The sequence below is a fragment of the Nonomuraea fuscirosea genome (assembly GCF_003001935.1).
GTDB lineage: Bacteria > Actinomycetota > Actinomycetes > Streptosporangiales > Streptosporangiaceae > Nonomuraea > Nonomuraea fuscirosea.
Genome location: NZ_PVNG01000015.1, coordinates 166,385 through 221,107, shown reverse-complemented (window position 1 = coordinate 221,107; position 54,723 = coordinate 166,385). Strand labels below are relative to the sequence as shown.

The window sequence follows — 54,723 nt, the reverse complement described above, 5'->3', positions numbered from 1 at the left end:
CCGCATTTCCGGTGTACGTTCCGGTACGGCCACAGCCACCAAACTGAGACCCAGCAGCACCAGCCCGGCGATCGAGACCGGGGCCAGCCGCTCGCCCAGCACCACCAGACCGAGCAGCGCGGCGACGGTCGGCTCGGCCAGGGCCAGCGTGGCGGCCGTGGCCACGGGGGTGGTGCGCAGGCCGCGGCCGTACAGGAAGTAGGCCAGGCCCGTGGTGCCGAGCCCGAGGTAGAGCACGGCGGCCAGGGCTCCGGGCGAGGCGATCCAGCCGGTCCCGCTCAGCATCAGCACCGGCAGCATGATCACCGCGGCTCCGCCGAACATGACCCCCATCACCGCGTTGGACTCACCGCCCTGCCCGATCGCCCGCGCCGCCGTGACCGCGTAGAACGCGTAGAGCAGCCCACCCAGCAACGCGAACAGAATCCCGGCCATCACCTGCGATCCACCCTGCGCGGCCACCTGCGCACCTGCCTCTGCGCCCGCCTGCGCGCCCGACCGTGCGCCCGCCTGCGCGTCTGCTCGGATGCCGCCGCCGGCGATCAGCGCCGCGCAGCCGCAGACGGCGGCGGTGGTCGCCGCGGCCCAGCGCCCGCTCGGCCGGCGGCCGTGCAGCAGCCACGACAGCAGCCCGGTGAACACCGGCCCGCTGCCGATCGCGACGACGGTCCCGATCGCGACCCCGGTACGGCTCACGGCGGCGAAGAAGCACAGCTGGTAGGCGGCCACCGCCACCGCGCCGAGCAGCAGCGCCGGGCTGACCGCGCGGCGCAGCCCGGCTCCGGCCAGCAGGGCGAGCGCGGCACCGCCGATCACCAGCCGCGCGGCGGCCAGGGCCACGGAGTCGGCGGTGACGAGCAGGCCGGCCGTGCCCGCGGTTCCCCAGAGCACGGAGGCGCCGACGACGGCGAGCGGTCCCTTCCTCATGAACCTATTGTCAGACAACCAGACACTCTTCGTCTAGTTGTCCGACAATTCTTCGAGCAAACCGTCGATCAACCGCACCGCCGGAGCCGCCACCTCCCCCGCGTAGTCGTCGAACACGGCCAGTCCGTCCTGGATCGCCTGCACGCTCTTTCGCGGCAGCTCCAGCAGCGGCTCGCCCTCCGCGTCGATGCCGCCGTCCACGTGGAAGACGTCGCCGCCGGTCACGATGGACACCTCGAAGCGCACCTCGCGGCCGTCGGGCAGGGTGAAGACGGCGCCGACGCGGACGCCGGCCGGAGGAAGGAAAGTGGTGAAGCGCTCACTTCTGACGAAGGGGTGGCGTAACTCCGCGAAGATCTCCGACGCCCGCCCCAGGGCCGCCAGCAGCCCGGCCGCGGCCAGACTCGCGCTGTCCATCCCGCAAAGGGTAGTTCAGCCCCACTCACCCTGACCAGGCCACGGGCGTGCGGCCGGTCAGTCCGTCACGAGGCGGGCGTGGCGTTCGACGTCGTAGCGGACGCCCTCGTCGCTGAGCTTGCCCCGCTCGATCCCCTCGGGCAGGAACCCCGCCTTGGTGGCCACCCGGCACGAGGCCGGATTGGTCGTGCGGTGACCCAGCTCCAGCCGGTAGAGCCCGCGCTCGTCGAACGCCCACCGGGCCAGCAGCTCGACAGCCGCCGCCGCGACCCCCTTCCCCCTGGCCTCGGGCACCACCCAGTAGGACACCCATCCGTTGTCGTTGCCGTCGATCCGATCCACCGCGACGTTGCCGACGACCCGCTCCCCCACCGTCACCGCGAAGGTGTGGCCGACGCCCGACCAGGCGGCGATCCAGCCCGCGGCGTCCTGGAGCGTGAGCACGGGCAGCGGCGCCTGCGGCCGCAGATCGGGCGTCTGGAAGGCACGCAGCACGACGGGCGCGTCCTCCTCGGACCAGGGCCGCAGCCAGACCGGCGCGTCGTCGTCGGACCAAGGACGCGGCCGCACGTTCACAGAAGTCACGTTGCCCGAGATTACGGCGCTTGCACCTTCTGTCCGATCGGGTGGGTGGCCTCGAAGTCGTCGACGAGCTGCCTGGGCGCGGTCAGGCACCACGCCTCGGCCATCAGCTCGAACAGCTCCTCGGCGTCGATCCGGTCGAGATGCACCACCACCCAGCCGAACCGCCCCGCCGTGAACTGCACCTCGAACACCTCGGGCCGCTCACTGACGAGCGCGATCTGCTCCTCGATCGTGGCCTTGAGCCCGACGGTCTCGGTCGCCTCCCACAGATAGCCGAACCCCTTGCCGTGCACCCTCAGCGCGACCCACTCACCGCCGTGGCCCTGCTGGACCTCGGGCAGCTCCTTCAGCAACTCCAGGAACTCATCGACGCTCACACCCATGCCGCCTGTGTACCAGAACCGACCGACACTTCCGAGCCTCTTGAGCGACTGCTTAAATAGCTCTAGTCTGCGATTAAGCGTCCGCTCAACTTCTGGCGGTGTCAGTATGCGCGTGTACGTCGAGACCCTGATCAAGGCCGACCTGGAGGAGGTGTGGCAGGCCACCCAGGACCTGGCCCAGCACCAGCGCTGGGACCTGCGCTTCGGCCGGATCCAGGCAAAGCCCGGCGGCCGGCTCCGCTACACGACGCTGGGCATTTCCGGCACGGGCCTCGCCACCCGGAGCCGCCGCCTCACCAGAAGCCCGACCGAAAGCCGCACTGGCAGCCTGTCCGGAAGCCGTATCGGAAGCCGCTCCGAAAGCCCTTCCGGGAGCCGCACCTCCGCGCTCCGGTTCGGCTCGGCCCACCCGCTCTCCCCCATCCGCTCAGGCTCCGGCTACTGGCGTTACCTCCCCGCGCCCGGCGGCGGTGTCCGCTTCCTCACCGGCTACCGCTATCGCCCGAACGTCCTGCCCGCCCGCCTGATGTGGTGGGCCACGGCCTGGTCGTTCGACCGGCTGCGCCTGTGGCTGGAGACCGGCAGGACCCCCGAACGCCTCCTGCGCCAGGCCCTGGCCGAGGCCGCCCTGCGCACGGCCGCCGTAGCGCTGGCCGCCTGCGCGCTGCCGCCCCTGGCCGTCCTGGCGGTCGCCGCACTCGCCCTCGCCGTCCCGCCCCTCCCGACCACACCGGCGGCCCGCCGCTGCCTCCGCCGTCCCCCGCGAAACCCCACCGACCATCACGACTCCCGCGCCCAGTACGGAAACGGAGCGACCCCACCATGCCCTCGATCTTCGAACGCGCGCTCGGCCCCGACTTCGCCCGCCTCCACCCCCAGCTCCAGCGCCGCTTCCGGGTAGGGCTGGACAGCGGCGAGGCGTGCGTGGGCACCGGCGTCATGCACCGCGTCTGGAACGCCGGCCTCGTCGTCCAGCCGTTCCTGGCCCTCGGCCGCCGCCGCAACATCCTCGTCGCGGAGACCGGCCACGATCTCCCGTTCCGGATCGAGAACTATCCGTACGCCGACTCGTACGGACGCGAGACCGTGACCTTCGTCCGCACCTTCCCGCACAGCCGCTTCGACGCCACCATGATCTACGACGAGACCCGGGCGCAGGTGCTCGACTACCTGGGCAGCCACCAGCACATCGCGGCCCCGCTCCAGCTCGCCGTGGACGACCGCGGCGGCCTGGTCATCCGATCCGGCCGCCAGCGCCTGCTGGAGGGCCCGCTCGCCGTCCGCATCCCGTCCGCCGCCACGGGCACCGCCGTGGTCAGCGAGCACTACGACGACCGGATCGGGCGCTTCAGGATCGGGGTGACCGTCTCCAACCCGCTGCTCGGCCGGATCTTCGGCTACTGGGGCACCTTCACCGCCGCGTACGTGGACGTCGCCGAGCACGGCGTGCCCGCTAGCGTTAGGCCGAGACGGGAGGACGCCCGTCGCTGACCCGTCCCGACGATCCGGGGAACCTGGTGGCCGACACACGTACCAAGCTGCTCGACGCGGCGCTCGAAACGCTCAAGAAGCAGGGCATGGCCGGCGTCTCCGCCCGGACGATCGCCACCGCGGCCGGCGTCAACCAGGCCCTCGTCTTCTACCACTTCGGCAGCGTCGACCAGCTGCTCGCCGCCGCCGTCGAGCGCGGCTGCGAGCAGCGCATGGTCCTCTACCGCGAGCGCTTCGCCGCCGTGACGACCCTGCGCGAGCTGCTCGACCTCGGCCGCGCGATCCACGAGGAGGAGCGTGCCGAGGGCAGCGTCGCGGCGCTGGCCCAGCTGCTGGCCGGCAGCCAGACCGACAGCAAGCTCGCCCCGGCGGTGGTCGGCGGGCTGAACCTCTGGATCGGCGAGGTGGAGCAGGCGCTCGGCAGGGTGCTGGCGACCTCGCCACTGGCCGAGTTCGCGGACGTGTCGGGCCTGGCCAAGGCGACGGCGGCGGCGTTCGTCGGGCTGGAGCTGTACGAGGGCGTCGACACCGACGGCGCCGCCCAGGCTCTGGACGCGCTTGAGGAGCTGGCGGTGCTGGTGACGGCCCTGGAGGACATGGGCCCGATGGTCCGCCGGGTCGTGCGCGCCCGGCTCACTCGTAGTATCGGACCTCGATCACGTTCCCATCGGGATCGGGAAAGTAAATAATCTCCGGCGCGATTCCGCGGGCCCCGAAGGAATTGGTCCTGGTTCCGGAGACCTCCACGTCGTGGCGCTTCAGCCGTACCTGGAGCGCCTCGAAGTCCTCCTCGTTCACGGCCAGGCAGAAATGATTCACCGGATGCCCGGCGCTGCCCCGTACACCGGTCGCCTCGTCCACGCCGCGCATGGCCTCAAAGGACATCAGGTCGAGAATGGTGTCGGGCGAGATTCGCACGCTCGGAAAAGGCGCCCTCCCATGGCGGAACTGCTCGGCCCTGACTCCGGGGAGCCCGACCACCTGCTCGTAGAACTGCAGGGATAAGAGCTGATCCGAGACCCAGCAGACGAGGTGGTCCAGGCGTGCGCGCATTCAAGCACCTCCGTTTTTCCTCCAATATCTGCTGTACGAATCGCCCTGTCCACCTGGCCGCCCGTAAGAAAAGCGGATTCGGCGCCGGACAACGCCGAATTTTCCCGTCGGCGGCGGCCTTGACGGGTGTCATGAACGGCGGGTCAGCGCTGTCGCAGGGCGAGCAGTTCGGCGACGGTGACGAATCGGTAGCCTTGCTCGCGCAGTTCGGTGACCAGCCCCACGATGGACTCCCGGGTGGCCGCGCCGCCGGCGTACCAGGGGTGCAGCAGGATGATCGATCCCGGCCTGACCTCGTCGCGGACGGTCGTGACGATCTCGGCGGCGGTGGGGGTGGCGCCGGAGTCCGGCTCGATGTCCCACATGACCGTGTGCCGCTGGTGCTCGTCCAGGTAGAGCGGCAGGCTCAGCAGCTTCTTGCCGGTCGGCGGGCGGAACACGATGTCGCCCTGCTGGCCGGCCGCGCGGATGGCCCGGTCCGTACGCTCGATCTCCTCGGCCACGGTGGCCTTCGACACGAAGACCATCCGCCGGTGGCTGTAGGTGTGGTTGCCGAGCTGGTGCCCCGCGTCCACCAGCGCCTTGGTCAGCCGGGGATGCGCCTCGACCTGGGAGCCGACGACGAAGAACGTCGCGCGCACCCGCTGCTCGGCGAGCACGTCGATGAGCTCGCGCGTGTGCTCGTCGGGCCCGTCGTCGAAGGTCAGGGCGACGACCTTCTCGTTCGTCTCCACGCGGTCGGTCAGCTCTCCCGCCAGCTGGAAGCTGCGGGCGTTCATCAGCTGGTAGAGACCCGTGGCGGTCAGCAGGAGGACGACCGGGAGGAGTGCGAGCAGCAGCCTGACCCCTCGCCGGTGTCCGGTCGTTGCGGCTGTCTTCATGGGTGATCATGGAATCACGTGCGGCGGGCCCAGGTGACCCGTTTGCCGACGAAGACGGGTCAGTGCTGGTGCTGCTCGGGCAGGTGGCTGTCGGCGTGCGCCCAGACCAGCACGTTCGCCACGTCGTCCTGGCGCTCGAAGAAGTCGAGCACCTCCTGGTCCGAGTGACGCAGGCTGAAATGGGTCAGCACGAAGAGCGTGTCGGGGTGGGCGACCACGTACGGCTTGAGCTCGCTCCACACCGTGTGCCCCACGCGCCGCGCCCGATCGAGCTCGGCGTCGTCCAGATAGGTGCATTCGGTGATGATCACCGGATACTCGGACAGCCACCCGCCGCGCCCCAGCGCACGGGCGTGCGTGTCGCCGAGATAGGCGAACAACGGCCGCCGGACCTGCCGATCGACCGCCTCGCCCCGCTTCCTCCTGTCCGCGACGGCCCGGCCGAAGGCGCCGGGATCCAGCGTCTCCTTCAGCGCCTCGATCTCCGGCAGGAGGGCGCGCCGGTTCTCCGCGACGCCGTACCCGACGCTGGGCACCTTGTGCTCGGTCGCCAGCACCCGTACCGTGTGCGACCCGTTCCTGCCGAAGCGGAACTCCGCGCCCGGCCGCACTCCGTGCACCCGCGCTCCCGCCGCCAGCGCCGGATCGAAGGCGGCCGCCTGGTTGAGTTCGGTCGTCGCGCGCAGATAGTCGCGCACGTACGGCAGCGCCGCCTCCGGCACGTACATGTCGACCCCGGTCGACCGCGTGGCCAGGAAGTCGAGGTCCTTGGAGTGGTCGAGATGCGCATGCGTCAGCAGCACCGTGTCGGCCTGCCGCCCCTCGGCCAGCCCCGCGTCGAGCGCCAGCTTCAGCTCAGGCACGTGGAAGAACGTCTTGTCGTTGGCACGCGAGTAGCCGGTGAGGGTCAGCGAGGTGCCCGGCATCCGCCACGTCTTCCACTGCCGGAACGGATGCCCGCGCTCCAGCCGGTCCGGCCTCATGATCATGGCGAGAGGATAGCGCTCACCGCAGGCTGGGAGTGTGCTCGTGCAGCGCCTCCAGGAACGCCTCGACGAGCGGCCCCCGGTGGCCGCGCCCGCGACGGATCACGACCACCGGCAGGCGCGCGTCCAGCCCGTCGATCTCGATCGCCCGCAGGCTGCCGAGCCGCAGTTCCTCGCGCACGCTGCTGGTGGGCATGAGCGCCACCCCGAGCCCGGCCTGCACCAGCCGCTTCTGCGCGGTGAGACTGTCCACCCTGGTCACCGGCGCGCCCGCCGGCAGGAGCCGGTCGAGCAGGGCGCCGAAGGAGTCGGGCTGACCCCGTTCCGGCGAGAACCCGAGCCACCGCTCGCCGCGCAACTCCCCCAGATCGGGCAGCCGCCCGGCGGTGACGGGATGCGCGGCCGGGACGACGACCGCCAGCCGCTCCGCCCCGAGCGGGATCGATTCCAGGCGCGGATCGGCGTCGGCGAAGTACCGCAGCCCGAGGGAGGCCTCGCCGGTCCGGACGAGCGCGCTGACCTGGCGGCTCGACGCGGTGGTCAGCTCGACGAAGACGTCCTCGTGGCGTGACTCGAACGCGCGCAGCGCGTCCACGATGTGGGAGTCGGCCAGGGTGCCCACGATGGCCAGGCCGAAGGTCCTGCTCCCGCCCGGCCGCGCGGCCTGCTCACGGACGGCCCGCTCGGCATCGCGGACGGTCGCGAGCACGGTCTCCGCGTACGGCAGCAGCGCCCGCCCCGCCCCGGTCAGCCGCACCCGGCGGCCCGCCCGCTCGAACAACGGCACCCCCACCGACCGTTCCAGCTCGCGGATGCGGCGGCTGACCGCCGGTTGGGAAAGGTTGAGCCGCCGCGAAGCCTCGGTGAACCCACCCCACTCCGCGACCGCCACGAAGGCCACCACCTCGTCGATCGTCATCACTTCCATCAGTTTTCCTGATGAACAGCATCCGATCTATGCATTTGCCTTCAGAACCCCGCAGCCGGACAGTGGACCACACCACCCCGACTTTCCGCCCGCACCTGAACCACCCACCCCTCCAGGGACGACCACGACGGGAAAGCCACCATGACCGACCAGGCCGCCGCGGCCGTCCGCTTCCGCGAGCTGCACGAGCGCCCCGAACCCCTCCTGCTCCCCAACCCCTGGGACCCCGGCACCGCCCGCCTCCTCGCCTCGCTCGGCTTCGAAGCCCTGGCCACCACCAGCCTCGGCGTGGCCAACCAGCTCGGCCGCAGGCGGGCCAGCAGACAGGCCATCCTCGGCAACCTCCGCGCCATCAGCGACGCCACGCCGCTGCCCGTCAACGCCGACCTGGAGAACTGCTACGCCGACGACCCCGCCGAGGCGGCCACGATGATCGCGGACGCCTGCGCCGCCGGCGCCGTGGGCGCCTCCATCGAGGACGCCACCGGTGATCCGCGAGCGCCGATCTACGACTTCGGGCTCGCCGTCGAACGCGTCCACGCGGCCGTCGAGGCCGCCCGTGCCCTGCCCATCCCCTTCGTCCTCACCGCGCGAGCCGAGAACCTGCTGTGGCAGGCCGGCGACCTCGACGACACCATCAGCCGCCTGCGGGCGTTCGAGGAGGCGGGCGCGGACGTCCTGTACGCCCCCGGGTTGCGCACGCTCGACGAGATGCGTGCGGTGGTGTCCTCGGTCGGCGGACCGGTCAACGTCGTGATGGGCTTCGCCGACCCGGAGATCACGCTGGCCCAGCTCGCCGAGATCGGCGTCCGCCGGGTGAGCATCGGCGGAGCGCTCTCCCGGGTGGCGCTGCGCTCGTTCATGGACGCGGCCAAGGAGATGCGCGCCGGCCACTTCGGCTTCGTCACGCGCATGGCCCCGCTCACCGACCTCCACCCTCTCTTCACCTGACAACCGTCGGCCCCCGTTCGCCTGCGCAGGGCCTCGTGCGCCGGCGCAGGGCCCGAGTCCTCCTCCTCCTGTCACGGGACGTCCCGTCTGCGCAGATACCGACCGCCCAGGACCGCGTACCAGATCATGACGGGCAGGTGGAGCGCGTACCCGAGCTGCTCCAGCCCAGGGGCGGGGCCGGCCGCGCCCGTCGTCCAGGGCAGGACGACCGCGCTCAGCCCGGACAGGGCGGCGATCAGGCCGGCGACCCGGAGCCCGGCCGGCATCGCCCAACCCACGGCGCCGGCGACGGTGGCCGCGACCCACAGCAGCCCGGCCAGGTTGACCGTCCACTTCGCGGTGAGCAGCACACCCATGGCCACGGTCTCGACCCCCGGAGCCGCCGGCCGGGCCGCCAGCTGGGTGACGGCCAGATTCCCCGCATCGTGCAACACCCCCGCCAGCCCCGCCCCGGCCAGCAGCCCCCCGGCCAACCTCTCCAGGTACGGCCTCCACGCCTGTGCCGGCACCGGCTCGGCGTGCACCGCCCCGGCCAGCACCAGCCCAGCCGCGGTCAACCCCATCCACCCCACCACGTCGAACGCCAGCTCGGCCAGATGCACCCCGACCTGCTCACGTACCGCGATCAGCACAGCACCGGAGTCGTACGGATTCAGGGTCAACCCCGATGGCACCACGAGGGCCGTACCGGCGACCATGGCAACCAGCGAGATCAGCAGCAGCACGCCGGCGAGCCGGCGCCGGGGGTTCGGATCGCTCATGGACCGGACGCTAGAACCCTGACGCGGCGACAAGGTCAACCCATCGGGAGAGGAACGTCATGTGGCGGATCGGCCAACTGGCCCGCATGGTGGGCGTATCCGAACGAACCCTGCGCCACTACGACAAGATCGGCCTCCTGATCCCGGCAGCGACCGACCACACCACCGGCTACCGCTGGTACGGCGTCACCGAACTGTCCAGACTCGAACGCATCCGCGGCCTGCAACGCCTCGGCCTCCCCCTGCGCCAGATCGCCGACCTGCTGGACGCCCCGGAGTCACAGCTGCGGCAGGCGCTGACCGAGACCGTCGCGACCCTCCGCCGTGACATCGCCACCCTGACCACCACCGCCGCACACGCCGAAGACCACCTCACCGCCCCGACGTCGATCCTGCCCCAGCAGACCCGGGTAGGCCCACGCCGCCTACGCGTCCACCGCATGACTCTCGACCACCCCGCGCAGCTGGCGGCACTCTGCCCACCACCCCCGGCGACCCTGCTGACCTGGCTCCACGGAAACCCGGCCGGCACCTTCACCGCCGCCCTGACCACCGAAGACGCCACCGAACACCTCACCCTGCCGCCCCGCACGGTCGTACGAGCCGTCGTTCCACCCACGACCGGCGTGATCCGCGCCGGCCAGGACCTGTTCGCCTGGCTGCACCGCCACCACCTCACCATCACCGGCCCCACCATCGAGGACCACCTCACCGACGCCGACGGCGCTCACGCCACCATCCTGGAGATCCCCTGCACCCCCACCCCGGACCCAAGCCGACCACACTGACGACCACGCCATCCCCAGACCCGTGATCGTGCATCTTCCCGCCGGATGAGCCCTCAGTACGCATGGTCTGAACGCTTCCCCGCGCAACCGGCCACCAGGCGATCAGTCCACTCGGCGAGCCGTACCCTTGGGCCGCCGAAGCGGAGGTCCGCGGAGCTGGAACAGCGGCTGAGCACGCGGCCCCCGCCGAGTTACCGGCAGTTCCTCCTGTTCGCCCACGGATGGGGCAGCGACGACGACTGCCTCCTGTTGCCCGTCGAACAAGTCTCCTGGCTCCGTGACGCCGATCCCATGATCGCCGAAATCTGGTCCGGCCCCAAGCCCGAGAACTGCGCTCCCGAGCCCGCGATCGAGGTCAGTTACGCCCGTAGAGGGCGGGCAGGCCGACGAGGTGGAGTTCGGAGGACGATGTTGCCGCTTGGCGGGCCTTGTCGTTGAAGCCCGCTCCGCCGAAACAGATCAGCTTCGTCTGTGAGGTGTCATAGCGGCCGGCCCGGGTGATGAGATCACGGATGTGCCGGAGCCGATCGATGTGCGCCGCACCCATGGTGTCGTTCCATTCGGCTTCCCCGATGGCTAGAAGGGGCGCTTTGCCATGGTCGGCGACACCGATGACGGCCACGTCGATCTCGTGGCCGGTGCGGGTGGCGGGGTCGTGCACGGTGCCGTGCCCCACGCGGGCGGGCAGTCCGCCGAAGAGATCGTGTTCTGCGTGGTGCAAGGCCCAGTCGCGGCAGACCTGTTCGAAGTGAGGGCCGAGGACATTGCTGACGAAACGGCGGCGGCTGGCTTGCCAGACCCGGTTCGCGCTGCCGGGACGTTCCAACTGGTCCCAGACGGGCCGCATGATCGCGTGGTAGAAGGCGATCAGCGGTTCCGCGATGCGGTAGGTCGGGCGGTTCTCCCGGAAGACGTCGGCATCTCGGCGCAGCAGGCCGGCGTCTTCGAGGACATTGATCGGGTGCGCGATATCGGTGGCCTTACGTTCGAGATAACCAGCCATGCCACCGCGAGTGGCGTTCCCATCGGCTACCGCACCCAGCACGGACAGGTACAGGGTGGTGTCACGGAGGTCGGGTTCCTCCGCGAGGAGATAGCGCGCCTCCCGGAAGAGAGGCGTCTCTGGGTTGAGGACCGTACGGACCACCCAATCATCGAAATCCGCCATGTCCGCCGGGGAGTCACCGCGGGCGAACTCACGCCTGTAGGCGGGCGTACCGCCGACGATCGCATGGACCATGAGAGCCAGGCGCGGATCGGCGATACCCCAGAACTCGGCGGCGAGGCGGTGATCGAGCGGGCGAACAAGCAGGTCAAGACCGGACCGGCCACGTAGCGGCGCGTTGCCCGCCAGGAGCTTGCCCATGAAGGACAGAGCAGAGCCGCAGAGCAGGAGTCTCGTCCGGGAGGCGGTCCGCTGATCGCGCAAAGGCCGGAAAGCTTCCTGCAGCAGTGACGGCAGCTCAGGGTTGACTTTGGCCAGGTACGGAAATTCGTCGATCACCACAGGCAACGGACGTTCGGCGCCGAGCGCGAGAAGCGCGTCGATGGCTTCGGACCAATGGGCGAAGTGATACGGGGTCGCGGGTCGCGAATAGTCGGTGAGCGCGGCACTGAACCGACGAAGCGACTCGGCATCAGCGGCCTCGGTCGCACCGAAGTAGAACCCACCGGCCGCCCGGCACGCGGCATCGAGCAGGAAGGTCTTCCCCTGCCGTCGGCGACCGGAGACCACACCCAAGGTGGCCCCGGGCTGGGCATCGGTGATGAACCTGGTGAGCGCCGACCACTCGTACTCGCGATCAAAGATCTCCGTCGGCTTGTCCACTACGACCTCCGATATAGAACTACAGTTATGTTAACTGCAGTTCTACCTTGATCCCGTAACGACGACAGGCGACGGTCTGTGAGGAGCACTGGAGCCTTACGAACGACGTCGCTGCCGACCGGGCTCGCACCCCCTGCCGAGCGGTGCCGTGTGGCAACCCGAGATCAGCGGTCGGTCGCTCGGGCTCAGGCCGGTCGAGCAACGGGACGGAGACCGTCCATCAGGAGGTCCAGCAGGCGGCCGGCCTTGGCTTCGTGCTCGCGCCGGGGAGCCACCGTGAAGATGCCGATGAGGGAGGCGGCGATGTCCTCGGCGGAGACGTCGGAGCGGAGGTCGCCCGCCGCGCGACCGGCGTCGAGGATCGTGGTGATGGCCGCCAGCAGCTCGCTCCGGGTCTGCGCATGGGCGATCTCGCCTGACTCGATCATCGTCAGCAGCGTGTCGAGCATGCCGTTCTTGGTCGCGATCCAGTCCCCGAACAGGTCCATCCAGCGTCGCATCGCCTCGGCCGGGGGCAGGCGGCCGAGCAGTTCGCGGGCGCCGGTCGTCAGTCGTACGACCTGGTCCCGGTAGACCGCGTCGACCAGCGACTCGCGGGTCGGGAAATGCCGGTAGAGCGTGGCGATGCCGACCCCGGCCTCGCGGGCGATGGCACGCATCGACGGCTCGGCGTCAGCCGACATGAACGCGCGGGTCGCCACCGCGAGCAACTGGTCGCGGTTACGGACTGCGTCCGCCCTTGGCGCGCGCATCTCCTCGTCAGCCAAAACGGATCACGCTCCGGTTGTGTTAGTGTCGTTCATGGAAACGGAGCATAGTCCGTTTCACCGTGTTCCCTCCAAGGAGACAGGCGTACATGCAGGAACAGAGCACTCAGCAGCCGGCGGCCAGGAGCAGGGCGGTCCGGCTCGACGCGTTCGGCGGCCCCGAAGTCCTGGACGTCCGTGAGGTTCCCGCTCCGCAGGCCGGGCCGGGACAGATCCGCGTACGGGTCACCGCAGCAGGCCTGAACCCGATGGACTGGATCATGACCGCCGACGTGGACACCGCCGCCCGGTTCGGCCTGAGCCTCCCGGCCGGGTTCGGGACCGACTACGCGGGCGTGGTCGACCAGGCCGGCGACGGGGTGACCGGCTTCGCGCCCGGCGACCGGGTGTTCGGGGGCGCGCTGTCCCGCGCGGTCGCCGACTTCGTGCTGATCGACCTGGACGAGGGGGTCGCGGCGAACGAGGCCCACCACACTCCCGAGGGCGTCGACGACCGCACCGCCGCCACCCTCGCGATCGCCGGCCGTACGGCATCCGCCGCCCTCGCCGTGATCGCCCCCGGCCCGGACGACACCGTGCTGATCGGCGGCGCGGCGGGCGGGGTCGGGGTGTTCGCCGTCCAACTGGCCCGGCTCGCGGGCGCGCGCGTGATCGGAACCGGATCGGCGGCCTCAGCCGGCTTCCTGCACGACCTCGGAGGCGACCCGGTCACCTACGGAGACGGCCTGGCCGACCGGGTCCGAGCCCTCGCTCCCGGCGCCGTCACCGCCGCCATCGACCTGCACGGAACGGAGACGGCGCACGTCGCCAGGAAACTCGGCGTACCGGACGACCGCATCTGCACCATCGCCGCGCAGATCGACGGCGTGCCGGCGGCCAACGGCGCGAACGCCGCCCCCGGCGCCCTGGAAGAGATCGCCCGCCTGGTCGCGACGGGCCGCCTGCGGGTGCCCATCGCGGCGACCTTCCCGATCGACCAGATCCGCCGCGCGGTCGAACTCCAGGCCGGCCGGCACGTACACGGCAAGGTCGTCATCGACCTCTAGCTCTCCCTGGATCAAGGCCGTCGCGACGATGAACACGAGGCCGTCGTCACGTCACTGACCAGGCGAGGACGACCTCCGGCCCACGGCTGCCTGCCGCGAACGTTCTCCGCGTTTAGGGCTCACGCAGTGAGCTGCACCGGTCCGAGATCACCGCTCGTAGGCTTGCGAGCCTCGGCGTAGTGCGCAGGATCCGCCTTGATTCTGGCAGTGGCCCGCCAGCCCACGATGACCTCTCGGGTGGTGGCAACGACATCCAATTCGGCCGTGTCGGAGAGCGCCTCAACAAGCTCCAAGGTGAAGGCACGAAGCTCATCCGGAGAAAGGTGACGCACCCAGGGAAAGACGTCCGGCAGGGCCAGGACCAACCATCCGCACGTGTTGCAGTTACCGCTCAAGACAGCGACCCCAGATGGCGGCGGATATAAGAATCGAAGTTGGAACCAGAACAAGGCAGGCGCATGCCGGTGGCGACGAGGGAGTCCACGATGTTTCCAGCGGCGACTCCGTTGAGCTTCCCCTGATCGCATGCTCGGTGAAGCAGCCAGATGGTGCCGTGAACTTTCAGGCCGTGTGCCCGCCCCACGGCCACGGCTTCTCGGTCATCCGTGATAGCGACTCCGGGTGTCAGTTCGGCCGCGGAGAAAACACTGGCCTCGCCCAGGTTCCGCTCGGAAGAGCCGATGCGCTGGGTCCACTTCACAAAACACTTGATCTCCTCCATCGAGTCCAGCCTCGCCACGCCAAGCCACTCCGCCTCCAGGACCGCAACAGAGCGGGATGCATCCGAGCGCCCGTCCTCACCTCCTCCCGCACCACATGGGTGGTGAGGCATCGGTCATCCACCAGGAGGTCCCGCAGCACATCCAAGCGTTCCGCTCGTGCGAAATGATTGAGGCACATCGCATCGAAGACGAGGACATGGCCGGGTCCCGCGTCGCTCAAGGCTCCAGCTCCGCTTCATCCCGTACGGGCAGATCGGCTGCCACAAGTTGCCCCCGCATGAGCTCGACAGCGCGCGGCGTCGTTATGAGCGCCTTCTTGTAGGCCTCCACCACCGCATGTGCATAGCTCGGCGGTACCCGGACGCGTTCGAGGTCGGGCTGGGGTGCCCAGCCGACCGCTTCCATCAGCTCCGCCTTCGTGGGATTGCGCTGTCGCATCTCCCTGGCAGTGACCTTGTCAACGGCACCCGCCGCGACCGCTTGGCGGATGGTCAGAGTCCAGGAAGTCCGGTACCGGGCGGCGAGAACGACCAGATCCTCTCTTCGCAGCGACGCTCCGTCGGCTGCCGCAATCACGCGTATCGGAAGAAGAAGCTCCGACGCGAAGGCATCGACAATCGCTTCTCTTCCGTCACGGGACACGTGGACTCCCATGTCGGTGGAGTACTCGTCACCGATGATCAGATGTCCGAGTTCATGAGCGGCGGTTGCCCGGCGGCGCCCGGGTTCGCCCCGCTTGCTGACGACGGCGACGGCGAGGTCGTCTTCGATCAGTGATGCTCCCTCGCCTGGCACATCCACAACCGCGACCAGTTGTCCCAAACGCTCACACACCCTCATGAGCGAGTCGATCGGCTCGCTGTTCACACCGACTTGCGCTCTCACCCACCAGGCCGCGCGGCGGGCGGCCGGCACGTCCTGAATCGGTTCCTCGTAGCGCTGGATGGCAGGTGCGGAGAGTGTCCCTATCTCCATGAGTTGCCTGACGTCGTTCAGCCATGCGGTCAGAGCCACTTCCAACGAGTAGGACTGCCGGGCTGCCTCGGTATCCCCGTCGTCCACCATTTCGCTACGCCTCGACACGACAAGAGGCGGCGGACTGAGGAAATAGGCCAGTGGAACATCCAGCGCCGCCGCGAGTTTCGAGAGTTCCAGCGCGTCTATCCGGCGAATGCCTCGCTCGATCTTCGCGATCATCGTCCGATCGAGATTGAGGACCGCGGCAAGCTGCTCTTGCGACAGATCGGCCGCGATGCGACACTCACGCACCCGCTCGCCGACGTCTGCCCACTCCGTACGGTCGCCCATGTTGCGATAATCGCGCGGCATGCGTGCGTGACCGTTGGCATGACACGACGCCGCTAGCGCAAGATGTGGCACTGTGGATCTACCGGACCTCGAAGACCATCTCACGGCGATGGGGTTGCTCAGATGAGCCGAATTCGACAAGGCGGCGATCGGTCGGGCCTCGCAGACGAGAGCCACGGCGAGTCCGGCCATAGGGGACGATCGCCAAGAAAGTGGACGCTAGAGAAAATCGGCGTGTTGGCGTCGCTCATCTTGGGGGTGACTGTCTTATTCTTCGGCGACGGATGGTTGCGCGGCAAAGACGAATCCCCGCCGGCGTCCTCTGCCACCAGCCCCCCGCCTGCGACATCGCCAACCGCCTCCGGCACGGCCCCGAGCAGGCCGACACCCTCGTCAGAAGCCAGCGCCACGCCGGCCCCTTCGCCGGAGCCCACCGTGCAGTGGACTGGAGTCGTACGCCTGGGCGCCGGTGTCGACCTCGACCAGGTCCCCCCGACGATTCGCACGTCCGAAGCGAAGGCGGATATCCGTGAATCGTCGTCCTTCTTCGTGAAGTCGATCAAGGCGCAGGAACAGTCGCTCGCTCCATGGGACGGCTCCGCCACACCGACCCGGCGGCAATGCGTCGAGACGCTTTCAACCCAGGGCACGACGGAGTGGGGAGAGTCGGGCGAGGAAGAGGTGGAGGATGACTCCATCTTCTGCGTCAGAACCTCAGAAGGGCGCATCGCAGTCATGAAACTGAAAAAAGCCATTTATCATGAAATGCAGGCAACTGTGAAGGTCTGGAATTCGCTGGAGTCGCTCTAGTACCGATTCTTCCGCACGCCGGAACAACCGCTGCGGCTCAAGTCAGGATCCCACTCTTCCCGCAGGCAGAGGTGAGAACGATGACCGGCCGGACCGAGCGCGCCGGATGCCGGTGAAGGCAGGAGCGCTGAGCCCGTCAGGCGGACGCCGACAGACGGATCACTTCGACCTGGCCGTCCAGAAGGACCGGGCCGGCGGCGTACGGAACCAGCAGCGTGTCTCCCCGCTGGAGCGACAGGTCGTCCTTTTCGCCGATCAACCTGCCCTCTCCGGCCACCACGACCAGCACGCTGAAGCCACGCTCCAGGCGTTCGCCGCCATACAGGCGGCGAACGGCGAAGAACTCGTCCGCAGCCTCGGGCAGCAGGCGCGCTGGGTTCCCGCGGAGTTCGTCGAGGCGTGATGGCGTCCAGGCGCCGCGGTCAACGCACTGCAGCGCCAGGTCGTAGCCGAGGCCGAGGTGACCGCCGGCGAGGCCGAAGCCTTCGTACTCCAGCAGCACCGAGAAGTCGGTCGGCTCCTGGACCTCGACCAGCAGGATGCCGTCGCCGATCGCGTGCGGAAGCCCGGCCGGGCAGAGGATCGTGTCGCCGGCCGCAACCGGGATCTTGTTGGTGGCGGCGAGCATCGCCTCGGTCTTCTGCCCGTCCACCCAGCCGGCCAGCTCGGCGGCCTCCACGTCACGGGCGAAACCCAGATGGACGTACGCGCCGGGCCGCGCGGAGACGATCACCCATGCCTCGGTCTTCCCGTACGGCGAGGCGAGGTGCGCGGTGGCGAAGCGGCGGTCAGGGTGCACATGTAAGGGCAGCCGCTGGCCGGCGTCGAGCAGCTTGACCAGCACGCCGGTGTCGGCGCGTTCCGGGCCGAGCCACCAGCGCGGGTCCGCGGCGATCGCCTCGGCCAGTACACGGCCGTCGGCCAGGGTGGACAGCCCGGATGGGGCGAGCCCGAACCTGGAGGTCACCGAACCCACCCAGTCCTCCGGGCGGTCGGGCAGCCCCGGCGCGTTGCGGAACTCGGCGATCCGGCCGGCGCCGCGATAGAACGTCTCGGGCTGGTTCGCAGGCAGTATCTCGACGGTCATCGATGTCCCCTCAGGGCTAGCTCGGCGAGGAAGCCACCGACGAACGTGTCGCCGAGCCCGACGGTGGTGGGATTCTGAACGTCGAGTGCGAAGCCGGGGACACAGTCGACGGTCGCCCCCATGCGCGAACGCAGCGCCGCCGCGAAGGCGACGGACTCGGGCCGCCGGGCCAGTCGGCGCACACGCTCGACGTCCTCCTCGCTGAATACGTCGCCGTGGCAGTAGCGGGTGGCGGCCATGACCGTGCCGGTGTCGAGGGCGTCGGCGTAACCGCCTGCGCCGAGCGCCGCAGCCCAGTACTTCGTGTGCAGCACCAGCGTCGGCACCGGGATGAGCGCGTGCACCGCCGTGAGGGCCTCCGCGACATCCTCGGCCGAGAGCAGGTCGACCGGGCGCCCGATGTGCGACTGCAGCTCGTCCTCGTTCAGTCCATACACGTTGATCTCGTCGAGCAGCGCATCCCGGACCCGGCGGCTGAAGGCGGGCTCGTGGTACGCAGCGTCCTCGAAGTAGGCCACCGCCCCGTCCGGCAGCTGCCGCATGTGCTCTTTCAGGGAGGCGAGCCTCTCGTCGAGCTTCGCCTTGTCGCGCATGGCGTTGAATCCGGAGATCAGAAAGATGTCCGCCTTCCGCAACCGGTCACCGAGATCGTCGGTGAGCAGCATGGCAGCGTTCGCCGGGTCGTTGACGTAGATCAGGCGGTTCGGGAACGGCGCGACGATGTCGATGTCGCCTGCCCGGACCCGCAGGCCCTTGTCGTACTGGACGATCAGGTGTGGATAGAAGGTCTCCCCGACACCGCTGTTGATGTACTCGCAGTTCGCCGGCAACAGCCGGCGGAAGATGTCGTTGACGCTGACCAGGTGCAGCGTAGACGGCACGCCGAGCCGGCTCATCACGATCCCGGCCCGCACCGAAGTGCCGCCCAGAGTCTCCCGATGCGGAGACCGGTTCGCGAAGGTCGACAGCGCGGGGGCGGAGTCGACGAAGTGTTCGCCGCCTCCGCCCCGGGCGACGTACCCGAGGATCGACACCACGAGGTCCCGCTCACTGGTCACCGTGGCCGGCGACGCCAGTTCCGCGGCCACGATGCCGTACTCGGCGACAAGCTGTTCCAGGACATCGGCGGTCAGCTTCAACTCGTGGTCGACGCAACCGCCGAGGCCCAGGATTATCCGGGACGCGTCGGCCATGTCAGTAGAGCGAGCCCTTACCGGCGGCGCCGAACAGCTCGATCTTCTCGGCGGCGACCACCTTCATGGCCTCGATGCAGGCGGGCTGGACGGCGTTCGGCTCGCGCACCTTCCGGTCGCTGCCCAGCACCTCGCGCATCTTGTCATGGTAGGCGACCTTGATATCGGTGGAGATGTTGATCTTGTTGATGCCGATTCGCGCCGCCTCGCGGATCTCGTCATCCGGGTTGCCGGAACCGCCGTGCAGCACCAGGGGGATCTGCACCCGGCTCTTGATCTCCTTGAGCAGGTCGAGCTTCAGTTCCGGCTTGAGGTGGGCCGGGTAGAGGCCGTGGAACGTCCCGATCGCGACGGCGAGGCTGTCCACGCCGGTCTGCTCGACGAACGTGACCGCGTCGTCAGGGTCGGTGTAGATGATCTCGGCGGCGCCCGCCTCGGCGTAGCTGTCGTTTCCGCCGATCGTGCCGAGCTCGCCCTCCACCGACACTCCGAGAACGTGCGCGGAGTCGGTGACCTTCTTGGTGATCGCGATGTTCTCCTCGAACGGCTTCAGCGACCCGTCGATCATCACGGAGGTGAAACCGTACTGGATCGCCTGCAGGATCTGCTCATAGGTGGCGCCGTGGTCCCAGTGGATCGCGATCGGGACGCTGGAGTTGTGCGACCGCTCGACGATGCCGGTGATCATCTCGCGGCCGATGTGCCGAACCTCGTCCGGGTGGATCCCGACGATCAGAGGGGCGTTCGTCTCCTCGCTGATCTCCACGATCCCCTTGAACATCGCCCAGTCGCTGATGTTGAAGGCGGGCACGGCGAAGCCGTGTTCGTTGGCGACGTCAAGGATCGCCTTGCCGGTCGTCAGCATTTGTGCGTTCTCTCCTTTTGCGTGCTGGGTGTGTCAGGCCTTGACGGCGCCGGCGGTGAGCCCGCCGATGAACCGTCGCTGGAACAGGAGGAAGAGGAGGAGGACCGGAATGGACCCGAGGATGCTCATCGCCATCATCTGATTCCACTCGTACGAGTGCTGGCCCATGAGGAGTTGGATGCCGATCGGCACGGTGCGCATGTCGTCGGTACGGGTCAGAGTGAGCGCGAACAGGTACTCGTTCCACGAGATCATGAACGTGTACACGCCGACCGCGATCAGACCGGGCACCGAGATCGGTACCAGGATCCGCCACAGTGCGGTCCAGTTGGTGCCGCCGTCGACCTTGACGGACTCGTCCAGCTCTCGTGGCAGCGTGTTCAGGTACGCGGTGATCATGATGATCGCGTACGGGAGGGTGAACACCATGTGCGTGAGGATCAGGCCGGGATAGGTGTTGTACAGCCCGAGCGCGACGACGAGCCCGAAGTACGGAATGACGAGCGTGATCGGCGGCACAGCCTGGACGCTGACGATCACGGCGTTGACGGTCTTCTGGAACGGGAACGTGAAGCGGCTGAATGCGAACCCGGCCAGGACGGCCACCAGCAGCGTCAGGATGGTCACCGCGAAGGCGACGATGTAGCTGTTGAGGAAGTACCGCAGCTGGGCACCGTTGCCCAGGATCTCCCAGTAGGCGTCGAACGAGAAGCTGCCGGTGATGAGCTCCGGCGGGTTCTGGAAGACCTCTCCGTTGCTCTTGAACGAGGTGGACAGCAGCCACAGGACCGGCAGGCCGGCGAACAGCCCGCCGATGACGAGGCCGGTGATGACGCCGGCCTTGGCGAGGGTGCGACGAGTCCTGATGGTGGTGGCCATGCGTCTCACCGCTCCCTTTGCTGGCGTACGTAGAAGAAGGCGAGGATCATCGTCAGCAGCAGCACGATCACGGCGGCGGCGGACGCGGTCGCGAACTCGTACTCGCTGAAGGCTTGCTTGTAGGTGTAGGTGCTGAGCATCTCGGTGGCGTGCAGCGGCCCGCCGCCGGTCGTCATCCAGATCAGTGCGAACTGCTGGGACGTCCAGATCAGGTCGAGCACCCCCATGCTGACGATCACCGGTCGCAGTTGGGGCAGCGTCACGTGAGTGAACCGCTGGAACCAGTTCGCCCCGTCCATCGCGGCCGCTTCGTACAGATGATGGGGGATGCCCTGCAGCGCGGCGAGCAGACTGATCATGAAGAACGGGTAGCCGGACCAGATGTTGACGAACGTGACCGCCCAGAGCGCCTTGCCCGGGTCGCCGAGCCAGTTCACGCCCTCCTGAACGAGACCCAGCGTGTGCAGGACGTAGTTGACCACGCCGGACGGGTCGAGCAGCAGCCGCCAGATGACGGCGATCACCGCGATCGTGAACAGCCAGGGCAGGATGTAGACGATTCGGAAAACGGCCTTGGTGACCCCGCCCAGCAACTGGGTGTTGAGCATCATCGCGAAGGCCAGGCCGAGGACCAGGTGGGCCACGGTGCTGACCGTGATGAAGATGGCGGTGTTCTCCAGCGCCGCCAGGAAGTCCGGGTCGGTGAGTACCTTGGCGTAGTTGGCGAACCCGGCGAACACCGGGTTCTCCTGGACGATCACGTTGTCCTGGAACGAGTAGCCGATCACCATGACGATGGGGACCACCATCAGGACCACGATCAACAGCACCGTGGGGGACAGGTAGCCGTACGGGATCAGGCGCCCGGCCAGGGTGGAGCGGGTCCGGCCGGGTGTGACCCGCTCCTCGGTGGGCGCCGTCTTCGGCGCCGTCATGGATGTCATCGCTTTCTCCTTGATCCCGCGCCGCGCCGGGGGACCGGCACGGCGCCCGGGCGAGCTACCCGAACACCGAGGTCCAGGACTCCTGCGACTTGGCGAGGGCGTCGTCGACACTCGTCTTGCCGGTCAGCACGAGCTGGAGCTGCTCGTCGAAGCTGCGCATCAGGTCCTCGGACTTGGGCAGGCCGACGAACTCGTTGGCGGGGTAGCCCTGCTGGTAGATGTCGAAAGCGGTCTTGAACAGCGGGTCACTGTCGCTGAAGTCGGGCTGGGCGTTCTTGTTACCCGGGAAGCCGTTCGCGATCGTGCTCAGATTCGCGTTGGTCTCCTTGCTGAGCAGGTAGGACACGAACTTGAACGCCTCGGCCTTGTGCTCGGTGGAGCTGGAGATGCCGATCCCCCACGACGCGTACGGGATGCCGCGCTTGCCGGTGTAGCCGTCCTCGGCCGGAAGGGCCGCCACCTCGAACTTCAGATCCGGCTTGTTCTTCTTGATCAGGTTGATGTGCGCGAGCGAGTCGATCATCATGCCGACCTGGCCGTTGGTGAACTTCTCGACCTTGTCCTGTTCTTTCATGGTGAGCGAGCCGGGGGCGATGACGCCCGCGTCGTTCAGGCTCTTCACGAACTCGACCACGCTCTTGACCGGCGCGCCGGTCAGGTTGGGCTTGCCGTCGGTCAGCATGCTGCCGCCGGACGCCCAGAGCCAGGACATGACGTCGTTCTGGATGCCGTTGGGGACGGCGGTGTCGAGCGGGAGCGCCCAGCCCTTCACGTCACTGCCGGTTGCGCTGATCTTCTTGGCCGCGTCGAGGAACTGGGTGCGCGTGGTGGGCACCTTGGCGACGCCGGCCTTGGTGAGCAGGTCCTTGTTGACGAAGAGCGGGTAGACGAAGTTGACCACCGGGATCATGTACGTCTTGCCCTTGATCTGCACCTGACTGGCGAGCTGGCCGGTGTCGTAATTCGCGTCGGACATCAGCTTGGACAGATCGGTGATCGCGCCCTGCTTGGCGAAGTCGTTGACCCAGGCGCCGTCGAGGCCGACCACGTCGGGCAGGGTCTTCGACGCGGCACCGGTGATCAGCTGCTGTTTCGTCGAGGCGTACGGCGCGCTCAGCAGCTTGATCTTGATGTTCGGATTTTGTGCGGTGAAATCGTTGACGATCTTGTCGAACTCCCCGGCCGGCAGCTCGGCCCCCCACCACTGGGCGAACTCCAGCGTCACGCTGCCGTCCGAGGCGGTGTCGCCCGAGGAGCCCGAGCCACACGCCGCCACGAGCGCGACCGTCGCGGCCGCTGTCGCTGCCCCTATCACTCGTCTCACCCGTATTCCATCGACCACCATGACGGGCTCCTTCTACATCGAGATCTTTCCGTCCTCTGCCGAGTTGGCCGTCACGTTAGCAGCGCGTTACGGACGTAGACAAGAGAAGAACTGCAGAAAACTGCGGAGTACGGCATAATGTGGTGCCATGAAGCAAGATCCGGCGCCCCATCGCCGTCCCCTGATCTGTAGATTCCCCCGTCTCCACCGGCCCTCGGCTGCACCTGCCCACCATTGCGGCTCTCGGCAGCTCTATGCGGCAATGTGCCCAATCGGCGCAGACTTGTGGAATACTGCCGCACTGACAAGGGGGAATCAGTGAGCGTTGACAGGGACGAGCGGCAGCGCCACCTACCCGCCGGGCGCAAAGCCCAGCTGGCCGCGTACGTCGCCGACACTGGCCAGGTCACGGTGAGCGAGCTCGCCGAGCGCTTCGGCGTCTCCATCGACACCGTGCGCCGCGATCTCGATCAGCTGGCCGCCGAGGGCATCCTCGTACGTACATACGGCGGCGCTGTCAGCCTGTCCACGGTCTCCCGCACCGACCGCGCCGTCGACCAGCGGCTTGCCGTACAGGAGCAGGAGAAGGAGAAGATCGCGGCACTGGCCGCGACACTGGTCGACGACGGCTCGACCATCATGATCAACGGCGGGACGACCACCCTTGCGCTCGCCCGCAGCCTGGGCCAGCATCGCGACCTCACGGTGGCGACGAACAATCTGCTGGTGCCGAGCGCGCTCCCGCCTACGGCCATCCGCGACATCTACGTCTTCGGCGGCGCGGTGCGCGCGCTCACCCTCGCCACGATCGGCCCGGTCAGCTTCCGCGCCAACACCGGCGCCGAGCTGGACATCAGCTGCGATCTGGCGCTGGTCGGCGTCGGCGCGGTCGCCGCCGACGCCGGCTACACGACGAGCAACCTCGCCGAGGCCGCGATGATGCAGGAGATGATCTCCCGCGCGGCCCGCGTGGCGATCCTCGCCGACTCCTCCAAATTCGGCCGCCGCCTGTTCGCCCAAGTGTCGGAACTAGGAGCTGCCGACTACCTGATCACCGACGCCGCACCGCCACCCGACCTGCGGGGCGCCCTGAAGGCGAGCGGCGTGGAGGTGCTCACCCCCGCGGCCAAGGCCTAGCGCCACGGCAGGCGTGACCGTTCCTGGCAGTAACGACCTTCGGATCAGTGGTGATGTGATCGGCTGAGCGACCCCGCACAGGCCGTGTCAGACCCCGACCACCTGCACGGTCTTCCCGCACAGTTTCCTCATGTCGTCCTCGTCAGAGGTGAGAACGATGACCGGCCGCACTGAGCGGAGCGCGGTGGCCGCCACCACCGCGTCGACGGCGTACTGGTGACCGTGCGGGCGAGCATCGCGAAGCAGTTCGATCGCCAGCGCCGATATGTCCTCGGCCACAGGCTCGATCCTCAGCCTGGACAGGTGCCACCTAAGACGATCACCCTTTGCCTGGACGTCCTGCGCTTCGATCGGCGTCATCGCGCGCCTGTGGGATCGGCCCCGAAGTGGCCTCATTGGCCTGCAGTGCCTCCTCCGGGAGGTCCCGCTCGATCTGGCGACCCAAGCGGTTGAGTGATCACAGGTGCCAGCCGAGCAAGTTCCAGTGCTGGCAGAACCAGAGGAGGGCGAGCAGCCCCGCCAGCACGACCACCTGATGGCCGCGGGCCAGGACGCCCGCGTGCCGCCAAGTCCTCACGGTCGTGGCGACCGCGGCGACGGTGAGTGCGAGGACCAGCAGCGGCAGCACCAGGAGGACCTGGACGTTGGTCGGCACGCCGTACAGGATGCTCGTGTCGCCGGTCAGAACCAGCGTGAACAGCACCACGAACACCAGTCCGACCGCGGCGGCGAGCCCGGTCAGGACACGCACGGCGCGCCAGACACGCGAAACGGGACGCTTCTTGGCCGGACGGACCACAGCGGCCACCGGCAGGCCGAGCACGGCGGTCAGTGCGGTGACGGCGAACAGCAGGACGATGATGGCATTGACCGGCGGGGTGTCCCACCAGGGGACGCGTTGGTAGGCGGGGCCGTCTGTGGCCACGTACGCGGCATCGCTCCCGCCGGGCACCAGCGCCAGCCGCTGCGTGCCGCCGTCCTGCTGATAGAGCCCAGGCCCCAGCGGGCTCCACGTCGAGCCTCTGAAGGTGAGCTTCCCGCCCGCCACCCGCAGCCGGGTGGAACCGGTCAGGGCGACCACCTTCTCGATGCTGGACTCCGCGGACCTGGTGAGCTTGTAGAAGCCTTCGACAGGCACGACGGAAGCACCGCCACCGGGCACTGCGCGCTTTCCAGGCAGGAAGCGGTCGAAGAAGGCGGGAATGATCTTGGTCATGGCGTCGGCCCCGCCGAGACTGTTCGTGGAGACGAACAGGCCGAGGTCGGCGTCGGGCACCAGCAGCAACGCGCTCTGGAAACCCTCCCAGCCGCCGTCGTGCATGATCACGCGATGCCCGTTGAGTGTCTGCTCCTTGAACCCGTGGGCGTACCCGTCGATGCGCGGATCGGCCGCGAACGTCCGCCGGTGCATGAGCCGGGCCGTCGGCTCGTCGAGGATGCGCCGGTCGCCGAAGCGTCCGTCCAGCAAGTGAGCGATCATGAAGTGGGCCATGTCGTTCGCGGTGGCACTGATCGACCCGTCAGGGGCGAGGTTGTCGAAGACGAACGGCTTGCGCCGATACGCCCCGTCCTCGTAGTCGTAGCTGCGCGCCAGATCCGCGGCCAAGGGGGCGGGAACGGGCTCGGCGGCCGTGCTGTGCCGCATCGCCAGCGGGCCGAGGATGTGATCGCGCACGTACTCGTCATACGGCTGCCCGCTCACCCGCGCCACGATGTGTCCGGCCAGCGCCGCCCCATAGTTCGAGTACGCCGACACCTCGCCAGGCGGACGCACCCGCGCGGGCATGTTGTCGGCGAGATAGTCCGCCAAGGGCGGCACGTCGTCCTTGCTCCGCGACCCCACGCCGATCGTGCGGTCCTCGAATCCGGCCGTGTGGTCCATCAGGTCCTGCAGCGTGATCGGCCGGGGGTAGGTCGCGGGGATCCGGAACGCGGTGAGGTAGCGGTTCACGTCCGCCTTCAGGTCCAGCTTGCCCTGCTGAACCTGCTGCATCACTGCGGTCCAGGTGAACAGCTTGGTGATCGAGGCGATCCGGACCATTGAGGTGGCCGGGTCAAAAGGTCTGCGGTTCTCGACGTCGGCCAGCCCGTACCCCTTGCTGAAGAGCATCTTCCCGCTGCCCACCACCGAGACGACCGCGCCCGGCACGTGGTCGGCCGCCAGCCCGTCCGCCATCGCGGCGTCGAAGAAGGCGGCCAGAGCACGTTCGTCCGGAATCTCGCTGGCTGCCACGGCGGGACGCGGCACGAGGATCATCAGCGCCGCGCACACCGCGACGAGCATCGAACGGAAGACATACACGGGCGGCTCCTGACCTTGTCGAGGCCATCCACGATGCGGCCGGCGAGGGCGCGGCCGCATCGCCATCGCGGCCATGGGCGTCTCCGACGAAAGTCGGAGACGCCCGGCGTCCAGCGCCGACGCCGGTATGAGGTGATGCGCCGCCGCCCTGGCTACGCTGGACCGATGCTGTCGTTACGCGCGGTGCCGCGGCGGATGGCCGCGCTCGGGCCACACGCGATCAGCGCGGCCTCCGTGGCGCTCTGCCTGTTCCTCACCGTCCTGGCGGTCAAGACGCCCTGGGCGCCGCTGCCGCGACCCGTCATCGCCGCCGCCGGGCTGGCAGGCACGGGTGCGGTGTGGTTCCAGGGCCGGTGGCCGGTGGCGGTGACCGTCGCCGGGGCGGGCGCGTACGTGCTGTCGGGCAATCCGGGGCCGCTGCTGATCAGCCTGTTCTCCGGCGCGGGCAGGCGTTTCCCGGCGCTGGCGGCGATCGGCATGGCGGGGTTCTTGGCCCAGCAGTGGGTGGACGGCGGCCGGTTGGGCACGGACGCGCTGATCTCGGCGGCGACCGCGACGGGGGTCACGCTGGTGGCAGGGGCGTACGCCACCACCCGCCGCGAGCTGACCCGATCGCTGCGCGAGCGCGCCGAACGCGCCGAGGCCGAGCAGCGTCTGCGCAACGAACAGGCGAGGTCCGCCGAGCGCGGCCGGATCGCCCGGGAGATGCACGACGTGCTCGCGCACAAGGTCACGCTCATCTCGCTGCATGCCGGCGGCCTTGAGGTGAACGCGAGCGCGGGACCGGAGCGCATCGAGCGAGAGGCGGCGCTGATCAGGGTCAGCGCGCAGGAGGCCCTCGAAGAGCTGCGCAAGATCCTTGGCGTGCTGCGCGCCGGGCCCAGCGATGACGACGACGGCTTCCCCGACCTGCGGCGGCTGGTGGACTCCTGGCGATCGGCCGGCGGGACCGTCACCCTGCACGGCGATATCGGCACGTGGCCATGGGAGACGGCCAGAGCCGCGCATCGCCTCGTCCAGGAGGGCCTGACCAATGCGCACAAGCACGCCCACGGGGCCCCGGTCACGGTCACGACGACCGGGAGCAGGGAAGACGGCGTCACGATAGCGGTCACCAACGGACCATCGCTCCAGCCCAGTCTGGAGACCGGCGCCGGGGTCGGTCTGGTGGGCCTGGCGGAGCGTTTCCGGCTGATCGGCGGAACGGTGCGCGGCGGGCCGGACGATGCGGGAGGCTGGCGTCTGGAGGGCCGGCTGCCGTGGCACGCCACGGACGCATCCCCGGGGGAATCACGTGATCAGGACACTGCTGGTTGACGACGAGCCGCTGATCCGCGCGGGACTGCGGTTCATCATCGAGTCCGCACCCGACGTAGAGGTCGTGGGCGAGGCCGAGGACGGCAACCAGGCCGTCGACGCGGTCCGCCGCCTGGGGCCCGACGTCGTTCTGATGGACGTCAGGATGCCCCGGTACGACGGCCTCGCCGCCACCGGGGCCATCCGCCGGCTCGCCCGGACACCCGCGGTGATCATCCTCTCCACGTTCGACAGCGACGAGCACGTCTTCACCGCCCTGGAGGCGGGAGCCTGCGGGTTCCTGCTCAAGGACACCTCGCCGCACGACCTGATCCAGGCCATCCGTCTCGCGCACGGCGGCGACTCGATGCTGTCCCCGCGGATCACTCGGCGGCTGATCCACCGGCTCACCACCGACCAACCCATTCGGCGCCGCCGTGACGCGCTCGCCCGGCTGGAGACCCTGACCGGTCGCGAGCGCGAGGTGCTCGTCGAGGTCGGGCTCGGCCGCTCCAATACCGAGATCGCGGCCCGCCTGAACATGAGCGAGGCCACGGTCAAGAGCCACATCTCCCGCCTGTTCGTCAAGCTCGCCGTCACGAACCGCGTACAAGTGGCCATCGCCGCCTACCGGGCCGGCCTGGTCGACTGACCATCCGGGTCCCTCGTCGCGGCGTCCAACAGACCAGACAAGGTCACGCCCGCTGGTATCCGGCGCCACACTTAAGCATGTCTACATATTTCCGTATAGTGGACGAAGTTTGTGTCCAAGGTGGTAATGTCCCAAACTGAGTGACATGCCTGACGCTCGGCGTGGTGTCCTGCTCGGGATCGCCGCCTACATCATGTGGGGACTCTTCCCCCTCTACTGGCCGCTCCTCAAGCCGTCCGGAGCCATCGAGATCCTCGCCCACCGCATGGTGTGGTCGCTGGTGATCGTGGTCCTCCTGCTGAGCGTGCGCAGGCACTGGTCGTGGCTGCGCGAGATCGCCGGGCAGCCCGCCAAACTCGCCCTGCTGACGCTGGCCGCCGTCGTGGTGACCGTCAACTGGGGCACCTACATCTACGCGGTCAACGCCGGGCACGTCGTCGAGAGCGCGCTGGGGTACTTCATCAACCCCCTGGTCAGCGTGCTGTTCGGGGTGGTGCTGCTGCGGGAGCGGCTGCGGCCGCTGCAGTGGACGGCGGTCGGGTTCGGGGCGCTGGCGGTGCTGGTGCTGACGCTCGACTACGGGCGGCTGCCATGGGTCGCGCTCACGCTGGCCGTCAGCTTCGGCCTGTACGGGCTGGTCAAGAAGCAGGCCAACGTGGCGGCCACCGAGAGCTTCGCGATCGAGACGATGGTGCTGTTGCTGCCGGCACTCGGCTACCTGATCTATCTGCAGGCCAGTGGGGGCACCACGTTCGGGCACGCCGGGGCCGGGCACGTGCTGCTCATGGTGGGGGCCGGCGCCATCACGGCGGTGCCGCTGATCTGCTTCGGGGCGGCGGCCATCAGGGTGCCGTTGAGCGCGCTGGGCGTGTTGCAGTACATCGCGCCGATTCTGCAGTTCGCGTGCGGGGTGCTGATCGCCAAGGAGGTCATGCCGTCCAGCCGGTGGATCGGGTTCTCGATCGTGTGGCTGGCCCTGGTGATCTTCACGTACGACGGGCTCCGGGCGGCACGTACGTCCGCCCGGAAGACCCGGAAGCGCGTCGCGCTGGAGACGCCTCAGCCCGAGCGTTCGACCACGTAGTCGCAGAGGGCCAGGAAGGCGTCTCTGGCCGGGATGTCGGGCAGGCCCGAGATGTCGGTTCGGGCCCGGTCCACCCAGGCCACCAGCTCGGCCCGCGCCCTGGCCATCCCGGGATGCGCGCGGAGCAGGGTGAGGGTCTCCTCGACGTCCTCGTCGGCCACCGGCCCCGACAGCAGGGCCGTCAGCCGCGGCGAGTCGCCGGCCGCCAGCGCGTACAGCACCGGCAGCGTCTTGACGCCCTCGCGCAGGTCGGTGCCCTGCGTCTTGCCCGACTGGGCGCCCGTGGAGGAGACGTCCAGCAGGTCGTCGCCGAGCTGCCAGGCCACCCCGATGGCCTCGCAGGCGCGGCTGAGCCGCTCCTCGACGTCCGCGGGCGCGCCCGACAGCAGCGCGCCGAAACGGCCCGAGGCGGCGATCAGCGAGCCGGTCTTGTCGGACAGGACGCTCAGGTAGTGGGCGACCGGGTCCTCGTCGTCCCGCGGGCCGATGGTCTCGCGGATCTGGCCCTGCACCAGGCGGGAGAACGTCTGCGCCTGGATGCGGATCAGCTCGGGACCGAGGTCGGCGAGGATGTCGGACGCCTGGGCGAAGAGGTAGTCGCCGGTGAGGATGGCCACGGTGTTGTCCCACCGGGCGTTGGCCGACGGCGTGCCCCGGCGTACCGGGGCCTCGTCCATGACGTCGTCGTGGTAGAGCGAGCCCAGGTGGGTCAGTTCGATGACCACGGCGCCGGGGACGACCCCCGGCGCCGACGGGTCGCCGAACTGCGCGGCGAGCAGCACCATCAAGGTGCGGAACCGCTTCCCGCCCGCCTCGATGAGGTGCTTGGACGCCTCCGTGACGAAGGCGTCCTCGCTCTCCACGGACGAGCGCAGAAGCTTCTCGACCGCGGCCAGCCCGGTGGCCACGTCCTGCGCCAGCCGTTCGTCCTCTATGGGAAGGTCAACCACGGGAGGCGCAGACATACGAGATCCCCTTATCTGATGAACAGGCTGCTGGCAGCGTCGTTGGCGACACCGAGCACGGACTCCGGGTAGAGGCCCACTCCTACGGTAACCAGCAACGAAACGGCGATGACCGCCACGGTCCCCATACTGGGGGCCGCGACGGCGGGGCCGTCCGCCGCCGGCTCGTTGAAGAACATCAGCACGATCACGCGGACGTAGAAGAACGCCGCGATCGCGCTGGCCACTACGCCGACGACGACCAGGCCGGCCATCCAGCCGCCCATGGAGTCGCCGGGCTGGGTCCCGCTGTTGAGCGCCGCGGCGAAGACGGCGTACTTGCCGAAGAAGCCGCTGGTCAGCGGGATGCCGGCGAAGGCCAGCAGGAAGAAGGCGAACACCCCGGAAAGGACGGGCGCGCGCTTGCCGAGCCCGGCCCAGCGCGACAGGTGCCCGGCCTCGCCGCCGGGATCGCGCACGAGCGTCAGCACCGCGAACGCGCCGACCGTGGTGATGCCGTAGACCGCCAGGTAGAACAGGATCGCCTTGAGCGAAACCGCGTTCTGCTCGGCGCTCCCGTACGTGGCCAGCACGCCGACCAGCAGGAAGCCGGCGTGCGCGATGGACGAGTAGGCCAGCATCCGCTTGATCTCGGTCTGGGTGATCGCCAGGATCGAGCCGACGACCATCGTGAGCGCCGCGACGCCCCAGATGACCGGCCGCCAGTTCCAGTCGAGGTTCCCCAGACCCACCCAGAACACCCTCAGCACGGCCCCGAAGGCCGCAACGAGCGTGCCGGAGGCCATGAGGGCGGTGATGGGGGTCGGGGCGCCCTGGTAGACGTCAGGCTTCCAGGCCTGGAACGGCGCCGCGCCGATCTTGAACAGCAGGCCCACGCCGAGCATGGCGAAGCCGATCAGCAGCAGCGGGTCGAGCGTGTTGCCCGCGGCCATGGCCTGGTTGATGCCCGGCAGCGAGACGGTGCCCGCGAAGCCGTAGATCATCGCGGTGCCGTACAGGAAGAAGGCCGAGGAGAACGCGCCCAGCAGGAAGTACTTCATCGACGCCTCCTGCGACAGGAGGCGGCGCCTGCGGGCCAGGCCGCACAGCAGGTACAGCGGCAGCGACATGACCTCAAGGGCGACGAACATCATCAGCAGGTCGTGCGCGGCCGGGAAGAGCAGCATGCCGCCGACCGCGAACAGGACCAGCGGGTAGACCTCGGTGTGGCCGGTGCCGTTGTCGTGGGCCTCGGCCTCCTCCTCGTCGGAGCTGCCCGGCACGGACGCGGCGGAGGCCACGAAGTGCCCCTCGTCGTTGATCAGCAGCACGCAGACGAACGACAGGATGAGGATGACGCCCCAAATGAACAGCGAGGGGCCGTCGACCGCCACCGCTCCCATGGCGGACGGCGTGGTGGAGACCTGACCGCGCAGTGTCTGCACCAGGACCAGCGCGAACGCGCCGGCCAGGCTCAGCAGCGTGAGCGGCACGTGGAAGGACTTGCGCAGGTAGCGCGGCGCGAACGCCTCGATGAGGACGCCGATGCAGGCCGCGCCGAAGACGACCAGCAACGGCGCCAGAGTGCCGTACTCGATCGTCGGCGCTTGGATGACGTCGTTCACTGACCCGTCCCCTTCTCAGCGATGGTGGAGGTGGGCACCTTCACGTTGGTCAGCGTCTGTTGCACTGACGGGTTGATCACGTCGAGCAGCGGCTTGGGGAAGAAGCCGAAGCCGATGATGAGGGCGACCAGCGGGGCCAGCACCCAGATCTCGCGGGCGTTGAGGTCCTTGAACGCCTTGACCGGCTCGGCCGTCGGCCCGTTCATCGTGCGCTGGATCATCCACAGGATGTAGACGGCCGCCAGGATCACCGCGACCGCGGAGACGATCGCGGCCACGGACAGCGCGCCCGAGCCGTGAGCCTGGCTGGAGTACGAGCCGATCATGACCATGAACTCGCTGACGAAGGACGACAGGCCCGGCAGTGAAAGACCGGCCAGACCGGCGACCAGGAAGAACCCGGCCAGCACCGGAGCGACCTTCTGCACGCCTCCGTAGTCCCCGAGGAACGGCGAGCCGCGCCGCGCGATGAGGAACCCGGCGGCCAGGAACAGCGCGCCGGTGGCGAAGCCGTGGTTGACCATGTAGAGGGCCGCGCCGGACTGGGCGACCGAGGACATGGCGAACACGCCCAGCACGATGAAGCCGAAGTGGGAGATCGACGTGTAGGCGATGAGCCGCTTCATGTCGGTCTGCCCGATGGCGACGATGGCGCCGTAGATGATGCTGATGACCGCCAGCACGACGATCGGCATCGTGAACGCCTTGGCCGCGTCGGGGAAGAGCTCCAGGCAGAAGCGGAGCATCCCGAACGTGCCGACCTTGTCCAGCACGCCGACCAGCAGCACCGCGGCGCCGGCCGGAGCCTGGGCGGCCGCGTCGGGCAGCCAGGTGTGCACCGGCCACAGCGGCGCCTTGATGGCGAAGGCGATGAAGAATCCGGCGAACAGCCACTTCTGCATGGCCGGGTCCTGGATGACCCCGACGAGCTCGGGGAACATGAACGTCTTGCTGCCGGCCACCACGTAGAGCCCGATGACCGCGACCAGCATGAGCAGGCCGCCGAAGAGCGAGTACAGCAGGAACTTGACGGCCGCGTAGGACCGCTGGGCGCCGCCGTACGAGCCGATCATGAAGTACATCGGGATCAGCATGGCTTCGAAGAAGACGTAGAACAGGAAGATGTCGGTCGCCGCGAAGACGCCGATCATCATCGTCTCCAGCACCAGCAGCAGCGAGAAGTACGTCTTCACCGACCGCTTGGGCGTGATCAGCGTGCCGTCGGCGGTCTTGACGCCGTCGGCGTCGTGCCAGGAGGCCAGCACCACGATCGGCACCAGCACGACCGACAGGGCGATCAGCACGAGCGCCACGCCGTCCACGCCGACCCCGAACTTCACGCCGAAGCTCGGGATCCAGTCGTACTCGGCCTTGAACTGGAAGCGCTCGCCGCCCGGATCGAACCCGGCGGCCATGACCCCGGTCAGGACCAGCACCAGCAGCGAGACCAGCAGCGTGACCTGCTTGGCCAGCTTGTCACTGCCCTTGGGAAGCAGGGCCACCACGATGGCGCCCACCACGGGCACCGCCATGAGTATCGGAAGCCAGGGTGACATCAGATGGTCCCAACGAGGAGCAGGGCGCCGGTCAGCAGGGCGGCACCGATCAGGATGGACAGCGCGTACGTTCTGGCGAAGCCCGTCTGGATCCGCCGAAGGCGCCCGGAGCTGCCGCCGATGCCCGCCGCCAGGCCGTTGACCAGCCCGTCGATGCCCCGGTTGTCGAAGAACACCGCGAGGCGGGTCAGCCACTGGCCGGGGCGCATGAAGAGCGACTCGTTGAGCGCGTCACCGTACAGGTCGCGCCGGGCGAACGTGGTGAGGAAGGAGCCGCGCGGCTGCACCGCGGGCACCTCGGCCCGGCCGTACTTCATCCAGGCGATGCCCACGCCGACCGCGACGAGCGCGAGGGTGGCCAGGCCGGGGGTGGTGAACGGGTCGAAGTGCGGGGCGTCGGCCGGGTCTCCGCCCACGGCGGGGCTGAGGAACCGGTACAGCGTCCCGTTCAAAACGAGGTAGGCGCCCAGGCCGAGCGAACCGAGCGAGAGGATCATCAGCGGGATGGTCATCACGAGCGGCGACTCGTGCGGGTGCGCGTCCTCGGCCCAGCGCTTCTGGCCGAAGAAGGTCATGAAGACCATGCGCGACATGTAGAAGCCGGTGATGCCCGCGCCCAGCACGGCCAGCCAGCCCAGGATCGGCTGGTGGTGCACCGCGGTCTCGATGATGCCGTCCTTGGTGAAGTAGCCGGACAGCAGCGGGAAACCGATGATCGCCAGGTAGCCGATGAAGAACGTGACGAACGTGATCGGCATGACCTTGCGCAGGGCGCCGTACTTCCTCATGTCGACCTCGTCGTTCATGCCGTGCATGACCGAGCCGGCGCCGAGGAACATGTCGGCCTTGAAGAAGCCGTGCGTGATCAGGTGGCCGATCGCGAAGGCGTAACCCGCCGGGCCGAGGCCCGCGCCGAGCATCATGTAGCCGATCTGCGACATCGTCGAGCCGGCCAGGCCCTTCTTGATGTCGTCCTTGGCGCAACCGATGATCGCACCGGCGAGCAGCGTGGCCGCGCCGACGATGGTCACGGCGAGCGCCGCCCCCGAGCCCTCGGGGAAGAAGAACGCGCCGGATCGGACCACGAGGTAGACGCCGGCGGTGACCATGGTCGCCGCGTGGATCAGGGCCGAGACCGGGGTCGGGCCCTCCATCGCGTCGAGCAGCCAGGACTGCAGCGGCAGCTGCGCGGACTTGCCGCAGGCCCCGAGGAGCAGCAGCAGGCCGATGGCGAGCATGGCCCCGTTCGTCTGGCCGGCCGTGATCTGCTCACCCAGGTTCTTGAAGGTCAGCGTGCCGAACGTGGTCCAGATGACGAACATGCCGACCAGCAGGCCGAAGTCGCCGACCCGGTTGACCACGAACGCCTTCTTGGCGGCGGTCGCCGCGGACGGCTTGAACTGCCAGAACCCGATCAGCAGGTACGACGCCAGACCGACGCCCTCCCAGCCGATGAACAGCCCCACGTAGTTGTCGGCCAGCACCAGCAGCAGCATCGCGGCCACGAACAGGTTCAGATAGGCGAAGAACCTGCGCCGGTGCTCGTCGTGGGCCATGTAGCCGATCGAGTAGATGTGGATCAGCGAGCCCACACCGGTGATCAGCAGCGCGAAGCTGATCGACAGCGGGTCGATCAGCAGCCCCATCTTGACCATGCCGGGGATGAAGTCGTACAGCTCGACGGCCTTGCGGCGCTGCTCCTCCCCGAACCCGATCAGCTCGAAGAACGCCAGCACCGCCACGACGAACGAGGCGAGGGACATGGCCACGCCCAGCAGATGGCCCCAGCGGTTGGTGAAGCGGCCGAGCGTGAGCAGGATGAGCGCTCCCAGCAACGGGAAGGCGATCATCAGCCAGGCGCTGCCGATCACTCCGCCGGTGTGCTGGGTGATCTCAGCGATATGAGATTCCACCAGTCACCTCTTAGTACTTCAGCAGGTTGGCGTCGTCAACGGACGCGGACCTGCGGGTTCGGAAGATCGTCACGATGATGGCCAGGCCCACCACGACCTCGGCCGCGGCCACCACCATCACGAAGAACGCGATGATCTGGCCTTCCAGGTTGCCGACCTGCCGGGCGAAGGTCACGAAGGCGAGGTTGCAGGCGTTGAGCATCAGCTCCACGCACATGAACACCACGATCGCGTTCCGCCTGATCAGCACGCCCATGGCGCCGATGGCGAACAACAGGCCGGACAGTACGAGGTAGTGAGTCGTCATTTGGTGACCTCGTTGTTTTCCTCGGCGTCGTCCTCGGCCGTCTGCTTGATGGCCTCGGCGAGCTTGGGATCATCGGGCAGGTGCCCGTGCTCGACGTCGTAGCGCGCGATGTAGCGGTTGACCGAGGACTCGGCGACCGACCCGTCGGGCAGGAGCGCCGGCATGTCGATGGCGTTGTTCCTGGCGTAGGTGCCGGGGCCGGGCAGCGGCGAGGGGTGGTCGCCGAGGAAGCGGGCGCGGGACAGGTCCTTCTGCGTCAGCTTCTCGGTGAGCTTCTCGCGGTGCGCCAGCACCATCGCGCCGAGCGCGGCGGTGATCAGCAGCGCCGAGGTGATCTCGAACGCGAACACGTACTTGGTGAAAAGCTGCAGCGCGATCGAGCGGATGTAGCCGCCCTGCTGGGTGGCCGCCGTCAGCCCGACCTCCGGAGCGAAGATCGCGTTGCCGACCGCGGCGACGACCAGCGCCAGGAAGCCGAGGCCGGCGATGATCGCCCAGAAGCGCTGGCCCTTGAGCGTCTCGACGAAGGAGTCGGAGGAGTCGACGCCGACGAGCATCAGCACGAACAGGAACAGCATCATGATCGCGCCGGTGTAGACGATGATCTGCACCGCGGCCAGGAAGGGCGCGTCCTGCACCGCGTACAGGACGGCCAGGCAGAGCATCACGGTGCCGAGCATCAGCGCGGAGTACACGGCCTTGCGGTTGAAGACCATGCCGAGCGCGGCGCCGACGGAGACGACGGCGAGCACCCAGAAAGTGATGGTCTCACCCATTGGTCCGCCCCAGCCGGTAGTAGTCCTCTTCGGTCTCACCGAGCCGCATGGCGTGCGGCGGCTGCTCCATGCCCTGGGTCAACGGGGCGAGGAGCATCTCCTTGGTGTAGATGAGGCTCTCGCGGTCGGTGTCGGCGAGCTCGTACTCGTTCGTCATGGTGAGCGCGCGGGTCGGACACGCCTCGATGCACAGTCCGCACAGGATGCAGCGCAGATAGTTGATCTGGTACGTGCGCCCGTAACGCTCACCCGGCGAGAAGCGCTCCTCGTCGGTGTTGTCCGCGCCCTCCACGAAGATCGCGTCGGCCGGGCACGCCCAGGCGCACAGCTCGCACCCGATGCACTTCTCCAGCCCGTCCGGCCAGCGGTTGAGCTGGTGACGCCCGTGGAAGCGCGGAGCCGTCGGCTTCTTCTCCTCCGGGTAGTTCGTCGTGACGGGCTTTTTGAACATCGTGTGGAAGGTGACCCCGAAGCCCTTGACGGGGTTCAGCCAATCAGTTAGTCCCACTGGGAATCTCCTTGTGCTGCACCCCGTGGTAGTGCGGCAGGTCGAGCGGCGGCACAGGGAAGCCGCCGGCCTCCGGCTCGTTGGACAGTTCCTCGAACTCGGCCTCCACCTGAGCCTTCTTCGCTTCCTTGCGCCGCTGGTTGACGGTGTCGAAGCGCATCCAGATGGCCAGCGCGCAGATCACGATCACCACGCCGAGCCCGATGCCGAGCGTCTTGTTCCCCTCGTTGACCACCACGTTGCGCACGGCGGCCACCAGCAGGATCCAGGCCAGGTTGACCGGGATCAGCACCTTCCAGCCCAGCGACATCAGCTGGTCGTAGCGAACCCGCGGCAGCGAGGCGCGCACCCACACGATGAAGCAGAAGGTCAGCACGAACTTGATGAAGAACCACAGCACCGGCCACCAGCCCTGGTTGGCGCCCTCCCACAACGAGATCGGGAAGGGAGCCCGCCAGCCGCCCAGGAACAGCGTCACGGCGATGCCGGTGGCGGTGAAGGTGTGCAGGTATTCGCCCATCATGATCAGGGCGAACTTCAGCGACGAGGAGTATTCCGTCTGGAAGCCGCCGACCAGCTCGCCCTCGCCCTCGGGCAGGTCGAACGGGATGCGCGCGGCCTCGCCGAACATGCAGACCACGTAGACGAGGAACGACGGGATCAGCAGCACCGCGAACCAGGTCTGCTCCTGCGCCTTGACGATCTCCGAGGTGGACAGCGTCCCGGCGAACAGGAAGATGGCCACGAACGACAGGCCCATCGCGATCTCGTACGAGACCACCTGGGCCGCCGAGCGCAGACCGCCCAGCAGCGCGTACGGCGAGCGCGACGACCAACCGGCCAGCACCACGCCGTAGACCGAGACGGCGCCCATGGCCAGCATGAACAGCACCGCCACCGGCAGGTCGACCAGCTGCAGCGGCGTCTCCACGCCGAACAGGTTCACCATCGGCCCGAACGGCACGATGGAGAAGGCCAGGAACGCCGGCACCACCATGATGATCGGCGCCAGCAGGTAGAGCACCTTGTCCACGGTCCGCGGGAAGAGGTCCTCCTTCAGGCCCATCTTCAGGCCGTCGGCCACGGACTGCAGCAGGCCGAACTTGCCGGCCCGGTTGGGGCCGTAGCGGTTCTGCATCCGCGAGATGAGCTTGCGCTCGAACCAGACGCCGAACAGCACGCTCAGCATCAGGAAGACGAACAGCATCACGGCCTTGATGATGGTGATCCACACCGGATCGTGGCCGAAGTTCTCCAGGGTGGGACTCATGAGGCGCTCCCGATGGTGACGATGTCGCCGGCCACCGCGCGCAGGTCACGGGTGACCGAGCAGCCGCCGGAGTTCGCAGGCACCCAGACGACGCGGTCCGGCAGGTCGGCGACGCGCACCGGCAGCGTCACGGTGTCGCCGACGACGAGCTTGTCGCCGTCCGCGACGCCGAGCTCGGCCGCCGTGCTCACCGAGACCAGGGCCTCGGCGGTGCGGGCGGTGCCCGCGAGGTACGGCTCACCGTCCTGCAGCCGGCCGTCGTCGAGCAGCAGGTGCCAGGTCGCCAGTACGGCCTGGCCCTGCTCGGGCAGCTCCTGGGTGCGGGTCAGGGCGCTCGGCGCGTTGACCCGGCTGCCCCGCCAGTGACCCAGCGCGGACAGCTCGCGCCGGACCGCCTTGGCGTCCGGCAGGCCCAGGTGGACGTCCATCCGGTCGGCCAAATTGGAGATCACGGCGAGGTCGGACTGCAGGCCGGGCACCTTCAGCGGCGCCTCGAACGAGCGGCCCCTGCCCTCCCAGTTGACGAACGTGCCGCCCTTCTCCTGCACAGAGGCGACGGGCAGGACCACGTCGGCGCGGTCGGTGACGGCGCTGGCGCGGATCTCCAGGCTGACGATGAACGGCGTGCGCTCCAGCGCGTCGAGCGCCGCGGCGGGGTCGACCAGGTCGTAGGGGTCGACGCCGGCCACGACCAGCGCGTCCAGCTCTCCGTCCGCGGCGGCGGCGAGGATGCCGGCGGTGTCGCGGCCGGGCGTGGCGGGCAGCGAGGCCACGTTCCACGCCCTGGCGACCTCGGCCCTGGCGCTCTCGTCGTCCACGGGGCGGCCGATCGGCAGCAGGTTGGGCAGTGCGCCGGCCTCGACGGCGCCGCGCTCACCGGCCCGGCGCGGGATCCAGGCGATCCTGGTCCCGTCGGAGGCGGCGGCCAGGCGGACGAGCGCCGACAGCGCGCCGGGCACCGTGGCCAGCCGCTCGCCGGCCAGCACGATCGTGCCCTCGGCCAGCGTGCCGACCAGGTCGCCGATCGCGTCGGCCTCGGCGCCGGGCGCGGTGCGGACGAGCGTGCCGCCCATCTTCACCAGGCCGGGGGTGGCGAACGGCGCGATCGAGGTGACCTTGAGGCCCTTCTTCTGCCACGCCTTGCGCAGGCGCAGGAAGACGATCGGCGACTCCTCCTCGGGCTCGAACCCGACGAGCAGCACGTGCGGAGCGTTCTCCAGGTCGGTGTAGCTGATCTCGATGCCCTTGCCGGCCACCGCGTGCGCCAGGAACTGCGCCTCCTCGGCGGAGTGGGGCCTGGCCCTGAAGTCGACGTCGTTGGTGCCGAGGGCGAGCCGGGCGAACTTGGCGTAGGCGTAGGAGTCCTCGACCGTGACCCGGCCGCCGACCAGCACGCCGGCCTTGCCGCGAGCCCTGGCCAGGCCCTCGGCGGCCACCATCAGCGCCTCCGGCCACGAGGCCGGCACGAGCACGCCGTCCTCGTTGCGCACCAGCGGCGTCTTGAGCCGGTCGGGCTGCGTGGCGTAGGTGAACGCCCAGCGGCCCTTGTCGCAGTTCCACTCCTCGTTCACCTGCGGGTCGTTGCCCGCCAGGCGGCGGGTGACCCGGCCGCGCCGGTGGTCGGTGCGCTGGGCGCAGCCGGAGGCGCAGTGCTCGCACGCGCTCGGCGTGGACACCAGGTCGAACGGGCGGGCCCGGAACCGGTAGGCGGCGCCGGTGAGCGCGCCCACCGGGCAGATCTGCACGGTGTTGCCGGAGAAGTAGGAGTTGAACGGCTTGCCCTCGGCCGTCCGCACCTGCTCCTTGGCCCCGCGCTCGAAGAACTCGATGAGCGGGTCGCCGGCGATCTGGTCGGAGAAGCGGATGCAGCGCGCGCACTGGACGCAGCGCTCGCGGTCGAGCAGCACCTGCGTGGACAGCGGCAGCGGCTTGGGGAAGGTCCGCTTCTGCTCCTGGAAGCGCGACTCGCCCTGGCCGTTCGACATGGCCTGGTTCTGCAGCGGGCACTCGCCGCCCTTGTCGCAGACCGGGCAGTCGAGCGGGTGGTTCATCAGCAGCAGCTCCATCGCCCCGCGCTGCGCCTTCTCGGCGACCGGCGAGGTGAGCTGCGTCTGCACGACCATGCCCTCGGCGACCTCGATCGCGCACGACGGCTGCGGCTTGGGGAAGCCGCGGCCGTTGCCCGCGTCGGGGATGTCGACCAGGCACTGACGGCAGTTGGCCGCCGGGTCGAGCAGCGGGTGGTCGCAGAACCTGGGAATCTGGATGCCCAGCAGCTCGGCGGCCCTGATGATCAGAGTGCCCTTGGGGACACTGACCTGGAACCCGTCGATGGACAGGGTCACCAGGTTCGTTTCGGTCTCTACGACGGTCACTGCTCACCCCAGAGAGTGGACTTCTTCGGGTCGAACGGGCAGCCGCCGATCTCGAAGTGCTTGAGGTACTCCTCGCGGAAGTACTTCACCGAGGAGTGGATCGGGCTCGTGGCGCCGTCGCCCAGCGCGCAGAACGAGCGGCCGAGGATGTTGTCCGCGATGTCGGTGATCGTGGTCAGGTCCTCCTCGGTGCCCTGGCCCTTCTCCAGGCGCTTGAGCACCTGCTTGAGCCAGTACGTGCCCTCGCGGCAGGGCGTGCACTTGCCGCAGGACTCGTGGGCGTAGAACTCGGTCCAGCGCAGCACCGTACGGACCACGCAGGTGGTCTCGTCGAAGATCTGCAGCGCCCGGGTGCCGAGCATCGAGCCCTTGGCCCCGACCGCCTCGAAGTCGAGCGGCACGTCGAGGTGCTCGTCGGTGAAGATCGGGGTGGAGGAGCCGCCCGGGGTCCAGAACTTGATCTGGTGCCCCTCGCGGATGCCGCCGGCCATGTCGAGCAGTTCGCGCAGCGTGATGCCGAGCGGGGCCTCGTACTGGCCGGGCCTGGTGACGTGGCCGCTGAGGGAGAAGATGCCGAAGCCCTTGGACTTCTCGGTGCCCATCCCGGCGAACCAGTCGGCGCCGTTCGCGATGATCGAGGGAACACTCGCGATCGACTCCACGTTGTTCACCACAGTAGGCGAGGCGTAGAGGCCCGCCACGGCCGGGAACGGGGGCTTGAGTCGCGGTTGACCTCTGAAGCCTTCGAGCGAGTCCAGCAGCGCCGTCTCCTCGCCACAGATGTAGGCGCCAGCCCCGCTGTGCACGACGAGCTCCAGGTCGTAGCCGGAGCCGAAGATGTCGCTGCCGAGGAAGCCCTTCTCGTACGCCTCCCGCACGGCCGCGTGCAGCCGCCGGATCACGTGCAGCACCTCGCCGCGCACGTAGATGAAGGCGTGGTTGGCCCGGATCGCGTAGGCCGTGATGATGATGCCCTCGACCAGCGAGTGCGGGTTGGCCATCATCAGCGGGATGTCCTTGCAGGTGCCCGGCTCCGACTCGTCGGCGTTGACGACGAGATAGTGCGGCTTGCCGTCGCCCTGCGGGATGAAGCCCCACTTCATGCCGGTGGGGAAGCCGGCGCCGCCGCGGCCGCGCAGGCCCGAGTCCTTGACGGCCTGGATGACGGCGTCGGGGTCCATGCCCAGCGCCTTCTTCGCCGCCTCGTACGCGCCGTAGACGTCGAGCGTGAACGAGTTGGGCTGGTCCCAGTTGGCCGTCAGGACCGGTGTCAGAGTCGTCGTCATGCTTCCGGGGCCTTCCATCCCTTGGCCTTGGCCACCTTCAGGCCCTCGAGCGAGGGGCCCGCGGCCGAGGGGCCGTCGCCCGCGAGGTCGTCGGGCAGGCCGGCGAGCACGCGGGAGGCGTCCTTGAAGGTGCACAGCTTCTTCGGGCCGCGCGTGGGCCGCACGTCCTTGCCGTCACGCAGGTCGTCGACGAGCTGCTTGGCCGACTCGGGCGTCTGGTTGTCGAAGAACTCCCAGTTGACCATCATGACCGGGGCGAAGTCGCAGGCCGCGTTGCACTCCAGGCGCTCCAGCGAGATCTTCCCGTCGGCGGTGGCCTCCTCGTGGCCGACGCCGACGTGCTCGGTGAGCTCGTCCCAGATCTGGTCGCCGCCCATGACCGCGCACAGCGCGTTGATGCACACGCCGACGTGATAGTCGCCGGCGGGCCTGCGCTTGTACATGGTGTAGAAGGTCGCCACGCCGGTGACCTCGGCCTTGCTGATGCCGAGCATCTCCGCGCAGAACTCCTGGCCGTCGTCGGAGACGTAGCCGTCCTCCGACTGCACGAGGTGGAGCAGCGGCAGCAGGGCGGAGCGGGTCTTGGGGTAGCGTCCGATGATCTCCTTGGCGTCCCGCTCCAGACGCTCACGGATCTCCGGTGAAAATGTCACCGGTCAACACCTCCCATGACGGGGTCGATAGATGCCACCGCGGCGATCACGTCGGCGACCTGGCCGCCCTCCGCCATCGCGGGGAAGCCCTGCAGGTTGCAGAAGGACGGCTCGCGGAAGTGCACGCGGTAGGGCCGGGTGCCCCCGTCGCTGACCACGTGGGCGCCGAGCTCGCCCTTGGGCGACTCGATGGAGGCGTACGCCTGCCCGGCCGGCACCCGGAAGCCCTCGGTCACCAGCTTGAAGTGGTGGATGAGGGCCTCCATCGAGGTGCCCATGATGTGGGCGATGTGGTCGGGCGAGTTGCCGAACCCGTCGGGGCCGAGCGCGAGCTGCGCGGGCCAGCCGATCTTCTTGTCCTCGATCATCACCGGGTCGCCCTTGAGCGGGCCGGCGATGCGGTCGAGCGCCTGCTCGACGATCTTGAGGGACTCCTCCATCTCCTTCATGCGGACGAGGTAGCGCGAGTAGACGTCGCAGCCGCGCTCGGTGGCGACGTCGAACTCGTAGGTCTCGTAACCGCAGTAGGGCTGCGACTTGCGCAGGTCCCACGGGAGGCCGGCGGCGCGCAGGATCGGCCCGGTGATGCCGAGGGCCATGCAGCCGGTCAGGTCGAGGTAGGCCACGTCCTGGGTGCGGCGCACGTAGACGGGGTTCTCGTCGAGGAGCTTGCGGATGTCCTTGATCCGCTTGGGCATCTCCTTGAGGAACTCGCCGACCTTGTCGACCGCGCCCGCGGGCAGGTCGACGCTCACGCCGCCCGGCCTGATGTAGGCGTGGTTCATCCGCAGGCCGGTGATGTACTCGAACAGGTCCATGATCAGCTCACGATCGCGGTACCCGAACAGGAACGGCGTGGTCGCGCCCAGCTCCATGCCGAACGTGCCCATCGCCACCAGGTGCGAGGCGATCCGGTTGAGCTCCATCATCATCACGCGGATGGCCTGGGCCCGGTCGGGGACGCGGTCCTCGATGCCGAGCAGCTTCTCCACGCCGAGACAGTAGGCCGTCTCGTTGAAGATCGGCGAGAGGTAGTCCATCCTGGTCACGAACGTGGTCCCCTGGGTCCACGTCCGGTATTCCATGTTCTTCTCGATGCCGGTGTGCAGGTAGCCGATGACGCCGCGCGCCTCGGTGACCGTCTCGCCGTCGAGCGTCAGGACCAGGCGGAGCACGCCGTGCGTGGACGGGTGCTGCGGGCCCATGTTGACGACCAGGCGCTCCTCATCGGAGTCGCGGACGCCGGTGACGACCTCGTCCCAGTCGGCGCCGGAGACGTTGTAGACCTTGCCTTCCGTCGCCTCGTCATAAGCGGTGCTCATGAATAGCTCCTCCTCTGGTCGGGCGAGGGAACGGTGGCGCCGCGGTATTCGACCGGGATGCCGCCGAGCGGGTAGTCCTTGCGCTGCGGGTGCCCGTCCCAGTCGTCCGGCATCATGATCCGGGTGAGCCCGGGATGACCGTCGAAGACGATCCCGAAGAAGTCGTACGCCTCGCGTTCGTGCCAGTCGTGACCAGGGTAAACGCTCACTGTGGATGGGATGTGCGGGTCGGCGTCGGGTGCGCTCGCCTCGACGCGTACGCGCCGGTTGTGCGTGATCGAGCACAGGTGGATGACCGCGTGCAGTTCCTCGCCCGCCAGATGCGGGTAGTGCACGCCCGAGACGCCCAGCGACAGCTCGAAGCGCAGCGCCGGGTCGTCGCGCAGCTTCTGGCAGACCTCGACCAGGCGCTCACGCTTGACGTGCAGGGTCAGCTCGCCGCGGTCGACGACCACGCGCTCGATCGCGTCGTCGAGCCCGAGGGTGTCGACGAGCTCGTCGAAGTAGCTCCCGTACGGGCGGGGCGTCGACAGCTGCGGCGCCCGGCGCACGACGAGGCCGCCGTAGCCGGAGGTGTCGCCGGTGTCCTGGGCGCCGAACATGCCCCGCCTGGCGACGGGCGGCTCCTGGGCCGCCGGCACCTCGGGGACCTGTGCGTCCGGGACCTCCGGCAGGTTGTCTGGCGAGGTCACTTCGCGCTCCCCTGGTCGATCAGCGGCAGCGTGCGCAGCGCCTGCAGTTCGAGCTCCTCGATCTGCTCGGCTCGGTGCGCGCCGAACTTCATGTTCTGGATCTTGTCGTGCAGCTTCACGATCGCGTCGATGAGCATCTCCGGCCGCGGCGGGCAGCCAGGCAGGTAGATGTCCACGGGCACGACGTGGTCGACGCCCTGCACGATCGCGTAGTTGTTGAACATGCCGCCGCTGGAGGCGCACACGCCCATGGAGATGACCCACTTCGGCTCGGCCATCTGGTCGTAGATCTGCCGCAGGACGGGAGCCATCTTCTGCGACACCCGCCCGGCGACGATCATGAGGTCGGCCTGGCGGGGAGACGCCGAAGCGCGCTCCATACCGAAGCGCGCCAGGTCGTAGTGGGGGCCGCCGGTGGCCATCAGCTCGATGGCGCAACAGGCGAGACCGAACGTGGCCGGCCACACGGAGTTCTTGCGCGCCCAGCCCGCGGCCGCTTCGACCGTGCTGAGGATGAACCCGCTGGGGAGTTTCTCTTCAAGTCCCATTTTCAGTCCCAGTCCAGACCCTTGCGGCGCCACACGTACGCGTAGGCGACGAGCACGGTGACGATGAACAGCAGCATCTCGACGAGCGCGAACAGCCCCAGGCCCGAGGAGAGCACGCGGCCGAGGTCGTCCGTCTGCGGAGCGAACGAGACGGCCCACGGGTAGAGGAAGATGATCTCGATGTCGAAGACGATGAAGAGCATCGCCGTGATCATGTATTTGAGCGGGAACCGTCCGCCACCGACCGGCTGGGGCGTCGGCTCGATGCCGCATTCGTAGGCGTCAAGCTTGGCGCGGTTCCAGCGCTTGGGACCGGTGAAGGGAGCGATGGCGACCGAGAAGATCGCGAAGCCCCCCGCGAGAACGGCGAGCACCAGGATGGGCACGTAAAGGTCCATCGCTACGCCTCCTCTGGAGTCGCCGCGCGCGCGGGCGCGCAGCCGGATCTGTTGATTGCGAGATTCATGCTGGTGGCGCGACCTTCGAGAGTGCGTTAATGATCATGTCCGACGCATCGCCTCGCCGGTCGGTGAGATTACCAAGGAGTTTCAGCGCGAAGCGCATCAGCCTCGGGTGAGGCAGCCCGTGCTTGGTGCCGAAGCTCATCACCCCGGGCTTCCCGATCGCCTCGACGAACAGTCTCCCCAGGGTGAAGTAACCGCCGTAGGCGTCCTTCAGCACTTGAGGATAGGTCCGCAGGGTCCGTTCCCGCTGCGCGGGGGTGGTGGTCCTGAGGGCCTTCGCGATGATCTCGGCGGCGATCTCGCCGGTCTCCATGGCGTAGGCGATGCCCTCGCCGTTGAACGGGTTGATCGCCCCGCCGGAGTCTCCCACGAGCACCAGGCCGCGTGTGTAGTGGGGCTGCCTGTTGAAGGCCATCGGGAGCGCGGCGCCGCGGATCGGGCCCGTCATGTTCTCCTCGGTGAAGCCCCACTCCGCCGGCATCGACCGGCACCAGCGCCGCAGCAGGTCGCGGTAGTCGATGTTGCCGAACTGTGAGCTGGTGTTGAGCAGCCCGAGCCCCACGTTGGAGGTGCCGTCGCCGACGCCGAACACCCAGCCGTAGCCGGGCAGCAGTGTGTCGCCGTCCCACAGCTCCAGCCAGGTCTCGAGGTAGTCGTCGTCGTGGCGCGGGCTTTCGAAGTAGGTGCGCACGGCCACGCCCATCGGGCGGTCTTCGCGCTTGTGCAGGCCCATGCCCAGGGCCAGGCGGGTGCTGTTTCCGTCGGCGGCCACGACCACGCGGCTGCGGAAGGTCCGGCCGTCCTTGGTGGTGACGCCGACGATGTGGCCGCTGCGGTCGTCGAGGACGGGGCCGGTGACGGTGACGCCCTCCATGAGGCGGACGCCGTTCTTGACCGCGTTGGCGGCGACGATCTCGTCGAAGTCCTGGCGGGTGCGGACGAGCCCGAAGTCGGGGAAGCGGTCGAGCTGCGGCCAGTCGAGCTCGAAGCGCAGGCCGCCGCCGACGACGCGCAGTCCCTTGTTCCTGATCCAGCCGGGCGCGTCGATGTCGACGCCCATGTTCTGCAACTGCTTGACCGCGCGGGGGGTCAGACCGTCGCCGCAGACCTTCTCCCTGGGGAACGTGGTCTTCTCCAGGAGCAGCACGTCGAGCCCGGCCTGCGCGAGGTGAAAAGCGGTTGCGGAACCGGCGGGACCGGCGCCGACGACGATGACGTCGGCGGCGTCAGCCTGTATGGCTGTTGGCACGGTCACTGGACTGTCCTGTCCCTACACGCTCGAAGGCCGTGGGGGTGTCGCGCCTTCGTTCCTTTGTGAACCCCTTCACAAACTTACCGGCCCGCAGTCTACTGCTTTTCGGGTACATAGTGGCAGTCGGGGTGCCGTTCTGTGATCCAAGTGGACGGCGTGTCGCCTGGGGCCAGCGCACTCATGATCCGTCACGCTAGCAGCAGGCCCTGACTGGATCCGAGCCCGGCCGGTCAGGAGCCCGCTCCGCTCCCGAGCGCCGCGCCGTCCATGCGTCCGGCACCCGCGCATTCGCCGCGGCGATTTCTTTCACCGGACTCGTCCCACTGAAAATGCCGCGGAAACGCGCCCGGCCGCCGCGCTCAGGCGGGCTTGAAACCCCGGTGCACGGCCACGATCCCCGCGGTGAGATTGCGCCAGGCCACGCGTTCCCAGCCGGCTCGCTGGATGGTCCCGGCCAGCGTCCGCTGATCGGGCCAGTCCCTGATCGACTCGGCCAGATATTCATAGGAGTCGTCGTTGGAGCCGAACACCTTGGCCACCTTCGGCAGCATCCGCATCAGATATTCGCGGTAGACCAGGTCGAACGCTTTGACGGTCACATGGGAGAACTCCAGAATGACCAGCCGGCCGCCCGGCTTCGTCACCCGCAGCATCTCCCGCAGCGCGAGGCCGGTGTCGTGCACATTGCGCAGCGCCACCGAGATCGTCACCGCGTCGAACACGTCGTCGGCGAACGGCAGCCGCATCGCGTCACCCGCGAGGAACGGCACCCCGGCCCCCGACAGCGCGTTGCCCCCGTGCCGGGCCACGCCGGTGCGCAGCATGCCGAGCGAGAAGTCGGAGGCGATCGCCCGCGCGCCCAGCGTGGTGAACGCGTCGGTGGAGGTGCCGGTGCCGGCCCCCAGGTCGAGCACGAGCTCACCGGGACCCGCGTCCACGGCGGCGGCCACCACCTTGCGCCAGAGCCTCACCTGCCCGAGCGAGATCACGTCATTGACCAGGTCGTAGCGCCGGGCGGTGCGATCGAACATCGCGGCGACCTCATCCGGCTGTTTGTCCAACTGAGCGCGCGTCATGCCCCACACCCTACGGGCAGGCGCCCCCGGGCCGGCGGGCATGCCCATCCGGGACAATCGACGGAAAGTAGCCATGAGACTACGCAACGTCTGCTAGATATTGGCGAATGCTTTCCCGTGTCGCCCTTGCGGCCATCATCGCCTCGGCTCCCGCCGCGCATCCGCGCGTCGTGTCGGCCGACCCGATAGACACCACCCCTCATGTGCTCGACGGCATCGTCAACGCCATCACCGTCGTCGGGCGCACCGTCGTCGTCGGCGGCTCGTTCAGCGAAGTGAGCGACGCCTCCCGTGGAACGATCCACGCCCGTGACAACCTGTTCGCCTACGACCTGGCCACCGGCCGGATATTGCCCGGCTTCGCGCCGAGCGTGGCCGGGCCGGTCTTCGGCCTGGCCGCCGGCGACCGGGACACCGTCTACGTGGGCGGCGAGTTCCACGGCGTGAACCAGCAGCGGGCCCGCGGCCTGGCCAGGCTCGCGCTCGCCGACGGCTCGCTCGCGCCCGGCTTCGATCCGCGCATCGGCGGCGGCATGGTGACCTCGGTGGCCAGGCAGGGGGCCAAGCTGTACGTCGGCGGCGACTTCACCAGCCCGCGTACGGCGCTGGCCAGGCTCGACGCCACCACCGGCGCGGCCGACCCGGCCTTCGCCATCACGCCGGGCGGGCCGCTGACCGCCCGGGTGAAGGTGCACGCGCTGGCCGTCTCGCGCGACCGGCTCGCCGTGGACGGCTCGTTCACCACGCTCGGCGGCCACTCCAGGCCGCAGCTGGGGCTGATCGACGTCGGCGGCGCGCAGGCCAGGGTCGCGCCCTGGCGTACGGAGGCGTACGCCAAGCCGTGCAGCCCCAACTTCCCCTCCTACGTACGCGGCCTCGACTTCTCCCCCGACGGGAGCTATTTCGCGGTGGTCACCACCGGCGGCGCCAGGGGCGGGATCTGCGACACGGCGGCCAGGTTCGAGACCTACAGCAGGGGCTCGGCGATCAGGCCCACCTGGGTCAACGCGACGGGCGGCGACTCGCTCTACGCCGTCTCGGTGACCGGCGCCGCGGTCTACGTCGGAGGGCATCAGCGCTGGCTGGACAATCCGCGGGGCCGTGACTCGGCGGGGCCGGGCGCGGTGTCACGGCCGGGGATCGGCGCCATTCATCCGCGCACCGGAAAGGCGCTCAGTTGGAATCCCACTCGGGAGCGCGGCATCGGCGTGAAGGCGTTTTACGCGCACGGCGGCGGACTACTTGTCGGTAGCGACACAACGAGACTCGGACGGGAGTACCATGCCCGGATTGGCATGTTCCCCCTGCCCTAGTCGTCTTGCGGCTTCGGCCGGTCGATCCTGTCGCTGAGTCGCTCGCTCACGGCGTCACGCTGCTTCGACAGCAAGACGTAGCTCGCTATGCCGCTGATCAAGAAAGAAGCCACGATCAGCGCGATCGGGTTTTGCAGTCCGAGCAGGAACAGGACACCGAGAGTCACGAGAAACAGGGCGAGTCTGGACGCGGTGTAAAGGAGAACGGGACGCACAGGTCGAGGTTACTCGGACCTGTGTACGGCTCGCTCTTCGCATCGGTCGCGAGCACTGCTACTGTTCCCAGTTAGGGAGTTTCGTAAAGAAACACCCACGAGAGCCCCAAAGAGGCTCTATCATATAACAATCGGGCAGTCAGCTGATAACAACCCGTGATCTTTGTCGAAAACCACGGATAAATCAGGCTTCGCTCGACACACTTGTTACCTGTCCGCCCGCTGGCAGGAAGCGGGATGCGAGGGGGAGAGATTGGTGGAGAGTAGCAGCGAGCGTCTGCTGACCCCAGGAGAGGTTGCCGCCCTCTTCCGGGTAGACCCAAAGACGGTTACGCGCTGGGCTGCGGCAGGCCGCATCAGCAGTATCCGCACCCCCGGAGGGCACCGGCGCTTCCGCGAGTCGGAAGTCCACGCCCTTCTCCGAGGCGAGGACGTTCTTACGGCCGACAGGCCAGCAGGTGAGTCCCCGCGCGTCTGACGTTCCGTCAAGTCGGTGATCCTGCACGGTGGCCCGTCGTTCAACGGCGACCACTGCCACCAGGATCACCGCTGGCGGGACCCACTGTTCGGCGTGCTTTCCGGCCACACTTCCGTACGGCGAGCACGGGGCGGCGCCAACCGCCGACCGTGGCTGGCGCCTGCCCATTCTCCCCGCCCAGGCAGCGACCGGTCATCCGTCCTGTCCCCCGCTCGGACAGCGACCGATACTCCGTCCTGTCCCCCGCCCGGACGTGCCTCGCGCCGCCGGCTCAGGCATCCTCCTGCTGGGCCTTGAAGGCCAGGAACTCGCGCTCCAGCTCGTCGTTCTCCTCTTCCCAGCGACGGCGGCGCAGCTCCGCCTCCTCCTCGGTCAGCGACTCCGGCAGCCACTGCTCGTAGTCGGGGTCACCGGGTTGCACGTCCACGTACGCGTTGCCGATCAGACGCCCGTCTTCGCTGGACAGGCTCTGCGGCACGCGCAGTGTCCCGTCCGCGAGCCGGATGACGTACATCGCCGATCACCTAGATTCCGTAGCGCCGGTTGAAGAACAGCATGATGTCGAGCGCCATGCGCGTGTCGCCGCCGAGCATGTCGACGAGGGCCGGGCGCTGGCGGGAGGCGATGGCGGCGAAGGCGTCGGCGAAGAACTCCTTGCGGCCCAGCCCGCCGCCCTGACGGTGGAACGTCGAGGCCAACAGCGGGACGGCCGCCTCGTAGAGCCGCACGAACTCCGGCGAGTCGGACACCCAGTCGCCGTGGGCCGAGTCGATGTCGTCGATCGCGTGGCCCACCTCGTGCATCATCACGTCGGGTGTGGGTGAGGGGCGGTCGCCCACGACGATCTTGCGGTCGCCGTACGCGCCCGCGCAGATGTCCCAGGTCGCGCGGCCCGACGGGAGCGGGGCGCCGCGTAAGTAACCCATGTCGTCGAGGTCGGGAACACCGCCGGGGCCGACGTAGATGCCCTCCAGGCCCTCCGCGAGCAGCTCCTTCAGCCGCTCCGGCAGCCTGGCCAGGCTCTCCACGGCGCGGATGACGTCCACCGGCGGCCGGCTCCGCCTGGCGTCCCACTGGCGGTGCAAAATCGTCTCCAGCTTGCCGCAGTGACGCAGGCCGTCGCCGAGCGAGGGCGCGTCGGGGCGGTTGGGCTGGGCCCTGAGCGGCTGGTCGGCCAGCTCGAAGTCGTACCAGGTGTAGCGGGGACGGTCGATCATGACGGCGGCCGGCAGCCGCTCGCCGCGTTCGCGCAGCGTGAATCCGTCCCGGCTCATCTCATGACGCCTTTCCCACGACCCGGGGGCCTCGCCGCCCGGCCACGTCATCCGGTCACGCTCGCCACCCGGCCACGTCATCCGCTCACGCTCGTCGCCGCCGGGCCACCTCGCCCTCTCCCGCCCGCCGGCGCCGGACGCCCGCTCGTGCTCGCCGGGCCAGGCCACCCGCTCGGCGCGTTCGCCGCCGGGCCAGCCGGACCGATCGGGCGGGCCCGCGCCGGGACGCCCCGCCGCCGCCTCGCGCCGCGCGGCGGCCTTGGCCTCCTGGCGCCGCTCACGGGTCCTCGACCAGAAGGAGCGCTGGGCGTCGGGCGGGGCCTCGGCGCGGCGGGAGAAGAGGTAGGAACCGCGCCGCCACCAGCGGCCGCGCCGATGCCGACCTTTGTCGCCCGGACTCCTGTCCGCAGAAAAGGCCATCGCACCTCTCAACGCCCGTGGATGCCCACCCGGCCTCTCGGACCTCCGTGGACACCGCCACATCCGTTTCCACCGTACGACGCGGATCTTCCGCTAGTCACCCGATATGGGACATCGGGCAGCACGATCAGGTCGTGCGATGGCTTACAGTTCGGGCATGGCAGTTGTTCTGATTGGCCTGGCGCTGCTGGTCTTCTGGCTCTTCTCGCTTTTCGACGTGGTCACCACGCCCGAAGACGAGGTTAGGAACGTACCAAAGGCACTGTGGATCCTCATCGTCGTAGTCATCCCTCTGCTCGGCGGCGTGGTGTGGATGGTCCGCGGCCGTCCGCGCGCCCCGCACGCGGCCTGGCCCGTGCCCCCGGGGCCCGGCATGCCGAAGGGGCCGGATGACGACCCCGACTTCCTGCGCGACCTCGACCGCCGCATGCGCGGCGACGACGTGAGCTAGTGCTGTGACCGGGCCCGCCGATGGTCGCCGCTCGCGCCGTCGATGAGCTCACGCACGATGTCCATGTGACCGGCGTGCCGGGCCGTCTCCTCGATCATGTGGATGAGCACCCAGCGCAGCGTCACCTTCTCACCGCGCTCGTTCCTGCCGAGATCCTCGAGGCCGAACTTCCCGATGACCTCGTCCGACGACGCGCGGGCGCGGGCGTAGAAGGCGAGGACCTCGGCCGTGCTCTCGCCGGCATCGACGCGCAGATCGGCGTTCTCGTCATCGTCGTCGAACGGAAGCTCCTCGTGCTCCTGCCCGAACGTGTCGGCGAACCACCAGTACTCGACGGCCGCCAGATGCTTGACCAGGCCCAGCAGGTTCGTCCCCGACGGGGTCATGGGGCGTCGGAGCGCCTCGTCGTCCAGGCCCTCGACCTTCCACAGCACGGCGTCGCGATGACGGTCCATGCTGGCCTGGAGACTTTCCTTCTCACCACCGGTGAACGGCACTGTTCTCATGCCGGGAACCTAACAGCCGACGGCATGGACCCTGGCCGAGGCGCTCACGCCGTCATCGCCGTCAGTCGACGTCGGCGTAGCTGTGCAGGCCGTCGATGAAGATGTTGACGCCGATCAGGTTGAACATCAGGCAGCCGAACGCCACGAGCTGCACGATCGTGGCGGCCCTGCCCTTCCATCCGGCCGTCGCCTTGGCGTGCAGGTAGGCGGCGTAGGCCACCCAGGTGATGAAGGCCCACACCTCCTTGGGATCCCAGCCCCAGTAGCGGCCCCACGCCCGGTCCGCCCACAGCGCGCCCGCGATGACGGCGAACGTCCACAGCGGGAAGGCGAACACGATCGCCCGGTGCGCCACCCGCTCCAGGTCCGCGCGGGCCGGCAGGCGTGACGCGCCGTCGCCGCGCACCAGGTAGAGGATGCCGGACACCCCGGCCATCGTCATCAGGCCGGTGGCGATGATGGCCGCGGTGACGTGGATGGCGATCCAGTACGAGTCCAGCGCCGGCACCACCGGCCCCGCGACCGTGTAGAACACCTTGACCGCCAGCCCGAGGCCGAGCGCGGCGGTGACCATGACGAACGCGCCCAGGAAGCGCACGTTGTGCCGGATCTGGGTGACGAGGAACGCGGTCACGGCGGCGAAGCAGATCGCGACCACGAACTCGTACATGTTGCCCCACGGCCACCGGTCCGCGGCCAGGCCGCGGGTGACGAGGGCGCCGAAGTTGGCGGCCCAGCCGAGCCAGGCGAGCGCCAGAGCCACCGTCCCGGCCCGCGCGGGCACGTTCGGCGCCGTCGGCCCGCTCGCCGTCCCGACGGCCCCCGCGCCCGCCTCAGCGGCCCCGGCTCCCGCCGCCACGGAGGCTTCGGACGTGACCGAGGCCGGCTCGGACGTGGCGGACGACTCACCGTCCCGCACGGCGGCTCCGACCGCGACCGGCCGCCTGGCCTCGACCGGCTCCCCATCGGCGGCCCGATCGGTGGCCCGGTCGGTGGCCCGGTCGGTGGCCCGGTCGAGGCGGGTCCGGCCGAAGGCGAGATCGACGGCGAAACCGACCATGGCGACGACGTAGAGCAAGACGGCTGCGACGACGAAAAGGTCGCTCAGCTCGGCGAGTCGCTCAGCGGACATCCTTGTCTCCTGCTGCTGATAGAACCTTGACGATTTCGGCGAACTCCTCGGCGAAGCCCGTCGCGGACCCTTCCGTACGGGTCAGGCCGCCCACCTCGGCCCGGCCGCCCGCGATCCGGACGAACACCCGGCGGCGGCGGATCATGAGCGAGAGCGCGATGGCGACGACGGCCGTGCCGGCGGCGAGCAACGCGGGCATGCGGCCCGGGTCGTAGGCCATCTGGAGCGTGATCCACTCCTTGACGCCGATGTACTCGAGCTTGCCCAGCCCGCCGGGCAGATCGACCGACTGCCCCACGGCCAGCGGCTTGGGCATGTCGGTGCCCATGAGCACCGGCTTGAGCTTCTTCAGCACCTCGGGCTCGGCCAGCTCGTAGACCGACTGCGGCTTGCCCGAGCGGACGCCCAGATCGCCGGAGAAGGCGCCGAGCACCTGCACCTCCGGGTTGAGCTCGCCGGGGAAGGCGGAGGCGTGGTTGCCGTCGGTCAGCGGCACGCTGGTCGGCAGGAACCGCAGCAGGAACCCCAGCTGCGACGGCTGCGCGTCGGGCACCTTGACCACGCAGCCCGAGGTCATCGTGGCCTTGTCCTCGATCAGGCAGGCCACGGGCCCCTCGAAGGCCACCTGCCCCTTGCCGTCGGTCACCTTGAACACGGGCGCGTAGCCGTTGCCGATCAGGTACGTCTGCGTGCCGTCGATCTCCAGCGGATCGTTGACCTTGAGGTCGTAGTCGCGGGCCGGCGCCTGCGGCGAGTCGTTGACCTTGAGGTGGGCGCTGTAGTCGAGCGCCTGCCCGCGCTTGTCGTCGGTGACCTGGTAGGCCACCTTGAAGTCCTGGAGCTGGAAGGAGAACGGCTCCAGCGACTCCGCCGAGACCTGGCTGCCCGGGAAGAACCGGTCGTAGGCGGCCACGGTGTTGGCGAAGCCGTCGCCCTCGACGACCAGCACGTTGCCCCGGTAGCCGTAGAGCG

The 54,723-nt window shown here is 68.8% G+C and carries 59 protein-coding genes (2 of these 59 only partly in view); 14 read left to right on the top strand and 45 right to left on the bottom strand.

What is annotated here, in order from left to right:
• The 4 genes in view from B0I32_RS32435 to B0I32_RS32420 are tightly spaced (at most 57 nt apart) and all read right to left on the bottom strand, a layout consistent with a single transcriptional unit that may run on beyond the window.
• Window positions 1-927: the 5' portion of an EamA family transporter gene (locus B0I32_RS32435; RefSeq protein WP_106246259.1), read on the bottom strand. 18 nt of this gene lie to the left of the window's left edge; only the first 927 of its 945 coding nucleotides appear in the window; it begins with the start codon at window positions 925-927; its stop codon lies off the left edge, out of view.
• Window positions 928-960: 33 nt separating this feature from the next.
• Window positions 961-1,344 (bottom strand): hypothetical protein, encoded by a 384-nt coding sequence (locus tag B0I32_RS32430; protein ID WP_106246257.1) that lies wholly within the window; start codon window positions 1,342-1,344, stop codon window positions 961-963.
• A 57-nt stretch (window positions 1,345-1,401) separates the two neighbouring features.
• Window positions 1,402-1,929, bottom strand: a complete 528-nt coding sequence (locus B0I32_RS32425) for a GNAT family N-acetyltransferase (RefSeq protein ID WP_245956162.1) — start codon at window positions 1,927-1,929, stop codon at window positions 1,402-1,404.
• Between the two features lie 11 nt (window positions 1,930-1,940).
• Window positions 1,941-2,312 (bottom strand): MmcQ/YjbR family DNA-binding protein, encoded by a 372-nt coding sequence (locus tag B0I32_RS32420; protein ID WP_106246256.1) that lies wholly within the window; start codon window positions 2,310-2,312, stop codon window positions 1,941-1,943.
• A gap of 106 nt (window positions 2,313-2,418) precedes the next feature.
• Here B0I32_RS32420 and B0I32_RS32415 point away from each other — a divergent pair, with 106 nt between their 5' ends.
• Genes B0I32_RS32415 through B0I32_RS32405 form a run of 3 tightly spaced genes read left to right on the top strand, consistent with a single transcriptional unit; the run spans window position 2,419 to window position 4,492 of the window.
• The gene (locus B0I32_RS32415; RefSeq protein WP_106246254.1) at window positions 2,419-3,213 is read left to right on the top strand and encodes a hypothetical protein; all 795 of its coding nucleotides are present in this window, start codon (window positions 2,419-2,421) and stop codon (window positions 3,211-3,213) included.
• A complete protein-coding gene (locus B0I32_RS32410; RefSeq protein ID WP_106246252.1) occupies window positions 3,135-3,803 on the top strand; it encodes a DUF4166 domain-containing protein in 669 nt (222 codons plus the stop codon). The genes B0I32_RS32415 and B0I32_RS32410 overlap by 79 nt, the downstream gene beginning before the upstream one ends.
• A gap of 26 nt (window positions 3,804-3,829) precedes the next feature.
• The gene (locus tag B0I32_RS32405; RefSeq protein WP_245956161.1) at window positions 3,830-4,492 is read left to right on the top strand and encodes a TetR/AcrR family transcriptional regulator; all 663 of its coding nucleotides are present in this window, start codon (window positions 3,830-3,832) and stop codon (window positions 4,490-4,492) included.
• Here the strand turns inward: B0I32_RS32405 and B0I32_RS32400 are convergent.
• The 4 genes from B0I32_RS32400 to B0I32_RS32385 form a co-directional block, all read right to left on the bottom strand.
• Window positions 4,437-4,856, bottom strand: a complete 420-nt coding sequence (locus tag B0I32_RS32400; protein ID WP_106246251.1) for a VOC family protein — start codon at window positions 4,854-4,856, stop codon at window positions 4,437-4,439. The genes B0I32_RS32405 and B0I32_RS32400 overlap by 56 nt on opposite strands.
• 143 nt (window positions 4,857-4,999) lie before the next feature.
• A complete protein-coding gene (locus tag B0I32_RS32395; RefSeq protein ID WP_106246249.1) occupies window positions 5,000-5,737 on the bottom strand; it encodes a polysaccharide deacetylase family protein in 738 nt (245 codons plus the stop codon).
• Window positions 5,738-5,796: 59 nt separating this feature from the next.
• A complete protein-coding gene (locus B0I32_RS32390; RefSeq protein ID WP_106246247.1) occupies window positions 5,797-6,726 on the bottom strand; it encodes an MBL fold metallo-hydrolase in 930 nt (309 codons plus the stop codon).
• Window positions 6,727-6,742: 16 nt separating this feature from the next.
• Window positions 6,743-7,651, bottom strand: a complete 909-nt coding sequence (locus B0I32_RS32385) for a LysR family transcriptional regulator (protein WP_106246245.1) — start codon at window positions 7,649-7,651, stop codon at window positions 6,743-6,745.
• Window positions 7,652-7,792: 141 nt separating this feature from the next.
• Here B0I32_RS32385 and B0I32_RS32380 point away from each other — a divergent pair, with 141 nt between their 5' ends.
• The gene (locus tag B0I32_RS32380; RefSeq protein WP_106246244.1) at window positions 7,793-8,602 is read left to right on the top strand and encodes an isocitrate lyase/PEP mutase family protein; all 810 of its coding nucleotides are present in this window, start codon (window positions 7,793-7,795) and stop codon (window positions 8,600-8,602) included.
• A gap of 71 nt (window positions 8,603-8,673) precedes the next feature.
• Here B0I32_RS32380 and B0I32_RS32375 read toward each other — a convergent pair whose 3' ends face one another.
• A complete protein-coding gene (locus B0I32_RS32375) occupies window positions 8,674-9,363 on the bottom strand; it encodes a hypothetical protein (RefSeq protein WP_106246243.1) in 690 nt (229 codons plus the stop codon).
• 59 nt (window positions 9,364-9,422) lie between these two features.
• Here B0I32_RS32375 and B0I32_RS32370 point away from each other — a divergent pair, with 59 nt between their 5' ends.
• Complete coding sequence (locus B0I32_RS32370; RefSeq protein WP_106246241.1) at window positions 9,423-10,151, top strand: MerR family transcriptional regulator; 729 nt, start codon at window positions 9,423-9,425, stop codon at window positions 10,149-10,151.
• A gap of 355 nt (window positions 10,152-10,506) precedes the next feature.
• Here the strand turns inward: B0I32_RS32370 and B0I32_RS32365 are convergent, their stop codons facing one another.
• Window positions 10,507-11,979: an AAA family ATPase gene (locus tag B0I32_RS32365; RefSeq protein ID WP_106246239.1), complete on the bottom strand. Its 1,473-nt coding sequence runs from the start codon at window positions 11,977-11,979 to the stop codon at window positions 10,507-10,509.
• Between the two features lie 185 nt (window positions 11,980-12,164).
• Window positions 12,165-12,731, bottom strand: a complete 567-nt coding sequence (locus tag B0I32_RS32360) for a TetR/AcrR family transcriptional regulator (protein ID WP_219912107.1) — start codon at window positions 12,729-12,731, stop codon at window positions 12,165-12,167.
• Between the two features lie 104 nt (window positions 12,732-12,835).
• Here B0I32_RS32360 and B0I32_RS32355 point away from each other — a divergent pair, with 104 nt between their 5' ends.
• Window positions 12,836-13,792, top strand: coding sequence for an NADP-dependent oxidoreductase (locus B0I32_RS32355; RefSeq protein ID WP_106246236.1), 957 nt, complete (start codon window positions 12,836-12,838; stop codon window positions 13,790-13,792).
• 119 nt (window positions 13,793-13,911) lie between these two features.
• Here B0I32_RS32355 and B0I32_RS32350 read toward each other — a convergent pair whose 3' ends face one another.
• The 3 genes from B0I32_RS32350 to B0I32_RS32340 all read right to left on the bottom strand — a co-directional run bounded on the left by B0I32_RS32350 (window position 13,912) and on the right by B0I32_RS32340 (window position 15,822).
• Window positions 13,912-14,157 (bottom strand): hypothetical protein, encoded by a 246-nt coding sequence (locus tag B0I32_RS32350; protein ID WP_106246235.1) that lies wholly within the window; start codon window positions 14,155-14,157, stop codon window positions 13,912-13,914.
• A 26-nt stretch (window positions 14,158-14,183) separates the two neighbouring features.
• Window positions 14,184-14,624, bottom strand: coding sequence for a PIN domain-containing protein (locus B0I32_RS32345; protein WP_483870146.1), 441 nt, complete (start codon window positions 14,622-14,624; stop codon window positions 14,184-14,186).
• A 106-nt stretch (window positions 14,625-14,730) separates the two neighbouring features.
• Window positions 14,731-15,822 carry a helix-turn-helix domain-containing protein gene (locus B0I32_RS32340; protein WP_106246231.1) on the bottom strand — a complete coding sequence of 364 codons (1,092 nt, stop codon included), beginning with the start codon at window positions 15,820-15,822 and terminating at the stop codon, window positions 14,731-14,733.
• Between the two features lie 435 nt (window positions 15,823-16,257).
• Between B0I32_RS32340 and B0I32_RS32335 the strand changes: the two genes are divergently transcribed.
• The gene (locus B0I32_RS32335) at window positions 16,258-16,632 is read left to right on the top strand and encodes a hypothetical protein (RefSeq protein ID WP_106246229.1); all 375 of its coding nucleotides are present in this window, start codon (window positions 16,258-16,260) and stop codon (window positions 16,630-16,632) included.
• A gap of 136 nt (window positions 16,633-16,768) precedes the next feature.
• Here the strand turns inward: B0I32_RS32335 and B0I32_RS32330 are convergent, their stop codons facing one another.
• The 6 genes from B0I32_RS32330 to B0I32_RS32305 are packed head-to-tail and all read right to left on the bottom strand — an operon-like array spanning window position 16,769 to window position 22,924.
• Window positions 16,769-17,719 (bottom strand): class I mannose-6-phosphate isomerase, encoded by a 951-nt coding sequence (locus tag B0I32_RS32330; protein ID WP_106246228.1) that lies wholly within the window; start codon window positions 17,717-17,719, stop codon window positions 16,769-16,771.
• Window positions 17,716-18,912 carry an ADP-dependent glucokinase/phosphofructokinase gene (locus B0I32_RS32325; RefSeq protein WP_106246226.1) on the bottom strand — a complete coding sequence of 399 codons (1,197 nt, stop codon included), beginning with the start codon at window positions 18,910-18,912 and terminating at the stop codon, window positions 17,716-17,718. The genes B0I32_RS32330 and B0I32_RS32325 overlap by 4 nt, the downstream gene beginning before the upstream one ends.
• 1 nt (window position 18,913) lies before the next feature.
• The gene (locus B0I32_RS32320) at window positions 18,914-19,777 is read right to left on the bottom strand and encodes a ketose-bisphosphate aldolase (protein WP_106246224.1); all 864 of its coding nucleotides are present in this window, start codon (window positions 19,775-19,777) and stop codon (window positions 18,914-18,916) included.
• A 33-nt stretch (window positions 19,778-19,810) separates the two neighbouring features.
• Entirely contained in the window at window positions 19,811-20,656 is an 846-nt protein-coding gene (locus B0I32_RS32315; RefSeq protein WP_106246222.1) for a carbohydrate ABC transporter permease, read from the bottom strand.
• Window positions 20,657-20,661: 5 nt separating this feature from the next.
• Window positions 20,662-21,600, bottom strand: coding sequence for a carbohydrate ABC transporter permease (locus B0I32_RS32310; protein ID WP_106246221.1), 939 nt, complete (start codon window positions 21,598-21,600; stop codon window positions 20,662-20,664).
• 55 nt (window positions 21,601-21,655) lie between these two features.
• A complete protein-coding gene (locus tag B0I32_RS32305) occupies window positions 21,656-22,924 on the bottom strand; it encodes an ABC transporter substrate-binding protein (RefSeq protein ID WP_219912106.1) in 1,269 nt (422 codons plus the stop codon).
• A 318-nt stretch (window positions 22,925-23,242) separates the two neighbouring features.
• Here B0I32_RS32305 and B0I32_RS32300 point away from each other — a divergent pair, with 318 nt between their 5' ends.
• Complete coding sequence (locus B0I32_RS32300; RefSeq protein ID WP_106246217.1) at window positions 23,243-24,061, top strand: DeoR/GlpR family DNA-binding transcription regulator; 819 nt, start codon at window positions 23,243-23,245, stop codon at window positions 24,059-24,061.
• 87 nt (window positions 24,062-24,148) lie between these two features.
• Here B0I32_RS32300 and B0I32_RS32295 read toward each other — a convergent pair whose 3' ends face one another.
• Window positions 24,149-24,421: a DNA-binding protein gene (locus B0I32_RS32295; RefSeq protein ID WP_106246215.1), complete on the bottom strand. Its 273-nt coding sequence runs from the start codon at window positions 24,419-24,421 to the stop codon at window positions 24,149-24,151.
• Between the two features lie 97 nt (window positions 24,422-24,518).
• Window positions 24,519-26,363 carry a serine hydrolase domain-containing protein gene (locus B0I32_RS32290; RefSeq protein WP_181307998.1) on the bottom strand — a complete coding sequence of 615 codons (1,845 nt, stop codon included), beginning with the start codon at window positions 26,361-26,363 and terminating at the stop codon, window positions 24,519-24,521.
• Window positions 26,364-26,528: 165 nt separating this feature from the next.
• Between B0I32_RS32290 and B0I32_RS32285 the strand changes: the two genes are divergently transcribed.
• The 3 genes from B0I32_RS32285 (at window position 26,529) to rarD (ending at window position 29,395) form a co-directional block, all read left to right on the top strand.
• On the top strand, window positions 26,529-27,680 hold the full coding sequence (locus B0I32_RS32285) for a sensor histidine kinase (protein WP_106246211.1): 1,152 nt from the start codon (window positions 26,529-26,531) through the stop codon (window positions 27,678-27,680).
• Window positions 27,658-28,311, top strand: a complete 654-nt coding sequence (locus B0I32_RS32280; protein WP_219912105.1) for a response regulator transcription factor — start codon at window positions 27,658-27,660, stop codon at window positions 28,309-28,311. The genes B0I32_RS32285 and B0I32_RS32280 overlap by 23 nt, the downstream gene beginning before the upstream one ends.
• Before the next feature lie 145 nt (window positions 28,312-28,456).
• Window positions 28,457-29,395: an EamA family transporter RarD gene (rarD, locus tag B0I32_RS32275; protein WP_106246207.1), complete on the top strand. Its 939-nt coding sequence runs from the start codon at window positions 28,457-28,459 to the stop codon at window positions 29,393-29,395.
• On the opposite strand, the gene B0I32_RS32270 is transcribed toward rarD, so the two are convergent.
• From B0I32_RS32270 to B0I32_RS32190, 17 genes are all read right to left on the bottom strand, one after another.
• Window positions 29,371-30,360, bottom strand: coding sequence for a polyprenyl synthetase family protein (locus B0I32_RS32270; RefSeq protein WP_106246205.1), 990 nt, complete (start codon window positions 30,358-30,360; stop codon window positions 29,371-29,373). The two genes, rarD and B0I32_RS32270, sit on opposite strands and share 25 nt — an antisense overlap.
• A gap of 11 nt (window positions 30,361-30,371) precedes the next feature.
• Window positions 30,372-31,964, bottom strand: coding sequence for an NADH-quinone oxidoreductase subunit NuoN (gene nuoN, locus B0I32_RS32265; protein WP_106246204.1), 1,593 nt, complete (start codon window positions 31,962-31,964; stop codon window positions 30,372-30,374).
• Window positions 31,961-33,520, bottom strand: coding sequence for an NADH-quinone oxidoreductase subunit M (locus tag B0I32_RS32260; RefSeq protein ID WP_106246202.1), 1,560 nt, complete (start codon window positions 33,518-33,520; stop codon window positions 31,961-31,963). The genes nuoN and B0I32_RS32260 overlap by 4 nt, the downstream gene beginning before the upstream one ends.
• Entirely contained in the window at window positions 33,520-35,370 is a 1,851-nt protein-coding gene (gene nuoL / locus B0I32_RS32255) for an NADH-quinone oxidoreductase subunit L (protein WP_245956179.1), read from the bottom strand. Before nuoL ends, B0I32_RS32260 begins: the two co-directional genes overlap by 1 nt.
• 73 nt (window positions 35,371-35,443) lie before the next feature.
• Window positions 35,444-35,740 (bottom strand): NADH-quinone oxidoreductase subunit NuoK, encoded by a 297-nt coding sequence (gene nuoK / locus B0I32_RS32250; RefSeq protein WP_106246199.1) that lies wholly within the window; start codon window positions 35,738-35,740, stop codon window positions 35,444-35,446.
• Window positions 35,737-36,516, bottom strand: a complete 780-nt coding sequence (locus tag B0I32_RS32245) for an NADH-quinone oxidoreductase subunit J (RefSeq protein ID WP_106246197.1) — start codon at window positions 36,514-36,516, stop codon at window positions 35,737-35,739. Before B0I32_RS32245 ends, nuoK begins: the two co-directional genes overlap by 4 nt.
• Window positions 36,509-37,024 carry an NADH-quinone oxidoreductase subunit NuoI gene (gene nuoI / locus B0I32_RS32240; protein WP_106246440.1) on the bottom strand — a complete coding sequence of 172 codons (516 nt, stop codon included), beginning with the start codon at window positions 37,022-37,024 and terminating at the stop codon, window positions 36,509-36,511. Before nuoI ends, B0I32_RS32245 begins: the two co-directional genes overlap by 8 nt.
• Window positions 37,011-38,294 carry an NADH-quinone oxidoreductase subunit NuoH gene (gene nuoH, locus B0I32_RS32235; RefSeq protein WP_106246196.1) on the bottom strand — a complete coding sequence of 428 codons (1,284 nt, stop codon included), beginning with the start codon at window positions 38,292-38,294 and terminating at the stop codon, window positions 37,011-37,013. The genes nuoI and nuoH overlap by 14 nt, the downstream gene beginning before the upstream one ends.
• Window positions 38,291-40,669, bottom strand: coding sequence for an NADH-quinone oxidoreductase subunit G (locus B0I32_RS32230; RefSeq protein ID WP_106246194.1), 2,379 nt, complete (start codon window positions 40,667-40,669; stop codon window positions 38,291-38,293). Before B0I32_RS32230 ends, nuoH begins: the two co-directional genes overlap by 4 nt.
• Window positions 40,666-41,955, bottom strand: a complete 1,290-nt coding sequence (gene nuoF, locus B0I32_RS32225; RefSeq protein WP_106246193.1) for an NADH-quinone oxidoreductase subunit NuoF — start codon at window positions 41,953-41,955, stop codon at window positions 40,666-40,668. Before nuoF ends, B0I32_RS32230 begins: the two co-directional genes overlap by 4 nt.
• Window positions 41,952-42,608 (bottom strand): NADH-quinone oxidoreductase subunit NuoE, encoded by a 657-nt coding sequence (gene nuoE, locus B0I32_RS32220; RefSeq protein WP_106246191.1) that lies wholly within the window; start codon window positions 42,606-42,608, stop codon window positions 41,952-41,954. The genes nuoF and nuoE overlap by 4 nt, the downstream gene beginning before the upstream one ends.
• On the bottom strand, window positions 42,605-43,930 hold the full coding sequence (locus B0I32_RS32215; RefSeq protein WP_106246189.1) for an NADH-quinone oxidoreductase subunit D: 1,326 nt from the start codon (window positions 43,928-43,930) through the stop codon (window positions 42,605-42,607). The genes nuoE and B0I32_RS32215 overlap by 4 nt, the downstream gene beginning before the upstream one ends.
• Entirely contained in the window at window positions 43,927-44,622 is a 696-nt protein-coding gene (locus B0I32_RS32210) for an NADH-quinone oxidoreductase subunit C (RefSeq protein WP_106246187.1), read from the bottom strand. Before B0I32_RS32210 ends, B0I32_RS32215 begins: the two co-directional genes overlap by 4 nt.
• Window positions 44,619-45,170 carry a NuoB/complex I 20 kDa subunit family protein gene (locus B0I32_RS32205; protein ID WP_106246186.1) on the bottom strand — a complete coding sequence of 184 codons (552 nt, stop codon included), beginning with the start codon at window positions 45,168-45,170 and terminating at the stop codon, window positions 44,619-44,621. The genes B0I32_RS32210 and B0I32_RS32205 overlap by 4 nt, the downstream gene beginning before the upstream one ends.
• Before the next feature lie 2 nt (window positions 45,171-45,172).
• On the bottom strand, window positions 45,173-45,568 hold the full coding sequence (locus tag B0I32_RS32200; RefSeq protein WP_080043646.1) for an NADH-quinone oxidoreductase subunit A: 396 nt from the start codon (window positions 45,566-45,568) through the stop codon (window positions 45,173-45,175).
• 64 nt (window positions 45,569-45,632) lie between these two features.
• Complete coding sequence (locus tag B0I32_RS32195) at window positions 45,633-46,889, bottom strand: geranylgeranyl reductase family protein (protein ID WP_106246184.1); 1,257 nt, start codon at window positions 46,887-46,889, stop codon at window positions 45,633-45,635.
• 356 nt (window positions 46,890-47,245) lie between these two features.
• Window positions 47,246-47,962, bottom strand: a complete 717-nt coding sequence (locus B0I32_RS32190) for a demethylmenaquinone methyltransferase (protein ID WP_106246182.1) — start codon at window positions 47,960-47,962, stop codon at window positions 47,246-47,248.
• A 107-nt stretch (window positions 47,963-48,069) separates the two neighbouring features.
• Here B0I32_RS32190 and B0I32_RS32185 point away from each other — a divergent pair, with 107 nt between their 5' ends.
• On the top strand, window positions 48,070-49,275 hold the full coding sequence (locus tag B0I32_RS32185; protein WP_106246181.1) for a hypothetical protein: 1,206 nt from the start codon (window positions 48,070-48,072) through the stop codon (window positions 49,273-49,275).
• On the opposite strand, the gene B0I32_RS32180 is transcribed toward B0I32_RS32185, so the two are convergent.
• Window positions 49,272-49,490 (bottom strand): DUF4229 domain-containing protein, encoded by a 219-nt coding sequence (locus tag B0I32_RS32180; protein WP_106246179.1) that lies wholly within the window; start codon window positions 49,488-49,490, stop codon window positions 49,272-49,274. The genes B0I32_RS32185 and B0I32_RS32180 overlap by 4 nt on opposite strands.
• Before the next feature lie 256 nt (window positions 49,491-49,746).
• On the opposite strand from B0I32_RS32180, the gene B0I32_RS32175 reads away from it, so the two are divergent.
• A complete protein-coding gene (locus B0I32_RS32175) occupies window positions 49,747-49,968 on the top strand; it encodes a BldC family transcriptional regulator (RefSeq protein WP_026214226.1) in 222 nt (73 codons plus the stop codon).
• Between the two features lie 271 nt (window positions 49,969-50,239).
• Here the strand turns inward: B0I32_RS32175 and B0I32_RS32170 are convergent, their stop codons facing one another.
• Window positions 50,240-50,482 carry a hypothetical protein gene (locus B0I32_RS32170; protein WP_106246178.1) on the bottom strand — a complete coding sequence of 81 codons (243 nt, stop codon included), beginning with the start codon at window positions 50,480-50,482 and terminating at the stop codon, window positions 50,240-50,242.
• A gap of 10 nt (window positions 50,483-50,492) precedes the next feature.
• Window positions 50,493-51,662: a hypothetical protein gene (locus B0I32_RS60205; protein WP_245956160.1), complete on the bottom strand. Its 1,170-nt coding sequence runs from the start codon at window positions 51,660-51,662 to the stop codon at window positions 50,493-50,495.
• 157 nt (window positions 51,663-51,819) lie between these two features.
• On the opposite strand from B0I32_RS60205, the gene B0I32_RS32160 reads away from it, so the two are divergent.
• Window positions 51,820-52,113 carry a PLDc N-terminal domain-containing protein gene (locus tag B0I32_RS32160; RefSeq protein ID WP_106246437.1) on the top strand — a complete coding sequence of 98 codons (294 nt, stop codon included), beginning with the start codon at window positions 51,820-51,822 and terminating at the stop codon, window positions 52,111-52,113.
• Here the strand turns inward: B0I32_RS32160 and B0I32_RS32155 are convergent.
• The 3 genes from B0I32_RS32155 to resB form a co-directional block, all read right to left on the bottom strand.
• The gene (locus tag B0I32_RS32155) at window positions 52,110-52,619 is read right to left on the bottom strand and encodes a DinB family protein (protein ID WP_106246176.1); all 510 of its coding nucleotides are present in this window, start codon (window positions 52,617-52,619) and stop codon (window positions 52,110-52,112) included. The two genes, B0I32_RS32160 and B0I32_RS32155, sit on opposite strands and share 4 nt — an antisense overlap.
• Window positions 52,620-52,680: 61 nt before the next feature.
• Entirely contained in the window at window positions 52,681-53,751 is a 1,071-nt protein-coding gene (gene ccsB, locus B0I32_RS32150) for a c-type cytochrome biogenesis protein CcsB (protein ID WP_106246175.1), read from the bottom strand.
• Window positions 53,741-54,723, bottom strand: partial view of a cytochrome c biogenesis protein ResB gene (gene resB, locus B0I32_RS32145; RefSeq protein WP_106246173.1) — the 3' portion only. The gene runs 592 nt beyond the window's last position; only the last 983 of its 1,575 coding nucleotides appear in the window; its start codon lies off the right edge, out of view; its stop codon occupies window positions 53,741-53,743. Before resB ends, ccsB begins: the two co-directional genes overlap by 11 nt.

Coding starts and splice junctions, on each gene's coding strand:
- B0I32_RS32430 (WP_106246257.1), bottom strand. CDS start 1,344: ATGGACAGCGCGAGTCTGGCCGCGGCCGGGCTGCTGGCGGCCCTGGGG.
- B0I32_RS32420 (WP_106246256.1), bottom strand. CDS start 2,312: ATGGGTGTGAGCGTCGATGAGTTCCTGGAGTTGCTGAAGGAGCTGCCC.
- B0I32_RS32415 (WP_106246254.1), top strand. CDS start 2,419: ATGCGCGTGTACGTCGAGACCCTGATCAAGGCCGACCTGGAGGAGGTG.
- B0I32_RS32410 (WP_106246252.1), top strand. CDS start 3,135: ATGCCCTCGATCTTCGAACGCGCGCTCGGCCCCGACTTCGCCCGCCTC.
- B0I32_RS32400 (WP_106246251.1), bottom strand. CDS start 4,856: ATGCGCGCACGCCTGGACCACCTCGTCTGCTGGGTCTCGGATCAGCTC.
- B0I32_RS32395 (WP_106246249.1), bottom strand. CDS start 5,737: ATGAAGACAGCCGCAACGACCGGACACCGGCGAGGGGTCAGGCTGCTG.
- B0I32_RS32390 (WP_106246247.1), bottom strand. CDS start 6,726: ATGATCATGAGGCCGGACCGGCTGGAGCGCGGGCATCCGTTCCGGCAG.
- B0I32_RS32385 (WP_106246245.1), bottom strand. CDS start 7,651: ATGGAAGTGATGACGATCGACGAGGTGGTGGCCTTCGTGGCGGTCGCG.
- B0I32_RS32380 (WP_106246244.1), top strand. CDS start 7,793: ATGACCGACCAGGCCGCCGCGGCCGTCCGCTTCCGCGAGCTGCACGAG.
- B0I32_RS32375 (WP_106246243.1), bottom strand. CDS start 9,363: ATGAGCGATCCGAACCCCCGGCGCCGGCTCGCCGGCGTGCTGCTGCTG.
- B0I32_RS32370 (WP_106246241.1), top strand. CDS start 9,423: ATGTGGCGGATCGGCCAACTGGCCCGCATGGTGGGCGTATCCGAACGA.
- B0I32_RS32360 (WP_219912107.1), bottom strand. CDS start 12,731: ATGCGCGCGCCAAGGGCGGACGCAGTCCGTAACCGCGACCAGTTGCTC.
- B0I32_RS32355 (WP_106246236.1), top strand. CDS start 12,836: ATGCAGGAACAGAGCACTCAGCAGCCGGCGGCCAGGAGCAGGGCGGTC.
- B0I32_RS32345 (WP_483870146.1), bottom strand. CDS start 14,624: ATGCCTCACCACCCATGTGGTGCGGGAGGAGGTGAGGACGGGCGCTCG.
- B0I32_RS32340 (WP_106246231.1), bottom strand. CDS start 15,822: ATGGGCGACCGTACGGAGTGGGCAGACGTCGGCGAGCGGGTGCGTGAG.
- B0I32_RS32330 (WP_106246228.1), bottom strand. CDS start 17,719: ATGACCGTCGAGATACTGCCTGCGAACCAGCCCGAGACGTTCTATCGC.
- B0I32_RS32325 (WP_106246226.1), bottom strand. CDS start 18,912: ATGGCCGACGCGTCCCGGATAATCCTGGGCCTCGGCGGTTGCGTCGAC.
- B0I32_RS32320 (WP_106246224.1), bottom strand. CDS start 19,777: ATGCTGACGACCGGCAAGGCGATCCTTGACGTCGCCAACGAACACGGC.
- B0I32_RS32315 (WP_106246222.1), bottom strand. CDS start 20,656: ATGGCCACCACCATCAGGACTCGTCGCACCCTCGCCAAGGCCGGCGTC.
- B0I32_RS32310 (WP_106246221.1), bottom strand. CDS start 21,600: ATGACATCCATGACGGCGCCGAAGACGGCGCCCACCGAGGAGCGGGTC.
- B0I32_RS32295 (WP_106246215.1), bottom strand. CDS start 24,421: ATGACGCCGATCGAAGCGCAGGACGTCCAGGCAAAGGGTGATCGTCTT.
- B0I32_RS32285 (WP_106246211.1), top strand. CDS start 26,529: ATGCTGTCGTTACGCGCGGTGCCGCGGCGGATGGCCGCGCTCGGGCCA.
- rarD (WP_106246207.1), top strand. CDS start 28,457: ATGCCTGACGCTCGGCGTGGTGTCCTGCTCGGGATCGCCGCCTACATC.
- B0I32_RS32270 (WP_106246205.1), bottom strand. CDS start 30,360: ATGTCTGCGCCTCCCGTGGTTGACCTTCCCATAGAGGACGAACGGCTG.
- B0I32_RS32260 (WP_106246202.1), bottom strand. CDS start 33,520: ATGTCACCCTGGCTTCCGATACTCATGGCGGTGCCCGTGGTGGGCGCC.
- nuoL (WP_245956179.1), bottom strand. CDS start 35,370: ATGATCGCCTTCCCGTTGCTGGGAGCGCTCATCCTGCTCACGCTCGGC.
- nuoK (WP_106246199.1), bottom strand. CDS start 35,740: ATGACGACTCACTACCTCGTACTGTCCGGCCTGTTGTTCGCCATCGGC.
- B0I32_RS32245 (WP_106246197.1), bottom strand. CDS start 36,516: ATGGGTGAGACCATCACTTTCTGGGTGCTCGCCGTCGTCTCCGTCGGC.
- nuoH (WP_106246196.1), bottom strand. CDS start 38,294: ATGAGTCCCACCCTGGAGAACTTCGGCCACGATCCGGTGTGGATCACC.
- nuoF (WP_106246193.1), bottom strand. CDS start 41,955: ATGACGACGACTCTGACACCGGTCCTGACGGCCAACTGGGACCAGCCC.
- B0I32_RS32215 (WP_106246189.1), bottom strand. CDS start 43,930: ATGAGCACCGCTTATGACGAGGCGACGGAAGGCAAGGTCTACAACGTC.
- B0I32_RS32205 (WP_106246186.1), bottom strand. CDS start 45,170: ATGGGACTTGAAGAGAAACTCCCCAGCGGGTTCATCCTCAGCACGGTC.
- B0I32_RS32200 (WP_080043646.1), bottom strand. CDS start 45,568: ATGGACCTTTACGTGCCCATCCTGGTGCTCGCCGTTCTCGCGGGGGGC.
- B0I32_RS32190 (WP_106246182.1), bottom strand. CDS start 47,962: ATGACGCGCGCTCAGTTGGACAAACAGCCGGATGAGGTCGCCGCGATG.
- B0I32_RS32185 (WP_106246181.1), top strand. CDS start 48,070: ATGCTTTCCCGTGTCGCCCTTGCGGCCATCATCGCCTCGGCTCCCGCC.
- B0I32_RS32170 (WP_106246178.1), bottom strand. CDS start 50,482: ATGTACGTCATCCGGCTCGCGGACGGGACACTGCGCGTGCCGCAGAGC.
- B0I32_RS60205 (WP_245956160.1), bottom strand. CDS start 51,662: ATGGCCTTTTCTGCGGACAGGAGTCCGGGCGACAAAGGTCGGCATCGG.
- B0I32_RS32160 (WP_106246437.1), top strand. CDS start 51,820: ATGGCAGTTGTTCTGATTGGCCTGGCGCTGCTGGTCTTCTGGCTCTTC.
- B0I32_RS32155 (WP_106246176.1), bottom strand. CDS start 52,619: ATGAGAACAGTGCCGTTCACCGGTGGTGAGAAGGAAAGTCTCCAGGCC.
- ccsB (WP_106246175.1), bottom strand. CDS start 53,751: ATGTCCGCTGAGCGACTCGCCGAGCTGAGCGACCTTTTCGTCGTCGCA.